We start from the raw sequence: 54,401 nt of genomic DNA on the forward strand, positions 1-54,401 counted from the left end.
ACGAGTTCGTGCGGAACCCCGGCGACCGGCGCCGCCATAAGCCGCGCGTCGGACAGGCGGTAGGGCAACAGGAACGAGCGCCGCTCCGCCGGTGGCTTACGGGAATTGTCGACGACCGTCGCACGCCATTCGTCGACGGTGTCGAGACCGCCCATCACCGGAAGGTGGGGCATCCAGTGGGTGAACAGCCTTTCGCGCAGCTGACGCACCTTCATCGGGTCGGCCAGGTGAACGCCAGCCTCGGTGTCCCACCTGAGGCTCCGGCCGTTCAGGTTGGCCGATGACACGATTGCCTCGCTGTCCCCGAAGATCGACACCTTCGCATGGACGTAGATGATCGGCGCGCCGTAGAGCTTCGCGCGATCGCCTTCGTCTTCGTTCGCTTCGCGCAGCTGGGCCGGGGCGCAGAAAAGAGCGCGGTCGCCGAACCCCTCGCGCACCACGTCGACGCACTGGGTCTGAAGATGCTCGCCGAGCTGCGCGTCCTGTTCCCTGTTGTTCTCGAACGCCACGTCCTCAGGAGCTGCGGGAAGGACCATGATTAGGCCCAGATCCGGACGCGCCAGTCCGATGTCGGCGAGCGCCGACGCCAGCGGCAGGTGGCGGAAGTATTGCGTCTCGATATAGATCAGCCCCTCGGCGCGTCGCAGCGCGGCGTAATGCGCATCCTCGATCTCGGAGGCGACGGTGCGGGGTGAGATGTGGAATGGGTTGACGTGGCGCTTGGCCGAAAGCGTCCGGACGAAGGCCTTGGACTGCGCCGTCGGCTGCTGGCGGCCGCGGACCACGTCCTTGAATTCCTCGAGGTGTTTCTGTGCCGCCGCCACCACGGACCCGGTGACGATGACCTGCACGTCGTGCCAGGTCTCGTTCGCCGGACGGTCGTGGTAAAGGGTGTCGAACCGTCGCTCGTCGAGGTCGATGCCGCCGATGAACAGCTTCTCGCGGTCGACGACCGCAAGTTTCTGGTGATGCGTGGCGGGCACCATCGGGTAGGGGCCGTCGAGGCTCTGGTTCCAGAGGCCGGGCGTCAGGTGGTCGGCCTCGTTCCTGGCCAGCCGTTCGCGCACCTTCTTGCGGAAGGCGATGCGGGGCACCCAGCCCACGCGCGCGGGATGGGCCGCCACGTCGAAGCTCAGGTCGCCCGCCTCGCAGAGTTCGGAAAGGATCGCGGCCTGACGGGCGCTGTGCCAGCTTGTGCGATGATACTTGGTCGCCAGGATCGGGTCGAAGTCGGTCAGGACCAGCCTGATCGATACGCCCCGTTCCAGCGTGTGCTGGAGCAGGTCGAACCACGTCTCGCCGATGGCACAGGCTTCAGGACTGCGGAGACGCGTCGACAGGTCGAAGATGCGGAACCCCGCCCAGATTTCGCGGCTTGCCCCCATGAACAGTCGCTCAAGCGCCGGAAAGGCCTCCGATCCTGTGACCAGTACGTCGAGCGACTCGATTTCGCTCGAGAGGTCGGCAAGAGCGTGCGCCATGTCCTATTCCGCCGCCTGGTGCAGCGGAGTGGCGGGCTCGAGCTTCGGGAACTCGACCTGGATGACGTATTCGTTCTCGCCTTCCGAGATGTGGATCTCGCCGCCGAGTTGCGACACGAAGGCATAGATCAGGCGCGACCCGAGGCCGGTCTCGGCATCGCCGGCGGTCGGCTGTCTGACGCCGCGCGAATTCGAGATGGTCAACGAGACGTGGCGCGGATCGGGTTCGTGCATCTCGATCCGGATGAAGCAATTGCCCTCGCGCCCGTCGCCGGCGTATTTCGCGGCGTTCGTGACAGCCTCGGTCACCAGAAGCGACAGCGGGACGGCCTGGTCGGGGTCGAGCTCGACCGGCCCGAGCGACACGTCCACCTCGCACAAGGGTGTGCTGGGGATGCCGCTGACGATGCTGCGGATGATCTCGTCGATCAGCGGGTCGGCGCGGACGACATCCACCTGCGTGTCGGCGTAGAGCGACTTGTGGATCAGGGCGAGGCTCATCACGCGATCCTGCACCCGGCGCAGGACGCTGCGGGCCTGAGGCGACTCGATCGAGCGGATCTGCATGTTCAGGATCGAGGCGATGAGCTGGAGGTTGTTCTTCACCCGATGGTGGATTTCCTTCAGCAGGACCTCTTTCTCGCGCACGTTCGCCGCGAGGGCGGCGTGGTTCGCGGCGATGCGGTCGATCATCCCGTTGTAGCTGTCGGCGATTTCGGCGACCTCGGGCGGGGCGTTGTCGAGGATGGCGTGCCCGTTCTGAGGTCGTTCCGGAGAGTACCGCGCCATCCGGCCCCGCAAGACCTTGAGATGCCGAAGAACCAGTCGATCCATCGCGAAGAACGCCACGAAAAGCCCTGCAAGCCACATCAAGACCGGGAAGGCAGGCGTCGCCGCGCCGATCATAGAGGCGGGCGCACGGCCTTCGATCCATCGGCCGACGGCATAGAGGTCGCCGTGAAGCAGGGGGACGATCGCGATCAGCATCTCGCGACCCGGCGCGACGGTGACCCGATGCGCGGTGCCGAGACGGCCAATGGTGATGTTCTCGGGCACGACACCCAGGGCCTCGAAGTCGGCTACGTTCTCGATCCCGGTGCTGGCCGAGAGGATCAGGCCGGTCCGGTCGACGATCGCCAGCTCCATGTCGTTGATCTGGTTGGCGAGCAGCGTGTCAGCCAGGCTGTGAGGGATCGAGATCGAAAGGGCGCCGAGGAGGCCGCCCTGGGGATCGCGGATCGGCTCCAGCGTGACCATCACCGACTGTCCGGTCACACGCCCTTTGCGGGTTACGGTAACGGTCGGCACGGGGCGCTCGAAGAATTTGTCGATGATGGCGGAGTCCGCGAGGTTGTGCTCCTGGCGGTCGGAGGCGCAGATCACGCTGCCATCGGGCCGAATGTAGAGCGAAAGGATCGACGGCGACCTTTCGTCGAAACGCGCGAGGATGTCGGAGCAGATCGGGGCCGAGGGATCTATCGTCGCCAGTGCCGCGGCGAGTCCCTGCGCGGCGCCGAGGGCGCGTTGCATCAGCGCGACCTCCTCGTTCGCCGCGTCTGCGGTCTGCACGAGAATGTCGCGCTCTGACAGAACGCGGGCTTCGCGGACGACGCTGAAGGTCTGGAAGACCGCAATCAGGCCAAGCGGAAGAAGCGCGAGAGTCAGCAGTGCCAAGAGGCGAACCGCCAGGGTTCGCCTCGATAGAAATCTCAATATTCCCGCCTTCATGCTGCGGGCCTGCCTCCAATTATCGAAAGTGTCGCAGAGTCGGTCATTGCCGGGCTTTCACCATGAGCGAGGTGAAGGAGTTCGGCAAGCTTCTGGCGGCCGCGGTTGGCGCGGCTCTTGATCGTTCCCACGGCGCAGCCACACATCTCGGCCGCTTCCTCGTACGAGAAGCCTTCCGCCCCCACGAGGATCAGAGCCTCGCGCTGTTCGTCGGGCAGCTTGGCGAAGGCCACACGGAAGTCGTTCATCGCAAGTCGGCCGTCGTGCGCGGGCTTCTCGGACAGCCGCCCGGCCATCTCGCCGTCCACGTCGGCAACTTCCCGCCCCCGCTTGCGACGAAGCGAGTAGAACGTGTTCCGCAGGATGGTGAAAAGCCAGGCACGCATGTTGGTACCGGCCTCGAACTTGTCGATGTTGGCCCAGGCCTTTACGATGGTTTCCTGAACCAGATCGTCCGCCGTGGCAGAGTTTCGGGCCAGGGACATCGCGAACGCACGGAGGGAACCAAGATGTTCGACGATTTCCTTCCGCGGGTCATTCGTCATGCGTTTGACCCCGCTTCTCGGCGTTCAGTTTCGCTATGAGATCGAGGAACTTGTCTGGCAAATCCTGATTGACAACGTCTTGATAGACGCGTCGGAGATTTTCGTCGATCTGACGTTCGACGTTGGACTTCTTAGGGTCAGTGGCCATTTGTACCGTAACTGTGAAAATATATCTTCGCCGGGGGAACCCTTCTCGTCAGTAAAGGTTCCAAAGAAAAACAGGAGCGCAACATGAATTCTTCCGACACCGCTCGCAGCCTCGCTGCCGAGGTTGCCGCGCATGTCCCATATCTTCGTCGATATGCCCGGGCGCTGACCGGAACACAGGGAAGCGGAGACCGCTACGCACTCGCCGCGTTGGAGGCCGTGGTGGCCGATCCGGACGGCGTGGGCGATGCGTCATCGGTAAAGGTCGGGTTGTTCCGCGCCTTCCACCAGATCTGGTCCTCGTCGGGCACGCCCGTCGCCAGCGAGGACGATGGAGCGATACTGGAATCGCGGGCGCAGTGGCGCCTGAGCGGCCTCACGGCGAATACTCGGGAAGCTCTGCTCTTGAAGTCGGTCGAGGAATTTTCGTTCGACGAGGTCGCCGCCATCATGCAGGTCGAAACCTCCGAGGCCGAGGATCTGTACGAGATGGCGCAGGACGACCTGGCCAGGCTCGTCACCGGCAGCGTTCTTATCATCGAGGACGAGGCGATCATCGCCATGGACCTCCAGTCGATCGTCTCGGCCATGGGGCATCGCGTGACCGGCATCGCACGCACCTATGACGGCGCGGTGGCTCTCGGCGCAAAGGAGACGCCGGATCTGATCCTCGCCGACATCCAGCTGGCCGACAAATCGTCCGGGATCGACGCCGTGAACTCGCTTCTGGCGAAGCTGGGCGAGCGGCCGGTGATCTTCATCACGGCCTTCCCCGAGCGCCTTCTGTCCGGCGAGAAGCCCGAGCCGCCGTTCCTCATCACCAAGCCCTATTCCGAAGAGCAGGTGCGGGCGGCCGTCAGCCAGGCGATGTTCTTTGCGACGACTGAAGAGATGGAGACAATCGCCTGATCTGACTGGCGATTTCGGTTCAGAGGCCCCGGCGCGTCCGGGGCCTTTTCTTTTGCGCGTTCCCCAAAGAAGAAGGGCGCATCGTGAGACGCGCCCCTACCAGCTATTGTCTGCGCAGACCGTCAGTATTGAGCGTCGACTGCGCTCTCCTGGATGGCCTCGCCGCCGGCTTCGACGTCACGGCCTAGGCCTTGCATCGTTTCGCAGCCGGCAAGTCCGGCGAGAGCGAGGAGAATGAGGATCCTGAACCGCATGAGCGATCAGTCCAGGTGCGTGACGACGTTGTCCGCGAAGGCGTCGATCATCGCGGCGTAAGCCTCTTCGACCGGCACCGTCTGGACGAGGGCGCCATCGGGCATGAATTCGAAGTTGCCGGCTTCCTCGAGGCGAACGGTGAGGTTGTAGTATTCCTCTTTCGTCATGTCCTCGTTCTTCATCCGGACACCGGCGACGATGGTCGAGTCCTTGCCGAGTGCGGACTGGAAGCTGTTGGACATGTCCACTTCGTTGACGTCGATCAGGATCTCGTAACCGTCGTCTTCGGCGATGCGGTCGCTGACCCGCTCGAGGATCGCGGTTTCGAGGTCGCCCGAGAGGTTCGACCAGAAACTGGCGGCGTCGCGGCTCTGAACGGCTTCGATGTCGAAGGTCACGTCCACTTCCTGCACGCGATCCTGCGCGAAGGCGGGCATCGCGGCGGTCAGGGCGATAGCGCTGGCCATGATAAGGCGTTTCATTGCATTCACTCCTATGGTCGCGGCAAAGGCCGCAATTGGCCAGACAACCGCGCGCATCGGATCCGGTTCCGGTGACACACGAGATAGGCACCGTGGAACCAGACTGTTTCCGGGACGTTGCATGCCATTGCCGCCGTATTCCGCAGATTCCCGAGGACCCATGCTGAAAAACAAGGAAATCCGCGACGCCAGCGGATTGAACGCTCGGATGATCTATGAAGTCATCCGCCGTGAAGGGGACGAGGAGCTCGAGCGGCCGAAGTCGTCGCTGGCCTGGTCGGGCGTCGCTGCGGGCCTGCTTATCAGCTTCTCGGTACTGGGGGAGGCGATCCTGCGGACGAACCTCGCCGACCTTCCGGCGCGCTACCTGATCGAAAACCTGGGCTACAGCTTCGGCTTCCTTTTGGTGATCCTTGGACGGATGCAGCTTTTCACCGAAAACACCATCACGACGATCTTCCCGCTGGTCGCCCTCAAAAGCATGCGATGCCTCCTGAGGGTCCTGCGGTTATGGAGCATCGTGCTGGTCGCAAACGTCGTCGGCGCCGCGATCGCCGCAGCTTTCATCGCCTATTCACATGCCTTCTCGCCCGAGATCATCGCGGCCGTCTCGGACCTGTCGCATCATGCGACGGGCTTCTCGCCCCTGGCAGCGATGGCGCGCGCCATCCCCGCAGGCATCCTCGTTGCCGCAATCGTCTGGATGTTGCCCGGCCGGACGGGAAACGAGGTTGTTATCATCATCCTCTTCACCTGGCTCATAGCGGCCGGCGACTTCACCCACATCATCGCGGGATCTGTCGAGATGTGGTTCCTGATCCTGAATGGTGAGCTTGGACTCGCAGACGCCACGTTCCGGTTCTTCCTGCCGGTCCTCTTCGGGAACGTCCTCGGCGGCTCGGCGGTGTTCGCCATGCTGGCCTGGGGTCAGGTCCATCTGGAAGTGGAGGATAAGGTGGCCCAGAAGGCGGTCTGACACTCAGATCAGGGCGCGGACCGACGGCCGTTCCTTCTGCTCCAACGCGATCGACTCCAGTTCTTCCCGGTCGAGGATGTGCAGCACGCCCCCGCGCCAGCTTACGATCTGGCGCTCCTTCAGGCGCATCAGCGTCTTGTTCGTATGAACGAGAGACAGGCCGAGGGCGTCCGCCAGATCCTGCTGCTTGAAGGGCATCGGGCATTGGCCCTCGCGCGCGAGGCCGCTTTCCTGCGCTCGTTTGTAGAACCGCAGAAGCCCCCACGAGATGCGCTCCATCGCCGAGAGTTGGCCGACCGAGGCCAGGATCTCACTCAGGAAATGCTCCTCCATCGCGGCCAGCCACGTCAGATCGTAGGAGCGATGGGGCTGGTTCTTGAAGAGCGACCACAGATCGCTGCGGTCGAAGACACACAGAACCATCGGCGTCACCGCTTCGACCGAATGCTGCATCTCTCCCATGACACCGGCCTGCAAGCCGATGAAATCGCCGGGGAAAACGAAGTTCAGGACTTGGCGGTTGCCGTTCGGAAGGATCTTGTACCGAAGTCCCATACCCTTCAGCGCGGTATAGAGTTGCGGACTGTTGGAGCCCTCCATCAAGAGAGGCGTGCCGGCACCGATATTGAGTTCGCCGGACTTGAACCTGCGCATGAACGCAAGTTCTTCCCCCTTGAGTGTCTCGAACGTGTCCAGCTTCCGGAGAGGACATTCGGAACAATCAGTGACCATGACCCCTCCAGCTATGTCACAGTTAAATGTGAAACATCGGTTTTGGTTCCATATTCCGCGCTCCGGGAAGGGAGCAGGAAACCGATGAACGACTTCGTGAACGACTTCGAGACGGGTGTGCCGCTGCGCTTCCTGATCGTTTCAGGGAAGGTGGTTCTTGCCGAGGACCTGGCCGAGATGCTGGAGACCGAGTTCGGTGCGACCGTCGATGTCTTCCGGACGCTCGACGAAGGAGCCTGGGCGCCGCATTACGGCGCTGCCTTTCTTGGAGTGCCGCTGCCCGAGATGATCCAGCACGATCGTGTGCGAGATCTTCTGAAACGCGAAGTGCCAGTGGTCGTGGTCGATGGTGACCTTCCGTCGACCTACGAGATGGCCGGACTGCTCAACCTCGATCCTCCATTCCGCAAGGCTGACGTGACCTCTATTTTGCGCAAGTCACGGGTAATCGGACCCTTCTGAGGCAACGCGCGTCTCCTCCGGGCCGCGGAACCGTGCGGACGCTGGCCGGTTGTTTCTCCAAACAGTGGTTCGTGAAAGGAGATACAACCATGCTTGGTTGGGCCCTGACGTTTCTGGTGATAGCTGCGATCGCGGCGTTGTTCGGGTTTGGCGGCATTGCCGGCGCATCCGCTGGCATCGCTCAGATCCTGTTCTTCATCTTCATCGTTCTGTTTGTCGGCGCGCTCATCGCGCGCGCGGTTTCAGGACGCACCTGACAAGGCTTCGGGCGGCGAGGCTGCCCGAAGACGTCTCTGGAAGCTCCACCTCTCTCAGTCGCGCCCACATCAGAATTGCGCGAAAAATGGTCGACCGATGAGCCTCCAGGAGGTCGATCGATTCGCAATAGCCGTCGATCAGGCCTGGCCGAGGGCCGATGTCTGGAACGACCGAAAAGCCACGACGGTGGCCTGAAGGATGTCGCGCGCCCGCGCGCTGCCCGGGTCGATCCCGTCCAAAGCGGCGCAGGACGCCGACCAGGCACCACGGACGTCGATCCGGTCCATGTAGGCGGGCAGGGGAGATGGCATCGCCCAGTTCCGCCGCATCGCCTCGACGCCGAGGCGCGACCCGAGGACCACATAAGCCGCTGCGAGGGGTTCGTCGCATCGCGGCATCGCCAGCTTCAATGGCTCGAGGTTGCGCCGCGCGCAGTCCTTCTCGAGAGCCGCCTTCAGGCGCGACGAGGCTCCGCGCACGCGACGCGACCGATGAGCGGCAAGAGCGGGGAAAAGGTGGCGGACGGCGCTGGCGTGGGCCGACAGAAAGCGGCTCATCGTCCCCGCGGGGTCGGCCTCGAACCACGAGAACGCAGCTTCGGCGTCATCGTGAAGGCCGCGGGTTTCCTGGCGGAGAACATGACGAAAGCCTCTGGACTTTCCTTCTGGGGTCACGCGGGCCGCAAGGTCGGTATCGAAATGCAAAAGAGAGACGCTCCTGAGCGGAAGAACCCGCATCGGACCGAGAGGTTCCCCGCGCCGAAGGGAATTACATAGCGGTCGCGGACGGAAGGTTAAAGGAGGCTTTCCAGAAGCCGCATCGCGTCGCGGATCGTGGCATTGGGCGGTGGCGGCGCAGCCGATGTGGGCGCGGGAGCAGGGTAGGGGTTGGCCCGACCGAACCGCGCGAAAAGGCTGGTCAGATCCGGCTCCATTGCCGCAAGTATCCGAGCGCGATCATCCGCAGGGATGTCGAAGGGCGGGCTGGCGGCGAAGGCGTCTCGGGCGCGCGCGAACAATCTTTTCTGCCGTCTGTCGTCCATGCCGATGGCCTTGGCGTGACGCATCAGTTCGACCACCGGTCCAGGGACGCTGGCGTTCGGCCTGCCCGGCGGGTCGCAAGGCACCTCCCCCGTCCCCATGAACTGTCGCAGACGTGCCAGGGGTGGCGCGTCCTCGTACAGCTCGACCCTCATCGCCTCGTCGCCGAAGACGTCGGCCCAGGCTGTGACGCACGTCCGATAGTCCATCTCCGGCGCGATCCGGCGAGGGTCGTCGATGAAGCGCGACACCGGCACCGAGAAGCCGTTTCCAGGCTGCTTGGTCTTCTGATTGTAGCACGACAGAAGGAAGTCGTCCGGCTTCCGCAGGAAGGTCACGATCCTCGCCGGGCCGACGCGCGCACGAAGCCGGGCGATGGCGTCGGGCGGGCAGGCAAAGAACTCTTCGCTCGACAGAAGGACCGCACGTCCACCGAAGCGCTCCAGCACCCGCGACAGCACATCCAGCTCTTGCGTCGCATCCGGTCTTTCGCCGCCGGGCAGGGGTTTGCCTTTCAGGGCGAACGCCAGACGATGCTGGGCGGGAAACATCCAGTTGACCCGCGGATAGAGCACGCCGCGCCGTCGCAAAGTCGCCGCCGCACCCGCAAAGGCGGTCTGTATGGCGGTTGTCCCTGTCTTGTGAGGGCCTATGTGGATCGTCAGTTCCATCCCGCGCCCGAACGCTCTAGACCGGCAACGAGTGCCGGCAGAAAGGTAAATATTCGGTGGATGACCCGCATCTGGCCCTGGAAGAGCGAAGCGCCCTTCCCGACGCGCTGCGTGTCCTTCTGGAGTCCTATCCGCGCGATGCCTGGGAGGCCGACCCCAACTTCAGCGGCCTGATCCGCTTCTGGCTCGACCGTCACCTGATGTTCCGCAAGCTGACTGCGACAATGGCGACCGAAGCCGAGCAAGCTCTCGACGGCGAGCTGTCGCCCGACGTCTTCGCGTCCCATCTGTCGCGCTACGGCTCGATGTTCATGGGCGAGCTTCACGGCCACCACATGATCGAGGACGCACACTACTTCCCTCACCTCAAGTCGCTCGACACGAGGCTGACGCGCGGCTTCGAGATCCTCGACCGCGATCATCATGCCATCGACGGTCATCTCGAGGCTTTCGCCCAGGACGCAAACGGAGCGCTGCGGGCTGTCGCCGCCCGGACGGGGCACAAGGATGCGACCGCGACGTTCGGCAAGGGACTCGCCCGGCTGGAAGGATTTCTCGACCGCCATCTGACCGACGAAGAGGAGCTTGTCGTGCCTGTCCTGCTCAGGTTCGCGCCTGCCGGTCTGACCTGACTTCATCCTCCGTGCGCCGTCTTAGGCAACAATTGCCTCTGTCCGTGCGTTCCTTCTTAGAGAGGCGACCCAGCCACATCCGTTTCCATTGGAATTTGAAATGCCGGACGATCCACAGCGCAAGACCATGTCCGATACCGTCGACCGGAATCTGCGGTCGGCCTACGCGCGGGTTCTGGACGAGGAGATGCCGGAACAGTTCGAGGTGCTTCTGGAACGTCTGAGACAAAAGCGGCTATCGACACCGACGCCCGGGTCCGAGGATTGATGCGCCCCGATACCTCGCGCGAGGATGTGGTCGAACACCTCGTTGCGATGCGCGCCTTTGCGCATTCGCTGTGTCCGAACCGAGCGGTGGCCGACGACATCGTGCAGGACGCTGTCGTGAAGGCCTGGACCAATTTCGGGAAGTACAGGCCGGGCACCAACCTCCGTGCCTGGCTCTTCACCATCACCCGCAACACTTACTATTCCCACCTTCGAAAGGCGCGGCACCGGTTCGAGGACATCGACGGCCCGCTTGCCGCCGCGCTGGCGACGCGGCCCGACCACGATGGCCGCCTTGACCTCGACGATGTGATGGCCGCCGTCGCCAGCCTGTCGGTCGAGCAGCGCGAGGCGCTCCTTCTCGTCGGTTCGTCCGGCTTCTCGTACGAGGAAGCGGCCGAGATGTGCGGCATCTCCCTGGGGACGCTCAAGAGCCGCATCTCGCGCGGGCGCAAGGCACTGTCCGAAGTGATGGAAACGGGTGTCTCGGAAGTGGTGCAGATCGGGGGCGCCGTCACGTGCCGGATCGTAGACCGCCGGGGTCCTCTGGCGCGCTAGTCGGCGCCGAGGATCTTGCCCGGGTTCATGATCCCGTCGGGATCGATGGCGCGTTTGATCGCGCTCATCACGCTGGCGGCGCCTCCTGTCTCCTTTACGAGGGACAACATCTTGCCCTGACCGACGCCGTGCTCGCCGGTGATCGTCCCGTCGAGTTCCAGCGCCATCTCCGAAAGCCACGAGATGAAGCCGTCGCACTTGGCGCGTTCCTCGGCGTCGTCGGGATCGACGAGGATCGTGTTGTGGAAGTTACCGTCGCCGACATGGCCGAGCACGGGCGACAGAAGACCCAGTTCCGCCGCGCGCGCCTGGCTGCGTGTCACCGCCTCGGCCAGGTTCGAGATCGGCACGCACACGTCCGTCGCTATGGCCTGCGCGCCGGGCCGCAAGGTCAGCATGGCCCAGTAGGCGTCGTGCCGCGCCTGCCAGAGCTTGTTGCGCGCCTCGGCCGTCGTGGTCCAGGTGAAGCCGGTGCCGCCGACCTCGGAGGCGATGTCGCCAAAGGCCTCGGCCTGCTCGGCGACGCCGGCGGAGGAGCCGTGAAATTCCAGCAGAAGGAGCGGTGCCACGGGAAGGTCGAGACCGGCGTAGCCGTTGATCGCGCCGACGCTCTCGGCATCGAGAAGTTCCATCCGAGCGACGGGGATGCCCATCTGGATCGTCAGGATGACCGCGTTGCAGGCCGCCTCGACCGACGGAAAGGTGCAGCGGGCCGAGGACATCGCTTCGGGGATGCCATAGAGGCGCAGGGTCAGCTCGGTGATGACGCCAAGCGTGCCCTCCGAGCCGACCATGAGCCGCGTCAGGTCGTAGCCCGCGCTCGATTTCTTGGCGCGCCGGCCGGTGCGGATGACCTCGCCCGAGGGTAGCACGACCTCCAGCGACAGGACGTTGTCGCGCATCGTGCCGTAGCGAACCGCGTTCGTCCCCGAGGCTCGCGTCGCGGCCATGCCGCCGAGCGAGGCGTCGGCGCCGGGGTCGATCGGGAAGAAAAGGCCGGTGGCGCGCAGATGCTCGTTCAGCGCTTTCCGCGTCACGCCGGGCTGCACGACGGCGTCGAGATCCTCGGGGTGGACCGCCAGAACGCGGTTCATCCGCGTCGTGTCGACCGAGATGCCACCCGCCGGCGCATTCACATGTCCCTCGAGCGACGTACCCGTGCCGAACGGAATGACGGGCACGCGGTGCGCGGCACAGGCGCGCACCACATCGGCCACGTCTTCGGTCGTCTCGGCGAAGATCACGGCGTCGGGCGGCTGGTTCGGGATCCAGGTCGTCGTGTGACCGTGCTGCTCGCGGATCGCACGGCCGGTCTGGCAGCGGTCGGCGAAGCGTTGGCGCAGGATTCCGACGACCGTTTCTATGCCGGTGTCATTGCGGGGAAGCGACGAGACGTGAACCATGGCCCGGATATGGACCTTGATTCCACATCGCCGCAATGAGGAATATTCAGGCAACAGTATGGGAACTTTCGTACATCCGTTGCGTTAAGCCGCCTATCGTCATCTTTTCGCCACTTTTCACGACGAATTCATGGAGTCGCGGCCTATCTGCCCGGTCGCACTGCTAAAACTAAAAAACCGTGGGGATACCGAAATGAGCTTGCTGCCCATCGTTCCGGTGTTGTTGTTGGTACTCGTGGCCGCCTGGTTTTTCTGGCCCATCGTCATTGATCCGATCGCGCGCAACGCATCGCGCGGCGACAGGGACGACAGGGACCGCCTGGCCGAATCCCTCTTCGACGCCTGGAGCGAGCACGGCTCGAATCCCGGCCTTCTCGTTCGCACGAGTCGCGGCTGACCGGCCATCAGGCTGTTCAGCGATTGAACATTCGGAGGTCGGGTGCCTTGCAGGCCCCGTCCGCCGACACTAAGACTCTGGCAAGATCCAGGGCGTAAGAACGCGAGCGAAAGAGGCAGACGAGGCAGATGCAAGATCCTACCGAAACCTACATGAATCTCGTCCCGATGGTGGTCGAACAGACCAGCCGGGGCGAACGCGCCTACGATATCTTCTCGCGGCTGCTGAAGGAGCGCATCGTCTTCGTCAACGGTCCGGTCCACGACGGGATGAGCCAGCTTGTCGTCGCACAGCTGCTTCACCTCGAAGCCGAGAACCCGTCGAAGGAAATCTCGATGTACATCAACTCGCCCGGCGGCGTCGTGACCTCGGGCCTGTCGATCTACGACACGATGCAATACATTCGTCCGAAGATCTCGACGCTGGTCGTGGGGCAGGCGGCCTCGATGGGCTCGCTGCTTCTGGCCGCGGGCGAAAAGGGGATGCGCTATTCCCTGCCGAACTCCTCGATCATGGTTCACCAACCGTCCGGCGGCTATCAGGGCCAGGCGACCGACATCATGATCCACGCCCGATACACCGAAAAGCTGAAGCGGCGGCTGAACGACATCTATGTCCACCACACCGGCCAAAGCCTCGAGGCGGTCGACAAGGCGCTAGAGCGGGACAATTTCATGACACCCGACGATGCAAAGGATTGGGGTCTCATCGACGAGATCGTGACCACTCGGGCGAAGCCTGACGACAACGCTTCGTGATCGGGCTTAAGCCTGTCGGCAATTTGGCGTTGTACCCCCCGGGGTGCTCGCTTAGGGTTCTGGAAAGACTGGTAATGCCCTTCCGGCAGGGGCGCGAGGCCGAGAGGTTTGGGAATGGCGAACACGTCAGGCGATAGCAAGAACACCCTGTATTGCTCGTTCTGCGGAAAGAGCCAGCACGAAGTCCGCAAGCTGATCGCCGGTCCGACCGTGTTCATTTGCGACGAGTGCGTCGAACTCTGCATGGACATCATCCGAGAGGAAACCAAAGCCTCCGGCCTGAAGTCGTCCGACGGCGTTCCCGCCCCGCGCGAGATCTGCGACGTTCTCGACGACTATGTCATCGGGCAGATGCACGCGAAGCGCGTCCTGTCTGTGGCTGTCCACAATCACTACAAGCGCCTGAACCACGCGGGGAAGGGCGACATCGAACTCGCCAAGTCGAACATCCTGCTGATCGGCCCCACGGGCTGCGGCAAGACGCTTCTGGCGCAGACGCTGGCCCGTATCCTCGACGTGCCCTTCACGATGGCCGACGCGACGACGCTGACCGAGGCGGGCTATGTCGGCGAGGATGTCGAGAACATCATCCTGAAGCTGCTCCAGGCGTCCGAATACAACGTCGAGCGGGCGCAGCGCGGCATCGTCTACATCGACGAGGTCGACAAGATCACGCGTAAGTCCGACAACCCGTCCATCACCCGCGACGTGTCGGGCGAGGGTGTTCAGCAGGCGCTTCTGAAGATCATGGAAGGCACCGTCGCCTCGGTGCCGCCGCAGGGCGGGCGCAAGCATCCGCAGCAGGAATTCCTTCAGGTCGACACGACGAACATCCTTTTCATCTGCGGCGGCGCCTTCGCGGGTCTCGACAGGATCATCGCGCAACGCGGCAAGGGCAGCGCCATGGGCTTCGGCGCGGACGTCCGCGACCCGAACGAAAAATCGATCGGACAACATTTTAAAGAGCTTGAGCCGGAAGACCTTCTCAAGTTCGGCCTCATCCCCGAATTCGTCGGCCGCCTTCCGGTTATCGCCACGCTCGAGGATCTGGACGAACCTGCGCTCGTGACCATCCTGACCGAGCCGAAGAACGCGCTGGTCAAGCAGTACCAGCGCCTGTTCGAGCTCGAGGACACGCAGCTGACCTTCACCGACGACGCGCTCAAGGCCATCGCCAAGCGCGCCATCGAGCGGAAGACGGGTGCGCGGGGCCTCAGGTCGATCATGGAGGCGATCCTCCTCGACACGATGTTCGAGCTTCCGGGCATGGACAGCGTGACCGAGGTCGTGGTCAACGAGGAAGCCGTCATGTCGGACGCGAAGCCCTTGATGATCCACGCGGATACGAAGAAAGAGCCGGCGAGCGCAGGCTGACACGCCCGCCGCGCCGGTTCGGAAGGTCCCCTTGGCCGTCACGCACATCTCCACCGGGTCGCCCTTCGAGGCGCAGATCGGCTATTCCCGCGCGGTGGTGGCCGACAGCTTCGTCTTCGTGGCGGGGACCACCGGGTATGACTATGCCACCATGACGATGCCGGTCAGCATCGAGGATCAATGCAGGAACGCCCTGCAAACGATTGACCGCGCTTTGGAAAAGGCGGGGAGCGGTCTCGACCACGTCGTTCGCGTGACCTATATCGTTCCCGACCCGGCCGAGTGGCCCCTCTGCTGGCCCATCACGTCGCAGGCCTTCGCTACCGCGCGTCCTGCCGCCACCATGCTGTCGGCCGGCCTCCAGAACTCCGAGATGAAAATCGAGATCGAAGTCACGGCGCGCCTGCCGCGCTGATCCTCTCGAATAGGCAGCTTCGCAACCGGCAGCCCGCCGCGCGGGCAGGGGCATCTCCCCTTGTTTCTCTGGACCTTGCAGCGCCCTTGCGGCATACCCGGGCCAAGTCAGGCAGGAAAGGTCCAGATGGGCATTCTCAACACGCTTCTCCGCTCGGTGACATGGTGGAACAGCCAGACGCTCGGGACCCAGTTCCACACCTGGCGCAAGGGCCAGAAGGTGGGCGAGGACAACCAGGGCAACATTTTCTATAAGTCCGCGAACGGGCGCCGGTGGGTCATCTTCAATGGCGAGGCCGAGGCGAGCCGCGTCGATCCCGAATGGCACGGCTGGCTGCACCACACCTGGGACGAGCCACCGACGACCTCGCCCCTGCCGCGCAAGACGTGGGAGAAGCCGCACCAGGAGAACCTGACCGGAACACCTGCGGCCTATGCGCCGCCGGGCTCGATCCGCAATCCTCAGCCGGTCGAACGCACCGACTACGAGGCCTGGGTGCCGGAGTAGACCATGTCCGAGAACGTCACCGAAGTCCTGACCGGAGCCGGCGTCCTAGCCCTTGCCGCCGGGTTCCTGATCTACATGGGGCAGGTCGGCGGAATCGGCCTCGGCACCGGCGACCGCGCGACCTACACCGCCTCGTTCCGCACGGCCGAAGGCGTATCGGTCGGAACCGACGTGCGCCTTGCGGGCGTCAAGGTCGGCAGCGTGGCGAACATGCGCCTCGATCCCCAGACCTTCCGCGCCGAGACCGTCATCGCGGTCGAGGACGAGTTGCTGCTGCCAGAGGACACGGCGGTCATCATCGCCTCCGAAGGCCTCTTGGGTGGCTCCTACGTCGAGATCCTGCCGGGCGGCTCGCCCGTGAACCTCGATCCGGGGTCCGAGATCGAGGACACGCAGAGCTCGGTCTCGGTTGTCGAGTTGTTGCTCAAATTCGTGGGCGGCGGCGGCGACGAGGCGGCGGCGGAATGATGCGGGCGCTGGCGATCCTCGCGCTCCTGACCGGCGCGGCCACGGCGCAAGAGGCCATCGAGGCGGCCCCGCTCGACGACGGCGTCGACCAGCCGCAGATCATCCTTTTGCCGGAAGGCTCGTCACAGGGTCAGATCGTCGTCCGCGAGGACGGTTCCGAGGCGGTCATCACCTCCCCCATCGACGGCTCGTCGGTCGCGGTGCCCGACGTGCAGGCGAACACCATTCAGGCCAGGTCCGCGCCGGGCGCCCTGCTCAAGGGGCTCGACAAGGTGTCGGGAGAGGTCACCGACCTCGAGATGAAGATCGGCGAGACGGCGCAGGTCGGCCGCATCGCCGTGACCGTGGGCGACTGCCGCTATCCCGAGGACAATCCCGCGGGCGAAGGCTACGCCTGGGTCAAGATCGAGGATCCGTCGCACGGGACGGTCCTGTTCCAGGGTTGGATGATCGCGTCCAGCCCGGCGCTGAACGCGCTCGACCATCCTCGCTACGACGTGTGGGTCATTCGCTGCACGACGGCCTGAAGGTCGCCGTCCATCGCGATTGCATCGATGCTAGCGCGATCCGCCAGTGCGCGGGCGAGACGGGCCCGATAGGCGGCGCGCGTGATCTCGACACCGCCCAGTGACGCCAGGTGCGGCGTCAGGAACTGCGTGTCGAACAAGGTGAAGCCGCACCGTCTCAGGTGATCGAGCGCCGCCGCGAGCACCATCTTCGAGCCATCGGTGACGCGCGAGAACATGCTTTCCCCGAAGAACGCGCCGCCGAGCGCAATGCCGTACATGCCGCCTGCCAGCTTTTCGCCCTCCCACACCTCGAAGGAGTGCGCCGGTCCCAGGGCGTGCAGGTCCAGCATCAGGTCGCGGATCGTCCCGTTGATCCAGGTCTCGTCTCGGTCGGCACAGCCGTCCAGCACCTGCGGGAACGACCTGTCGAGCGTGGCGCGGAAGCGTCCCGACCGCATCCGCCGCGCCAGAGACCGCGACATGCGGAAGCCATCGAGAGGAAGGATGCCGCGCCGTTCGGGATCGACCCAAAAGATCTCCGACGCATCGCGCGTCTCGGCCATCGGAAAGACGCCGGCCGCATAGGCGCCGAGCAGAAGCTCGGGCGTCAGGCGGCGGTCGGACACTCCCGCCTCACTTGACGTTGGCGGCGAGCCATTTTTCCAACCAGTGGATGTTGTAGTTGCCCTGTTGGATGTCCGGCTCCTCGAGAAGCGCGGCGAACAGCGGAATGGTCGTGTCGATGCCGTCGATGATGAGTTCGGACAAGGCCCGCGAAAGGCGCGCCAGCGCCTCGGGCCGGTCGCGGCCGTGGACGATCAGCTTGCCGATCAGGGAATCGTAGTAGGGCGGGATCGAGTAGCCGTCGTAGAGCGCGGAATCGATCCGAACGCCCAGGCCGCCCGGCGCGTGGTACTGCGTGATCCGCCCCGGCGACGGCGAGAAATTGGGCAGCTTTTCGGCGTTGAGCCGGATCTCGATGGCGTGGCCGTTGATCGTAAGCTCGTCCTGCGTGAAGGACATGGGCAGCCCTTCGGCCACGCGGATCTGCTCACGCACGAGATCGATACCGAAGATCGCCTCGGTTACCGGATGCTCGACCTGGAGGCGCGTGTTCATCTCGATGAAGTAGAACTCGCCGTCCTCGTAGAGGAACTCGATGGTGCCCGCGCCCGAGTAGCCCAGGTCGCCGACGGCGTCGGCGCAGATCTTGCCGATCCGCGCGCGCTCTTCGGGCGAGATGGAGGGGCCGGGGGCCTCTTCGAAGACCTTCTGATGCCGGCGCTGAAGCGAGCAGTCCCGTTCGCCCAGGTGGACCGCGCGGCCCTTGCCGTCGCCGAAGACCTGGATTTCGATGTGACGCGGTTTCTGGAGGTACTTCTCGATATAGACCTCGTCGTTGCCGAAGGCGGCCTTCGCCTCGGACCGCGCCGTGCGAAAGGCGTTCTCCATCTCGGCCGCCGACTTCGCCAGCTTCATGCCGCGCCCGCCGCCGCCGGCCGTGGCCTTGACGATGACGGGATAGCCGAACTCCTCGCCGATGCGCTTCGCCGCTTCGAGGTCAGGCACACCGCCTTCCGAGCCGGGAACGACAGGGATGCCCAGCTTCTTGGCGGTTTCCTTCGCCGTGATCTTGTCGCCCATGATGCGGATGTGCTCGGCCGAGGGGCCGATGAAGGTCAGTTCGTGATCCTCGACGATCTGCACGAAGTTCGCGTTCTCGGACAGAAAGCCGTAGCCGGGGTGGATCGCCTGCGCGCCGGTGATCTCGCAGGCCGAGATGATGGCGGGGATCGACAGGTAGGACTGGTTGCCCGGCGGCGGGCCGATGCAGACGCTCTCATCCGCCATGCGGACATGCATGGCGTCGACATCGGCGGTCGAGTGAACCGCGACCGACTTGATGCCCATCTCGCGGCAGGCACGGATGACGCGGAGCGCGATTTCTCCGCGGTTGGCGATCAGGATCTTGTCGAACATGCGCCTACGCCACGACCATCAGGGGGGCGCCGAATTCGACGGGAGCGCCGTCCTCGATCAGGATGCGCTTCACGGTGCCCGAATGGGGTGCCGGGATCTGGTTCATGGTCTTCATCGCCTCGACGATGCAGAGGGTCTGTCCCTCGCTTACCTGGTCGCCCACCTTGATGAAGGCGGCGGCCCCCGGCTCGGGCGAGAGGTAAGCGGTGCCGACCATGGGCGACTTGACAACCCCCGGCAGGTTCGCCGGATCGTCGTCGGTCGAGGGGGCTTGCGGCGTGGCGGGTGTTGCGGGGGGCGTGGGCGGCTGAGGCATGGAATGCTGCGGCGCCTGGATGACCTGCTGCACGGGTGTCGGCGCCACGATGCGGCTGACGCGGATGTTGAGGCTCCCCTCGTCGGGATAGTCGCGCTTGACTTGCAGCTCCGAGAGATCGTTCTCGCTCAGAAGTTCCGCCAAAGCCTTGATGAACTCGACGTCGTCGTCGTGCGATCGCTTGGTCATTCTTGCCCCTCGGCTGCCCGGTTCTGCATCGTTCTTGTGCGGGCACTTATACGGAACGGGCGGGCCGAGGAAAAGCGCCTCGCTCGAAAGGCCTGGAAAATTTACCAGTTGATAAAATTTCGGCCTGTGGCAGTCTTTCGGTCAAGGACAGACAGGGAGACCTTCATGTCGAACACGCCACGCACACCCGGAGTGGTTCCGGGCCGCCTGGACCGGGACGCGCTATCGCTCAACTTCGGCGATCTTCATCCGCCTCTCGACGACCACGAGGCGATGGTGGCGGCCGACCGCTGCTATTTCTGCTTCGACGCGCCCTGCGTGACGGCGTGTCCGACGTCGATCGACATCCCCTTGTTCATCCGCCAGATCCAGGCCGACAACCCGGGCGGCGCCGCGAAGACGATCTTCGAGGCGAACATCCTCGGCGGCATGTGCGCCCGCGTCTGCCCGACCGAACAGCTTTGCGAGGAAGCCTGCGTCCGCGAGGCGGCCGAAGGACGGCCGGTCCAGATCGGGCGGCTTCAGCGCTATGCGACCGACACGCTCATGGCCGCGGGCGTTCATCCCTTCACCCGCGCCGCACCCACTGGCAAGCGGATTGCGGTCGTGGGAGCGGGACCGGCGGGGCTGGCCTGCGCGCATCGCCTCGCCCTTCACGGCCACGACGTCGTCATGTTCGACGCGAAGGAAAAGCCGGGCGGGCTGAACGAATACGGCATCGCCAGCTACAAGACGGTCGAGGGTTTCGCCCAGGCCGAGGTCGAGTGGCTGATGCAGATCGGCGGCATCGAGTTGCGGACCGGCCAGCGTCTGGGGCACGAACTGACGCTCGACGACCTGCGCGGTGAATATGACGCCGTTTTCCTGGGTGTGGGCCTTGCGGGCGTCAACGCGCTCAGGACCGAGGGCGAGGAACACGCGCATGTCCGTGACGCCGTCGACTTCATCGGCGAGTTGCGCCAGTCGCCCGACCTGACGCGCATGGCCGTGGGCCGCGACGTCGTGGTTATCGGCGGCGGCATGACGGCGGTCGACGCGGCGGTCCAGTCGAAGCTTCTGGGGGCGGAAAGCGTGACGCTGGTCTACCGCCGCGGACGCGAGGCCATGTCGGCCTCGAGTTTCGAGCAGGACCTCGCGGCCTCGAAGGGTGTCCGCATCATCTCAGGTGCGGCGCCCGTGCGTCTGATCGGCGACGCGCACGTCGCGGGGGTCGAATTCGCCTATACGCAAGACGGCCCCGACGGCCTGCGTCTCAGCGACGAGACCTTCACGCTGAAGGCCGACCAAGTGCTGAAGGCCATCGGCCAGCATCTCGACGGGGTCCCGGGCGGGCTCGACCTCGAGGGGTTGAAGATCGCGGTCCAGGGTCCGGGGCGCACTTCGGTTCCCGGTGTGTGGGCCGGCGGCGACTGTGCGCGCGGCGGCGACGACCTGACCGTGACTGCGGTGAAGGAGGGCCGGGACGCGGCCGAGGACATTCATGCGCTCCTGAGCCGAGCGGGGAGGTAGAACTATGGCCGATCTTTCCACGAACTTCGTAGGCATCAAGAGCCCGAACCCGTTCTGGCTGGCCTCGGCGCCGCCGACGGACAAGGAGTACAATGTCCGCCGCGCCTTCGAGGCGGGGTGGGGCGGGGTGGTCTGGAAGACGCTCGGCGAGGAAGGCCCGCCGATCGTCAACGTCAACGGCCCGCGTTACGGCGTGATCCACGGGGCGGACCGCCGCGTACTGGGGATCAACAACATCGAGCTGATCACCGACCGGCCGCTGCAGACGAACCTCGACGAGATGGCGCGCGTGAAGCGCGACTTCCCGGACCGGGCGCTGATCGCCTCGATCATGGTGCCCTGCGAGGAACATGCATGGAAGGCGATCCTGCCACGTGTCGAGGACACCGGCTGCGACGGGATCGAGCTGAACTTCGGCTGTCCGCACGGGATGAGCGAGCGCGGCATGGGCTCGGCCGTGGGGCAGGTGCCCGAATACATCCAGATGGTCGCCGAGTGGTGCAAGGCCTACACCTATCTGCCGGTCATCGTGAAGCTGACGCCCAACATCACCGACATCCGCTATCCGGCAAGAGCCGCGAAGCGCGGCGGGGCCGACGCGGTCAGCCTCATCAACACGATCTCGTCGATCACGAGCGTAAACCTCGACACCATGAGCCCCGAGCCCTCGATCGACGGGAAGGGCTCGCACGGAGGCTATTGCGGCCCGGCGGTGAAGCCGATCGCCCTAAACATGGTGGCCGAGATCGCGCGCGACGACGAGACGCGCGGACTGCCGATCAGCGGCATCGGCGGCGTCACCACCTGGCGCGACGCGGCCGAATTCCTCAGCCTCGGCGCGGGCTCGGTGCAGGTCTGCACGGCCGCGATGGTCTATGGCTTCGGCATCATCAAGGAGATGACGGCGGGCCTGTCGGACTGGATGGACGAGAAGGGCTATACCAGCGTGTCGAAGGTGACGGGCCGGGCGGTGCCGAACGTGACGGACTGGCAGTACCTGAACCTGAACTTCGTCACCAAGGCGCGGATCGACCAGGATCTCTGCATCAAGTGCGGCCGCTGCTATGCCGCCTGCGAGGATACCTCGCACCAGGCCATCGCGATCAACCCAGGGAGGGTCTTCGAGGTGAAGGACGACGAATGCGTTGCCTGCAACCTCTGCATCGACGTCTGCCCGGTCGAGGACTGCATCACGATGGAACGGCTGGCGCCCGGCACGGTCGATCCCCGCACGGGTCGCAGGGTGGAGGCGAATTACGCCAACTGGACGACGCATCCCAACAACCCGATGTCGAAGGCAGCGGAATAGCGGAGGCTCTGGCGCCCTGCGTCAGTTGCGGACGTCGACGGTCGCCCTGTCGCGCGGCGACGCCAGCGCGCGCGTCTCGCTGAAGCTCGCCTCGGCCCGTTCGGTCGGCGTCGGCGGCGGATCGACGCGGTCCGGTGCGGGGCGCGGTGTCGCTTCGTCTGCCGACGGCTCCCGCGGCGCTTCGGCGACGCGATCGTTTGCGGGCGGTGCAGCCACCTCGTCCGGCGGATCGAGGGCCACGCGCGCCTGTCGTTCCAGCGGGCTTTCCTCGAATGCGGGCGGCGGGCCTGCTGGCGCGTCTTTCCACGCCACAGGGCGGTCGCTCGACTCGGCGCGTTCCTGATCGCGCAGGCGCGGCGCGACCGTGGACTGTTCGGCAGCCTTGGCGGCGTCGACCGTCTCGGAGCGCACGGCCGACGATCCGGCCTCGCCCGCGCTGGCGCGCGTGGTTTCAGGCGTCTGCGTCGTCTTCTGTGCCGTCTGAGCGGCGACCGGATGCGGCGGCCGGACGGCCGCGATCGGTGCGGGAGCAGCGGGAATCATGGCCCAACGTCCTCTCTCAATCCCCCAATGGGAGCCTAAGCGACGAAAGGTTGGAGAAGAGTTAAAGCTGACGCGGATCGAGGGCGCGGCGATAGAAGGCGGACAGGAAAGTCGCGGCATCGTCCATGTGTGCGTCGCCTTCGGGCTTCAGGATGGAGCAGACCTGCGTGTTGAAGTCGGCGTAGTGCTGCGTCGTGGCCCAGATCGAGAAGATCAGGTGATAGGGGTCGAGCGCCGCAATGCGCCCCGTGTCGATCCAGCGCGTCACAAGCGCTGCCTTGTCGTCGACGAGACGGCGCAGCGGGCCTTCGATCTGTTCGAGGATCCTTGGTGCGCCCTGCACGATCTCCTGCGCGAAGAGGCGGCTTTCGCGGGGCATGTCGCGGCTCATCTGAAGTTTGCGCATGACGTAGCCCACGATCTCGTCCACCGGGTCGCCCGCCTCGTCGAGCGCGCGAAGGGGATCGAGCCAGGTGTCGAGAAGCGTCGACAGAAGCTCGGAATAGATCGCCTCCTTCGACGCGAAGTAATAAAGAAGGTTCGGCTTCGACAGACCGGCCGTCTCCGCGATCTGGTCCAGCGTCGCGCCTCGGAAGCCCTCGGCCGAGAACACGGCGAGGGCGGCGTCGAGAATGGTCTCGCGGTTCTTCTTCTGGATGCGGGTGCGCGGTCGCTCGACGTTCACTCTCGATCCTCTCCGGTGCTGCTCTTGACTGCCCTCATGCCTCTGCTAGCGTCCTCCTGACCATTTGGTCAATATTCTCAGATTCTGAACGAGGTTGGCCATGGCGCTCGATCGTCCCAATGATCTCTCCGCATTCTGGATGCCGTTCACCGCGAACCGGCAGTTCAAGAAGGCGCCCCGGATGCTCGTGGCCGCGAAGGACATGCACTACACCTCGGCTGACGGGCGACAGGTCCTCGACGGAACGGCGGGCCTCTGGTGCTGCAACGCGGGCCACTGTCGCCCGAAGATCACCGAGGCGATCCAGCGCCAGGCGGGGCTGCTCGACTATGCGCCCGCCTTCCAGATGGGGCACCCGCTGGCCTTCGAACTGGCCTCGTCCCTGCGCGACATGGCGCCCGATGGCTTCGACCACGTCTTCTTCACCAACTCGGGCTCCGAGAGCGTCGACACCGCGCTCAAGATCGCGCTGGCGTATCATCAGGCGCGGGGGCAGGGGAACCGGACCCGCCTCGTCGGCCGCGAGAAGGGCTATCACGGCGTGAACTTCGGCGGCATCTCGGTCGGCGGCATTACCAACAACAAGCGCCTGTTCCCCTCGCTGCCGGGCGTGTCGCACCTTCCGGCGACGCACCTGAAGGAGAACGCCTTCTCGCGCGGGCAGCCGGAGCACGGGATGCACCTCGCCGACGAGCTTGAACGCCAGGCGGCGATCTATGGCGGCGAGACTATCGCGGCCTGCATCGTCGAGCCGGTCTCGGGCTCGGCGGGCGTGATCCTGCCGCCGAAGGGCTACCTGGAGCGGCTGCGCGCGATCTGCGACAAGCACGGCATCCTGTTGATCTTCGACGAGGTCATCACGGGCTTCGGCCGCATGGGGGCGGCCTTTGCCACCGACCGCTTCGGCGTGACGCCCGACCTCATCACCTGCGCCAAGGGCCTGACCTCGGGCGTCATTCCCATGGGCGCGGTCCTGGCGACGGGCAAGATCCACGACGCCTTCATGGAAGGCCCCGAACACATCATCGAGTTCTTCCACGGCTACACCTATTCCGCCACGCCGATTGCCTGCGCGGCGGGCCTCGCCACGTTGGAGGTCTATCGTGAAGAAGGCCTCTTCGAGCGCGCGCACGAGTTGGAAGGCTATTGGGAGGATGCGGTCCATTCGCTGAAGGACTGCCCGAACGTCATCGACGTCCGCAACATGGGCCTGATCGGCGCCATCGAGCTGGAGCCGATCCCGGGCGAGCCGGTCAAGCGCGGCTTCTCGGCGTTCCTCAAGGCCTTCGAGAAGAATATCATGATCCGCACGACGGGCGACACCATCGCCATGTCGCCGCCGCTCATCATCGAGAAGGCGCATATCGATCAGCTTGCGGAGACGCTCCGCGAGGTGCTGCACGAGATCGACTGAGGAGGCCCCGCGAAGATGACCCAGCCAGCCGCGAACATGAGGATCGACGGGGACCGCCTTTGGGACTCGCTGATGGAGATGGCGAAGATCGGGCCGGGCGTCGCGGGCGGCAACAACCGCCAGACGCTCACCGACGAGGACGGCGAGGGGCGGCACCTGTTCCGGCGCTGGTGCGAGGAGGCGGGGCTCAGCATGGGCGTCGACCGGATCGGCAACATGTTCGCCCGGCGCGAAGGCACGGACCCGGATGCGCTGCCTGTCTACGTGGGGTCGCACCTCGACACGCAACCGACGGGCGGCAAGTACGACGGAGTGCTGGGCGTTCTCGGCGGTTTGGAGATAGTGCGGACGCTGAACGACCTCGACATCAGGACGAAGCATCCCATCGTCGTCGTGAACTGGACCAACGAGGAAGGCACGCGTTTTGCCCCCGCCATGCTGGCCTCCGGCGTCTTCGCGGGGCGGCATGAACTCGATTGGGCCTACGATCGCAAGGACGCCAAGGGCAAGCGCTTCGGCGACGAGCTGGAGCGGATCGGCTGGAAGGGCGACGAGGAGGTCGGCGCGCGCAAGATGCACGCGCTCTTCGAGCTGCACATCGAGCAGGGCCCGATCCTCGAGGCCGAGGGCAAGGATATCGGCGTCGTCACCCACGGTCAGGGCCTGCGCTGGATCGAATGCACGATTACCGGCAAGGACAGCCACACCGGCTCGACGCCGATGAACATGCGGAAGAACGCCGGGCGCGGGTTGGCGCTGATTACCGAGCTCGTCCACGAGATCGCGATGAAGAACCAGCCGAACGCGGTGGGGGCCATCGGGCATATCGACGTCTACCCGAACTCGCGGAACGTGATCCCCGGCAAGGTCGTCTGCACGGTCGACTTCCGCTCGCACCTGCCCGAGAAGCTGCACGGCATGGAGGCCGAGTTCTACGAGCGCGCGCCGAAGCTCTGCGAGGACATCGGCGTCGGGTTCGAGGCCGAGGTCGTCGGCCAGTTCGAGCCGCCCGCCTTCGATCCGGGCTGCGTGAAGGCCGTCCGCGATGCCGCCGAGCGGCTTGGCTATTCCCACATGGACATCGTGAGCGGAGCGGGCCACGACGCCTGCTGGATCAACGACGTGGCGCCGACCGCGATGGTGATGTGCCCCTGCGTCGACGGGCTGTCGCACAACGAGGCCGAGGAGATCTCGAAGGACTGGGCCACGGCGGGCGCGGACGTGCTGTTCCACGCGGTGGTGGAGACGGCGGGGGTGGAGGGGTGAGGACGGAGCACCATGCCCCGGACCTGATCCGGGGCCTCGAAGAGAATTCACTCTCTGTAAACGTCGATACGCGACACCCTCGCGATGCACGTCGTCTACATGCTCGCCTCTCGGCCATTCGGGGCGCTCTACGTGGGCGAGACGTCAAGCCTGTCTCATCGCCTGGACCAGCATCGCTCTGGTCGCGGCAGCGTCCATACCGCGAAGTATGGGATAACTACCTTGGTGTGGTATCGCGTCTTCGAGACGAGGTCCGACGCGAGAGACTTCGAGCGCAGGCTGAAGAGGTGGCGACGCGGGTGGAAGGAGGCTCTGATCGCCGAAATCAATCCGCGCTGGCGGGACCTCGGCACTTCGATACACGATCACTGACACGTCCCGCGCTCGACGCGGGACCTCGCAGAGAACTGCTCGCAATAACGCCTTTAGTGGGCGCAACTGGCTCGAGGCCCCGGATCAGGTCCGGGGCAGGCATGGAGCTTCGGACATGACCCAACACGACACCAAACGCGACGAAACCCAGACCCGCATCGACCTCGCCGCCGCGATCCGGCTGTCCTGCCGTTATGGCTGGCACGAGGGGGTGGCGAACCACTCGGCCGCGGTCAGCGCGGACGCGCGGAAGATCCCCGGCAGTCTGTTCCACGCGGTGGTCGAGACGGCGGGGGTGGAGAGGTGACAATCGTCCGTCTGACGGCCCAAGATCTCGTTGAGGATTTTCATGCGGCCTTTTCCGGGGCCTTTGGTTTTTTCGATGGGTACGGTCGGAACATGGACGCGTGGATCGACGTGATGGGTTCACTAACCGCTAGCCCACCAGGGCTTTCCGAGTTCAGGCTCGCTGATGGCGAAACACTGACACTGCTCATTATGGACGCCGAACGTTTAAGGCGGTCAGACCCGAGACAATACTCAGAACTTCTTGAGTGCTCTGCGATCGTGAACGGGCGATACGCCACCAAGGGCGAGTCTGGCCCAATTGCACTTGCGATGGAGGGATAATGACCCAACACGACACCACACTCGACGAAACCCAGACCCGCATCGACCTCGCGGCGGCGATCCGGCTGTCCTGCCGCTATGGCTGGCACGAGGGGGTGGCGAACCACTTCTCGGCCGCGGTCAGCACGGATGGGAAGCGCTTCGTCGTCAATCCGAAGTGGGTGCACTGGAGCCGCGTCCGCGCCTCCGACCTCGTCCTATGTGATGCCGACGACCCTTCGGCGATGGACCGGCCTGACGCGCCCGATCCGTCCGCCTGGGCGATCCACTCGGCGCTGCACCGGGAGTTGCCGCAGGCCCGCGTGGCTCTGCACATCCACCCGCCGCACGCAACGGCGCTTTGCGGCCTCGCGGATCCGACGATCAAGCCGATCGACCAGGTGACGGCGCGCTTTCACAACCGCATCGCTTACGACTTGAACTTCGGCGGCATCGCCACCGAGGGCGAGGAGGGCGAGCGGATCGCGAAGACGGTCGGCAACCATTCGACGGTGATGATGCAGAACCACGGGGTCACGACGCTTGGCGCGACGGTGGCCGAGGCCTGGGACGCGCTCTATCATCTCGAGCGCGCGGCGAAGACGCTGGTCCTGGCCTATTCGACCGGCCAGCCGCTGAAGGTCATGTCAGACGATATGGCCGAGGCGGTGGCCGAGGAATGGCAGGTCTACAAGGACGCCGAGTACGCCCATTTCGCCGAGATGAAGCGGATCCTCGACAAGGAAGAGCCGGACTACAAGGATTGAGAGCGCCGGGGGCTCTGCCCCCGGACCCCCCGGAGTGCTTCTCGACAGAAGAAGAGCCGGGAACAATGAAACCACGGGGAGCATGCCATGAGCACAGTCATCAGGAACGGGACCGTCGTCACGGCAGACCTGACCTATCCGGCCGACGTGAAGATCGAGGGCGGCAGGATCGTCGAGATCGGCAAAGGCCTGAAGGGGGACACCGAACTGGACGCCACCGGCTGCTATGTCATGCCGGGCGGGATCGATCCGCACACGCACCTCGAGATGCCGTTCATGGGCACCTATTCCTCGGACGATTTCGAGAGCGGGACGCGCGCCGCCTTGTCGGGCGGAACGACGATGGTCGTCGACTTCGCGCTGCCGGCGCCGGGGCAAGGCCTGCACGACGCGCTGCAGATGTGGCACAACAAGTCGGGCCGCGCGAGTTGCGACTATTCCTACCACATGGCGGTGACCTGGTGGGGCGAGCAGGTTTTCGACGAGATGAAGACCGTCGTCGAGAAGGAGGGGATCACCACCTTCAAGCACTTCATGGCCTACAAGGGCGCCCTGATGGTGAACGACGACGAGATGTATGCGTCGTTCCAGCGTCTGGCGGAGCTTGGCGGCATCGCCCTCGTCCATGCCGAGAACGGCGACGTGGTGGCCGAGTTGTCGGCGAAGCTTCTGCGCGAGGGCAACACGGGGCCGGAGGCGCACGCCTATTCGCGGCCCACGCAGGTCGAGGGCGAGGCGACGAACCGCGCCATCATGATCGCGGACATGACGGGGGTGCCGCTCTATGTCGTCCACGTCTCCTGCGAGGAGGCCCACGAGGCAATCCGCCGCGCGCGGATGCAGGGCAAGCGGGTCTGGGGCGAGCCCCTGATCCAGCACCTGACGCTGGATGAAAGCGAGTACTTCAACGCCGACTGGGATCACGCCGCGCGGCGGGTGATGTCGCCGCCGTTCCGGAACCAGAAGCATCAGGACAGCCTCTGGGCCGGGCTTCAGTCCGGGTCGCTGTCGGTGGTGGCGACGGATCACTGCGCCTTCACGACCGAGCAGAAGCGCTTCGGCGTGGGCGACTTCACCAAGATCCCGAACGGGACCGGCGGGCTCGAGGACCGGCTGCCCATGCTCTGGACGCATGGGGTCGCCACGGGCCGGCTGACACCGAACGAGTTCGTGGCGGTCACGTCGACGAATATCGCGAAGATCCTCAACTGCTATCCGCGGAAGGGCGCGATCCTCGTCGGTGCGGACGCCGACATCGTGGTCTGGGACCCGGCGAAGGAGAAGACGATCACGGCGAGCGCGCAGCAGTCGGCCATCGACTACAACGTCTTCGAGGGCCAGACCGTGAAGGGCCTGCCGCGCTTCACGCTCACACGCGGGCATGTCGCCGTGCATGACGGCGAGATGCGGACGCAGGAGGGTCACGGCCAGTTCGTGAAGCGCGAGGCCAACAACCCGGTCAACAAGGCCCTGTCCTCCTGGAAGGCCCTGACCTCGCCCCGGCCTGTGGAGCGGACCGGCATTCCGGCCACGGGAGTTTGAGCGATGGTCAAGGTCGCGCTGGTGTCGGGCGGCGGTTCCGGCATGGGGGCGGATGCCGCCCGCAGGCTCGCCGCTGACGGCTACAAGGTCGGCGTCCTGTCCTCGTCCGGCAAGGGCGAGGCGCTTTGCAACGAGCTTGGCGGTTTCGGCGTCACCGGGTCTTACGAGAACGAGGAGGATCTCAAGCGCCTCGTCGATGGCGCGATGGAGCGGTGGGGCCGGATCGACGCGCTGGTCAATTCTGCCGGCCACGGCCCCCGCGCGCCGGTTCTGGAACTAACGGACGAGGACTGGCATCGCGGGATGGAGGTCTATTTCCTCTCAGCCGTGCGGCCCACCCGCCTCGTCGCGCCGATCATGGCGGAGCAGGGCGGCGGCGCCATCGTCAACATCTCGACCTTCGCGGCGTTCGAGCCCGATCCGGTTTTCCCGACCTCGGGCGTCTTCCGCGCCGGGCTTGCGGCCTTCACGAAGCTTTTCGCCGACAAGTATGCGGCCCAGAACGTGCGGATGAACAACGTCCTTCCGGGCTTCATCGACAGCCTGCCCGAGAAAGAGGATCGCCGCGAACGCATTCCGCTGAAGCGCTACGGCAAGTCCTATGACGAGGTCGCCGCGACGATTGCGTTTCTCGTCTCGGACGCAGGCGCGTATATCACGGGTCAGAACATCCGGGTGGACGGGGGCTTGACCAGATCGGTATGACGGACGAACCGGCCATCGAGGCCCGCGACCTCTCGCTGACCTTCGAGACGGGAGACGGGCCGGTCCATGCGCTGAAGGACGTCACCCTGTCCATCGGCAAGGGCGACTTCGTCTCGTTCATCGGGCCGTCGGGCTGCGGCAAGACCACATTCCTGCGCTGCGTGGCGGCCCTCGAAGAGCCGACCGGCGGCACTTTGACGGTGAATGGCATGAGCCCCGACGAAGCGCGTCGCGCGCGGGCCTACGGGTATGTCTTTCAGGCAGCGGGGCTTTACCCCTGGCGCACCATCGCGGGCAACGTCCGCCTGCCGCTCGAGATCATGGGCTTTTCGCGGGCCGAGATGGAGGAGCGCATCGAGAGGGTGCTCGACCTCGTCGATCTTCAGGGGTTCGGGCGGAAGTATCCCTGGCAGTTGTCGGGCGGCATGCAGCAGCGGGCGTCCATCGCGCGCGCGCTCGCGTTCGACGCCGACATCCTTCTGATGGACGAGCCCTTCGGCGCGCTGGACGAGATCGTCCGCGACCGGCTGAACGAGGAGCTTCTGTCGCTCTGGTCGCGCACCGGCAAGACCATCGGCTTCGTCACGCATTCGATCCCCGAGGCGGTCTATCTCTCGACGCGCATCGTGGTGATGAGCCCGAGACCGGGACGCATCACCGACGTCATCGAAAGCCCGCTACCGCGCGAGCGCCCGCTCGACATCCGCGACAGCCGCGAGTTCATCGAGGTGGCGCACCGGGTCCGCGAGGGACTGCGGGCCGGTCACGGGGACGTACTGTGACGCGCCCGGTCGTCCGGCTTGCGACTGCGGACGATGTTCCGGCCTGCGCGGCTGTGGTGAACGACTGGATCGACGCGACGGACTGGTTGCCCCGCGACGTTCCGCCCGAGGAGATCGAACGCCAGATCAGCGAGGCGCTTCCGGACCGCGAGATCTGGGTCGCGGGCGACCCGGTGGCGGGCTACCTGTCGTTCGATCCCTCGACGTCCCGGATCGGTGGTCTCTATATCTCGCGTCCCGGCGAGGGTCTGGGTAAGGCGCTGATGGACCGGGTGAAGGAGGGCCGCGACTACCTCCAGCTCTGGACCCATCTCCCGAACCGTCGGGCGCAGCGGTTCTATGCGCGCGAGGGGTTCACGGCGACGGGGGACGAGCAGGACGGTTCGGACAACGTGCCGGAGATCCGGATGGAGTGGAAGCGATGACGCGGGTCGGAGTTCTGTGGCTCGGGGCGGCGGTGACGGTCTTTCTGCTGGCGTCGGTCGCGCTTCGGCGGCATGTCGACCAACCGTCCACGGCGGGGCTCCTTTTGGCGCTGGCGCTCTACACGCTCGGGAACCTGATGATGGTGCGGCTGATGCGCGAAAGCGGCATGGCCGTCGCGATCTCGGTCTCGGCGGTGGCGCAACTCGTGCTTGCCAACGTCGTGGCGCTGGCGCTGTTCGGCGAGCGTCCGGGACCGATGCAGAGCGCGGGCATCCTTCTGGGCGTCGTTGCGGTCGGACTGATCCTCTTCCCCGCGGGGCGCGCGCCATGAGGGGCTTTCTGCCTGTCCTGGCCGTCCTCGCGGCGATCCTGGCGCTTTGGGTCGCAGCCGTCGCGCCGATGAACGCCCGCCAGGCGCTGGACGTGGCCGAACGCGAGGGCGCGGCGGTCACGCCTGCCGAGAGCCGAACGCGGTTCGAGACGCCGGTCCTGACGCTGATGCTCCGCAATTCCGGCGAGATCTGGCGCGGCTACGGGCTCGAGAGACCGCGCCTCCCGACGCCCTGGCAGGTCGGCCAGGAGCTTTGGGCGACGACGGGGGAAATGGCTCTCGAGGGCCGGGCTTTCTCGAAGCGCAGCCTGATCTACCACGCCTGGATCACGCTCCAGTCGACGTTCTGGGGCTTCGCGCTCGGCACCGTCGTGGGGATCGCGGGGGCCATCGGCATCGTCTATTCGCGCACGATGGAACTGAGCGTCATGCCCTGGGCCATCATCAGCCAGACCATCCCCATCGTGGCGCTAGCGCCCATGATCATCGTGCTGTCGTCGCAGCTCGGGATCGAGGAGCGCGGCGTGCCCAAGGCGGTCATCTCGGCCTACCTCTGCTTCTTCCCCGTCCTCGTCGGCATGGTGAAGGGGCTGAGGTCGCCCACGGCCGAGCAGCTCGACCTTCTCCGAACCTACAGTGCGAGTGGGATGGCGAGCTTCCTGAAACTGAGGCTTCCGGCCTCGCTGCCCTATCTCTTCACCTCTCTCAAGATCGGCATCGCCGCGGCGCTGGTCGGCACCATCGTCGGTGAGCTTCCGACCGGCGCCATCTCGGGCCTCGGCGCGCGCATCCTGATCGGCGACCAGTTCGGGACGCCTCTCGCCATCTGGTCGGCGCTCGCGGCGGCGGCGATCCTTGCGGGCGTGCTGGTGACGCTTCTGGGTTGGGCGCAGGCGGTGACGCTTCGGCGCATGGGGGGCGGGCGATGATCCTGTGGGGGGCGATCCTGTTCTGGCTCGCGGCCTGGGCCGTCAACGCGGCGCTGGCCCGGTCGCGTTATCGCGACACCCGCGCCGTGCGGCTTCTTGCACCCGTGCTGTTCGGGCTCACGATACTCGTCCTGTGGCAGGGGCTGGTGCGAGGGCTGAACGTGTCGCCTGTGATCCTGCCCGCGCCGACCGATGTCGCGCAGCGCATAGCGTCCGACAGCGGAGTCCTGTGGGAGGATTTCTCGCAGACCGTGCTGAAGGGCGCGCTCTCGGGCTACCTGATCGGGGCGTCGGCGGCGGTCCTGACCGCCATCGCCATCGACCGCTCGACGTTCCTCACCCGGGGGCTTCTGCCGGTCGGCAACTTCGTCGCGGCGCTGCCGATCGTGGGCATCGCGCCGATCCTGGTGAACTGGTTCGGCTTCGACTGGCATTCGAAGGCGGCGGTCGTGGTGGTGATGGTGTTCTTCCCCATCCTGGTGAACACCGTGCAGGGGCTGTCCGAAGCAGGCGCCATGCAGAAGGACCTGATGCGCACCTACGCCGCCTCCTACTGGCAGACGCTGTGGAAGCTGAGGCTGCCCGCCGCGATGCCATTCCTTTTCAACGGCTTCAAGATCGCGACGACGCTTGCGCTGATCGGGGCCATCGTCGCCGAATATTTCGGCTCACCCACGAGAGGCATGGGATTCCGCATCTCGACCGGGGTCGGACGCTTGTCCATCGACCTCGTCTGGGCTGAAATCGCCGTGGCCGCCCTGACGGGGTCGGTGGCCTACGGCCTGGTGGCACTGGCCGAGCGCCGTGTCACCTTCTGGCACCCGTCGCAGCGAAAGACATGACCAACAACAACCAACCGGGAGCACTATCATGAAAAGACTGATCGCAGGCGGGTTCGCCGCCGCCCTGACGGCGGGCGCGGCACTGGCCGCCGACGACGTCACCCTCCAGCTCAAGTGGGTCACGCAGTCCCAGTTCGCGGGCTACTACGTCGCCCTCGAGAAGGGGTTCTACGAGGAAGAGGATCTGAACGTCACCATCAAGCCGGGCGGTCCGGACATCGCCCCGCCGCAGGTCGTGGCGGGCGGAGGTGCCGACGTCCTCGTCGAGTGGATGCCGGCGGCGCTCGCCGCGCGCGAGAAAGGCCTGCCGCTCGTCAACATCGCGCAGCCCTTCAAGTCGTCGGGGATGCAGCTGACCTGCTGGAAGGACTCCGGCATCGAGACGCCGGCCGACTTCCCCGGCAAGACGCTCGGCGTCTGGTTCTTCGGCAACGAGTATCCCTTCCTGTCGTGGATGAGCCAGCTCGGCGTCGCGACCGACGGCGCCGACGATGACGGTGTCGCGGTTCTGAAGCAGGGCTTCAACGTCGATCCGCTGATCCAGCGGCAGGCGGACTGCATCTCGACCATGACCTACAACGAATACTGGCAGGTCATCGACGCAGGTGTGTCCGAGGACGACCTCATCACCTTCAAGTACGAGGATCAGGGCGTCGCGACCCTGGAGGACGGTCTCTACGTCCTCGAGGAACGGCTCGCCGATCCGGCGTTCAAGGACGCGATGGTCCGCTTCGTGCGCGCATCGATGAAGGGCTGGAAGTACGCCGAGGAGAACCCGGACGAGGCCGCGATGATCGTTCTCGACTACGACGAGACCGGCGCGCAGACCGAGGAGCATCAGAAGCGGATGATGGGCGAGGTCGCCAAGCTGACGGCTGGTTCGGACGGCACGCTGGATGAGGCGGACTATCAGCGCACGGTCGACTCGCTAATGTCGGGCGGATCCGACCCGGTCATCACGAAGGCTCCCGAAGGCGCCTTCACGCATGAGATCACGGACGGCGCTCTGAACTGATCTGCGAAAGAGACACGAAAGGGGCGCGGGGGGAAACCTCCGCGCCCTTTGTCGTTTTGGGGGGAAGTCGACAACTTCTGGACATTTTCAAGGCATGAATCGGGCAGACACGGTAAACTCAAGCCTGTGTTGGGTGTGTAATGGTGGGGGTGCGCCGTGCCCGTGGAAATTCGTTACGAGTCAGGGACTTCCGAATATGCGTTGCCGGACGAGAGTATCTCGTCGCTGAGCTTCGGAGCACGGTACGTCAGCTATGACGGCGTCGATCGTTTCGTCGACCAGTCCAATGACCTCAATCTCGGCATGATCGTCTGGCCGGGCGGAACGCTGGCCGAAGGCCGCGACGACCGCTTCGGCTTCGAGTTCGACAGGCTCTACGACCCCGCGACCGGCAAGCCCGATATCGCGGACATGATGGCCATCGCGGTCGAACAGGGCACCGGCCTGTCGGTCGTCCTGCCCACGGCGCGCTACGCGGACGACCTCGAGACCTTGCGTGAGGAGATGCAGGATTTTCTCGGCGACCTTCTCGGCGGCGCCTTCGGACCCTTGCCCGAACCAATGATCCTCGAGATCGGCAGCGAGTATTTCGCCAACTTCGACGGTGCCGACCGGGCGTCGGACTATGGCGCGGTCGCGGACCTCATGGTGACCGAGATCGCGTGGGCTCTGGCGGACCCGTCCGTCAACACCACCGGGGCGGATGTCACCATCGCGGTGCAGGCGGGGAAAACCCTGGCCGACGACATCGCCATCCGGGATGAATTGTCGAACGAGGCGCTCGCCCATGTGGACATGATCGTTCACCATCGTTTCGCCTATCAGCCCCAGGGTATCGACGCGCGCATCGACGAGTTGCACCAGATCGTCGAGGCCTGGGGCCAGGACGCGACAGGGGCGGGCGGCGTAGATCCCGAGCTTTTCGTCTCGGCCTGGAACACCGTGACGCTGACGCGAAACGAGGCGCTGACCGATTACATCGCCGAAGAGGCGTCGCAGGGCATCCATGTCGACCGCTCGGACGTCGACCTCGACGGGCGGACCACGACCGACTTCGAGCGGTTCTGGCAGGACCGGCTGGACGAGGCCGCCTATGGCCAGGAACATGCGGCCTACATCCTGGAAAGCTTCGCGAGCTATGCCGAGGCGGGCATGGATGCGGGCGCGGTCTACGGTATCGACACCGTACATCCGGGCCATCTGAGCTGGCGCGAGGACGGCGAGGATTACAGCTTCGCCGGCGCCGAGATGCTGAAGATGATCTACGAAAGCGTCGGCGGCACGCATGTCCTCCGCTCAGATGGCCCCTATGACCCTAATGACCCGGTCACGCTCTACGGCTTCGAGAACGACGACAAGCTGGTTCTTTTCGTGGCCGCCGGCGACCACGCGCCCGGCAACGTGACGATCGAGCTTGACGGCCTGGGGACCGAGTATCGCAGCGTCTGGGCCGAAAAGCTGACAAGCGAGACGCCGGAGGACTGGATGGCCGTCTTCGGCATCGCCGACAACCCGCAGGTCGACGAAAGCGCCGAGGCGCAAGCCTATGCCCTTGGCGTCCGCGACGTCGTGACGCCGGGCGTCCGCCCGGGCGCCATCGAGGTGTCGCTGACCGGAGAGCACGACATCATCCGCCTGTCGTTCGGCAAGACCGACGCCGGTGCGGCCGAAATCGCGGGCTGGTCCGGGGGCGAGGGCACCGAGCTTCACGCCTCCGCTCCGCTTCCCGTGACCGACCCGGGGTCATTGCCGGTCTACGACGATGACGATGACGACTTTCATGCCTTCCTCGCGGGTGCGGGCGGTGGCGGGGGCGGCATAGGCCTGATGCTCGCGATGCTGTTCTTCTTCCTCTGACGGCGCATTGAACCGAATCCGCCGAGACACGTTGCTTTCCTGAAACGGAAGGGAGCGGCGATGAACGGCGACAGAGGCAAGGGCAGACAGGCCGAGCGGCCGGGAGAGATACCGCAGCGCGGCTGGAAGGAAATTCTCCTCCGGGTGAAGGACGAGATCGTGACAGATCACGTCTCGGTCGTCTCGGCCGGCGTGGCGTTCTTCGGACTTCTCGCCATCTTCCCTGCCATCGGCGCCTTGATCTCGCTTGCGGGCTTCTTCCTCGACCCCTCCGACGTCGCCAACCAGATCGACACGCTGACGTCGCTGTTGCCGCCGAACGCGGCCTCGATCATCCAGGACCAGATCGTCTCGGTCACCTCGGGCGACAACACCGCCACGGGCTTTGCCGCGGTCTTCGGGCTGCTCCTGGCGCTCTACGGCGCGATGAAAGGCGTCCTGACGCTGATCGAGGGGCTCAACATCGCCTACAACGAACGCGAGAAGCGTGGCTTCGTGGCGCTTTACGCGCGCGCGCTTCTGCTGACGCTCGGGTTGATGGTCGGATTGATTTTCGTCTTCGCGCTCATCCTCGTCCTGCCCAGCATCATCGCGTTCCTGCCGGTGCCGGACTGGGTCGCGACAGCGCTCGGCTGGATCAAATGGCCGCTTCTGGCCGCGCTGACCGTGCTCGGCCTGTCCGTTCTCTTCCGCTACGGGCCGTCGCGCGAGAATGCCAAGTGGCGCTGGATCACGCCGGGGTCCATCGCTGCCACGGTACTGTGGCTGCTGGGGACGATCGCCTTCTCGATGTACGCGCAGAACTTTGGCAGCTACAACGAGACCTACGGCACCATCGGGGGCGTCATCATCCTGCTGACGTGGCTGTGGCTGTCGTCGTTCATCGTCCTTGCCGGAGCTGAACTGGATTCCGAGATCGAGCTGCAGACGTCGCGCGATACGACGACGGGCGTTGCGCAGCCCATGGGAGCCCGGGGCGCGGTCAAGGCGGACACCCTGCCGGACGGGGAACACGAGTCGGAGGAGGGGCGCCGGGAAGATAAGCCGCCGAACCTTCTCACGAACGTTGTCGTCGCTTTCGGACTAGGCGCCATGACCCTCCTGCGCCGTCGCATGGCGCGCCGTCAGGAGCGGTGACGCCACCGCAAGAGCGCGCTGGACACAACATGCGGGTAGAGCGGGCGACGACAGCGCGGGATAAAGCATGTACGCGCTGAAAGTCTCGGCACATCGCAAAGGACACAGGGGGAAAAGTCCCTGCGACATCACGCCCGGCGCAAATCTTCGCTCAATGCGAATCGGACACTTTGGCAAAAGCGCGGGGTGTCGTATCAAAGCGGCCGAGCGCGGGACGAACCCGGGCCGAGGCAGGACAGAGCAGATGACGGAAATCGTGAAACTGGCCCTCAAGGGGGGCATGCACCGGCGCCGTGCGCTGGACCTTTGGCGCAAATGGTGGCGTCGGGGCTTCTGAGCCCCTTGTGACAGCGACGCCCGCCCCCCCGGCGGGCGTCACCCTAAAGGCCCCACAGCGCCCGTGCGCCCATCCAAAGGCCCATTCCCAGCATCATCAGGTTTTCGGTCAGCGATACGAAGCCCAGGGGCACGTTGCTGCCGCCGCCGACGCAGGCGCACTTGAGTTCTCGCTTGTCGACATAGACGGCCTTGACGACCGACGCCGCGCCGACCGCGCCGATGAAGATCGCGACGGGGGCAGAGATCCAGGTCAGCGCGCCTGCCACCATCAGGACTCCCGCCAGCGCCTCTCCGAACGGGTAGAGGTAGCCGTAGCGGACCCATCTGCGTGCAAGAAGGTCGTAGTTCAGGAACATGGTCGAGAAGGTCTCGACGTCCTTCAGCTTCTGAACGGCCAGGAAGCACATCGAGATCGCGATGAACCATTCCACGGCGCGGAATGTCAGGATCGTGCCGTAGACCGACCACGACAGCCCCAGAGCCATCAGGAACGCGACCGAAAAGATGGCGATGACGGGTTGATAGGTCATCTCGTCCTCGCCGCGGACGTGCTGGCCGAAGCTGCGGCGCAGGTCGTCGTAGCCGCCGATCCTCTCGCCGCCGATGAAGGTCTGAGGCGTGGTGTCGACTCCGTGCTTTGCCTTGAAGGCCTCGGTCTCTTCCCGCGTCGTCAGGGGGCGGTCGTCGACCGTGTAACCCTCGCGTTCGAGAAGGTCCTTCGACTTGAGGCCGTAGGGGCAGAGATGGTCGGGCATGACCATGCGGTAGAGCGTGGCGGTATCGCGGCTGTCGAGGGGCATGACGGGACAACGGCGGTCCCGCGCGACGGGTTCCCCGGCACGGCGACGGCCCCTCGGGCGAGGGGTCGTCCGGACCGGCGGGTAGAGCGTCAGCCCTTGTTCATGCGGTTCTTGATGAGATCGTCCACGACCTCGGGATCGGCCAGCGTCGAGATATCGCCAAGCGCGCCGTAGTCGTTCTCGGCGATCTTGCGCAGGATGCGGCGCATGATCTTGCCGGAGCGCGTCTTGGGCAGGCCGGGCGCGAACTGGATGCAGTCCGGCTTTGCGATCGGTCCGATCTCGTTACGGACCCAGCCTTCGAGGTCCTTCCGCAGCTCGTCGGAGGGCTGCTCGCCTCCCATCAGTGTGACATAGGCATAGATGCCTTGGCCCTTGATGGCGTGGGGATAGCCGACCACGGCCGCCTCGGCGACCTTCGGGTGCGCGACGAGCGCGCTTTCGACCTCGGCGGTGCCCATGCGGTGGCCCGAGACGTTGATGACGTCATCCACGCGGCCGGTGATCCAGTAGTAACCGTCCGCGTCGCGGCGGCAGCCGTCGCCCGAGAAGTAGTAGGTCTTGTAGTCGGCGAAATAGGTCTTCTCGAACCGTTCGTGGTCGCCCCAAACGGTGCGCATCTGGCCGGGCCAGGAGTCCTTGATGCAGAGCACGCCCTCGGCCTCGGTCGTGTCGATCTCTTGGCCCGTCTGCGGGTCGAGGATGACAGGCTGCACCCCGAAGAAGGGCAGGGTGGCCGAGCCGGGTTTCGTCGGGATGGCGCCGGGCAGGGGAGTCAGGAGATGACCGCCCGTTTCGGTCTGCCACCAGGTGTCGACGATTGGCACCTTCCCCTTGCCCACGACCTCGTTGTACCAGTTCCAGGCTTCGGGATTGATCGGCTCGCCCACGGTGCCGAGGACCTTGAGCGACGACATGTCGTATTTCGCCACAGGCTCGGGCCCGTGCGCCATCAGCGCACGGATCGCGGTCGGGGCGGTATAGAACTGGTTGACCTTGTGCTTTTCGCAGGTCGCCCAGAACCGGCCGGCATCGGGCCAGGTCGGCACGCCTTCGAACATCAGCGTGGTCGCACCGTTCGCCAGCGGGCCGTAGACGATGTAGCTGTGTCCGGTCACCCAGCCCACGTCCGCGGTGCACCAGAAGACGTCGCCGTCGTGGTAGTCGAAGGTGTACTGGTGCGTCATCGCGGCATAGACGAGGTAGCCGCCGGTGGTATGCACCACGCCCTTGGGCTGGCCGGTCGAACCCGAGGTGTAGAGGATGAACAGCGGATCCTCCGCCGACATCTCGGCGGGCGTGCAGTAGGGCGAGGCCTCCGCGGCCAGCGCGTTGTAGTCGTGGTCGCGTCCCTCGACCCATGTCGTCTGGGCGCCGGTGCGCTTGACCACCAGCACCTTGACGTCGTCGCGGCAATGCAAGAGCGCCGCGTCGGTGTTGGATTTCAGATGCGTGGCCTTGCCGCCGCGAGGCGCGTGGTCGGCGGTGATGACGACGCGGGCATCAGAGCCGTTGATCCGCGCGCCCAGCGCGTCGGGAGAGAAGCCCGCGAAGACGATGGAATGGACCGCCCCGATCCGGGTGCAGGCCAGCATCGCATAGGCCGCCTCGGGGATCATCGGCATGTACAGCACGACGCGGTCACCCTTGCCCACGCCCATGTCCTTGAGAACATTGGCCATGCGGCACGTGTGTTCCAGAAGGTCGCGATAGCTGATGTGCTGCGCGGCGTCCTTGGGATCGTCCGGTTCCCAGATGATCGCGGTCTGGTCGGCGCGGTTCAGCAAATGCCGGTCGATGCAGTTGGCCGACACGTTAAGCGTGCCGTCCTCGAACCAGCGGATGTCGATGTTGCCGGGCGCGAAGGAGGTGTTCTTCACCTTCCTATAGGGCTTGATCCAGTCGATCCGCTTGCCTTCGCGGGCCCAGAAGCCTTCCGGGTCCTCGATGGATTCCTTGTACATCGCGTCGTATTTCGCCCGGTCCGCATGAGCTGAATTCGCCATGCCCTCGTCGGGCCAATACATTCCTTCACGCTGGTCCAGCATGTCGGCTCCTCCTCCGAATGTGCGGCGGTCCCTCGGGACCGTCAGATAGCGAGATACTTCGCGCGCAGCGCCTCGTCATCCAGGACCTTCTGCGCCGAGTCGTCATAGACGACCAGGCCCGTGTCGAGGATCACCGCGCGGTCCGCGAGCTTGAGCGCCGCGACCGCGTTCTGCTCGACGATGATCGTGGTGATGCCCTGGTCGCGGATGATCTTCAGGGTCTTGGCGATCTCCTGGACGATGACGGGGGCCAGACCCTCGTAGGGTTCGTCGAGGAGAAGAACCTTGATGTCGCGCGCCAGGGCGCGGGCGATGGCCAGCATCTGCTGCTCGCCGCCCGACAGCGTCGAGCCGTCCTGCGTGCGGCGCTCGCCGAGACGCGGGAAAAGTTCGTAGATACGCTCCAGCGACCAGCCCACGGGCGGGGCGATCTGCGCGAGCTTGAGGTTCTCTTCGACGGTCAGGCCCTGGATGATGCGCCGATCCTCGGGGACAAGCGCGATCCCGGCCTGCGCCGCCTCGTAGTTCTTCATCTTGTGCAGCGGCTTGTGGTCGAGCCAGATCTCGCCGTGGCGCAGCTCCGGGTTGCCCATCCGCGCGATGGTGCGCAGGGTCGAGGTCTTGCCGGCGCCGTTGCGGCCGAGAAGCGCGAGGATCTCTCCTTCGTGGACGTTGAAGGACACGTCCTGAACAATGTAGCTCTCGCCGTAGTAGGCCTCGATGTTCCAGACCGACAGGAAGGCGGGCGCGGTCGCGGCGTTGTTCGCGCGCTTGTCGAAGGTGTGTTCGTCCAGCATGACCCTTGCCTCCTAGTGCGCGGCTTCGCCGAGGTACGCTTCCTGCACCTTCGGGTTGCCCTTGATGTTCTCGGGTTCGTCCTCGACCAGAGGCGTCCCCTGCGCGAGGACGGTGATGCGGTCGGCCAGCGAGAAGACGACGTGCATGTCGTGCTCGATGATGCACATCGTGATGTCCCGCTTCGACTTGATGTCCCGCAGCAGGTCGATGGTGTTGTTGGTGTCGGCGCGCGCCATGCCGGCTGTCGGCTCGTCGAGCAGAAGAAGCTTCGGCTCCTGCACGAGGCACATCGCCATCTCGAGCCGCCGCTTGTCGCCCCGCGACATCGAGGCCGAGTGCATGTTGCGCTTGTCGATCATGTTGACGTCGACGAGGATCGCCTCGGCCTTCTCGACCAGGTCCTTTTCATGCGCGAAGTTCTCGAAGGCGTGCAGGCGAAAGGCGCCGTCGCGGCGGGCGAAGCACGGGATCAGGATGTTTTCCATCACCGTCAGGTCGCCGAAGATCTCGGGTGTCTGGAAGACGCGGGAAATCCCCATCTGGTTGATCTCGTGCGGCTTGCGCCCCAGCACCGACTGCCCGTCGAACATGACCGAGCCGGTGTCCGGGATCAGCTTGCCGACGAGGCAGTTCAGCAGCGTCGATTTGCCTGCGCCATTCGGTCCGATGATGGCGTGAACCGTGTTCTCGCGCACCGAGAGGTTCACGTCCGAAAGCGCCTTCAGGCCGCCGAAGCGCTTGTTGACGCCCTTGACTTCAAGAATGCCCATGTCGCTGTTTCCTCACTCGGCCGGGGTACGGCGTTGGCGTGCAGCTTCGGCCTCGGCGCCCGAGGCCTTGCGGTCGCGGCGGCGGAACACGCGCCCGACACGCTGCCCGCCTTCGACAAGACCGCCCGGCAGGAAGATGACGACGATCATGAAGAGAAGGCCAAGCGTCAGGTTCCAGCCCTTTCCGATGAAGGGGTGGACGATCGTGACCATCAAATCCTCCATCCCGTCGGGCAGGAAGGCGAACCACTGGTGCAGGACGTTGTCGTTGATCTTTGAGAAGATGTTCTCGAAGTACTTGATGAAGCCCGCGCCCAGGACCGGGCCGATCAGCGTTCCTGCACCCCCGAGGATGGTCATCAGCACGACTTCGCCCGATGCCGTCCACTGCATCCGCTCGGCGCCCGCAAGGGGGTCCATCGCGGCGAGAAGGCCTCCGGCGAGACCCGCGTACATGCCCGAGATGACGAAGGCGGCAAGTGTGTAGGGCCGCGAGTTCAGGCCGGTGTAGTTCAGGCGCTGCTGGTTCGACTTGATCGCGCGCAGCATCATCCCGAAAGGCGAGCGGAAGATCCGGATCGAGAGGTAGAACATGAGGATCATGATCGCGGCGCAGATGTAGTAGCCGGAGTTGAAGTCGAAGGTCCAGCCGTTCATGCGCAGGGTATAGGTCGAGCGCACGGAGAGACCGAAGAGGTGCGGCATGTCCGGCAGCGACGCGCGGTGCAGCCACTGCGGATCGTTGGAATAGACCTGAAGGCCGGTCTCACCGTTCGTCAGGTTGAACTTCGGGTTCGACAGCACCGAGTAGGCCAGCGCGAAGCTCATCTGCGCGAAGGCGAGGGTGAGGATCGAGAAGTAGATCCCCGAGCGCCGCAGCGAGATGTAGCCGATCACGAGGGCGAAGAGGCCTGCGACGATCACCGACAGAAGGATCGCGGGGACCACGTTGTAGGTCAGGAGCTTGAAGATCCAGACCGCGGCATAGGAGCCCATGCCGAGGAAGGCGGCGTGTCCGAAGGACAGATAGCCCGTCAGGCCGAAGAGGATGTTGAAGCCGATGGCGAAGATGCCGTAGATCACGAACCGCTGCATGAGGTCCGGATATCCTGCGTTGAACTGCGCCAGCGACGAGCCCTGCGGGAAGGGGTTGAGCAGGAACGGCGCCAGGAGCGTCAGGATCAGGACGATGACGAAGAGCATCGCGTCGTGTTTGTTGAGACCGAGCATGGGTTAATCCTCCATCACGCCCTTGCGGCCCATGAGGCCACGCGGGCGGGTCAGCAGCACGATGATCGCGACCAGGTAGATGATGATCTGGTTGATCCCGGGGATCGTTGTCGTGGCCCATGTGGTCGAGGCCGCGCTCTCGAGGATGCCGAGAAGGAAGCCGGCGAGCACTGCGCCCGGCAGCGAGCCCATGCCGCCGACGACGACGACGACGAAGGACAGGACGAGGAAGTCCATCCCCATGTGATAGTTGGGCGCGTTGATCGGCGCGTACATGACGCCGGCGAGCCCCGCAACGGCGGCCGCGATGCCGAACATGATGGTGAAGCGCTTGTCGATGTTGATGCCAAGCATCCCGACGGTTTCACGGTCCACCATGCCCGCTCGGACCACCATGCCGAAGGTAGTGAACTGAAGGAAGGCGAAGACACCGGCGATGATGACAACCGAGAAGGCGAAATAGACCAGACGCCAGATCGGGTAGACGATCGCGTTGGCCTGGAAGCCCAGCATCATCCCGAGGTCGACAGAGCCCTTGAAGGCCGATGGCTCCGGAGCCTGGATCGGATTGGCGCCGTAGAAGTACTTGATGATCTCCTGCAGCACGATCGCGAGGCCGAAGGTCACCAGGATCTGGTCGGCGTGGGGGCGCTTGTAGAAGTGGCGGATCAGGCCCCGTTCCATCACGTAGCCGATGACGAGCATGACCGGGATGGTCAGCAGGATGGCCAGCGGCACCGACCAGTCGATGATCGAGGCGCCGATGTCTTTTCCGAACCAGTACTCAATGTAGGGGGCCTGGACCTTCAGCGGGTTGCCCAGAAAGTCCTTCTGGGTCTCGTCGATGATCTCGAAGCTGGTGCCAAGAAGCCGCTGCAGGAAAATTGCGCAGAACGCGCCGACCATGAACAGAGCGCCGTGCGCAAAATTCACCACCCCGAGCGTCCCGAAGATCAGGGTCAGACCGAGCGCGATCAACGCATAGGCCGAACCCTTGTCGAGGCCGTTCAGGATCTGAAGCAGGATCGCGTCCATATCCCCACCTTCTGGAAAATCTCAGACGGGCGCCCCGTGGAGGGACGCCGTTCCGGAAGGGATCGCGCCGTGGCGCGATCCCTCTGTGCGGTGCCGGTCAGGCGCCCGGGTTGCACTCGCCGAGGGTCGCCTCGGCGCCGCCGAACATCGGGTGATCGGCGGGATACTCGACCTGGGCCACCGGCGTGACGTCGACGATCTCGAGAAGGTCGAACTCGTTGGCTGGCGCCTCTTTGCCCTTCATGACGAGGACGTCCTTGAAGCACTGGTGGTCTTCGGCGCGATAGAGCGTCGGGCCGTTGCCCAGTCCGTCGAACTGGAAGCCTTCCAGGGCCTCGGCGACCGCACAGGGGTCGAAGGAGCCCGCACGCGCCACGGCGTCGGCGTAGAGCAGGACCTGAGCATAGCAGGTCTGTGCCGAGTTTGACGGCGGACGGCCATACTTCTCGCCGAACGACTTGACGAACGCCTTCGAGCCTTCGTTGTCGAGCTGCCAGTTGTAGTTCATCGAGCCATAGACGCCCGCCACGTTCGCGCCGGCACCTGCCGCCATCAGTTCGGAATAGAGCGGAACGACGATCTCGAAGTTCTTGCCGTTCACCTGCTTGTCGCGGAGGCCGAACTGGACCGCCTGCGTCAGCGAGTTCACCATGTTTCCGCCGTAGTGGTTCAGGACCAGCACATCGGCGCCCGAGTTCAGGACCGGGGCGATGTAGGACGAGAAGTCCGTGGCGGCGAGCGGGGTCAGCACGTTCTCGACGGTTTCCCAGCCCATGGCTTCGGTCGAGGCCGCGATCGACTCCTGCTGGGTCCAGCCCCAGGTATAGTCGGCCGTCAGGTGGTAGGCGCGGCGGTCGGTGCCGTAGGCCTTCTCGAGAACGGGCGCGAGAGCGGCGGCGGACATGTAGGCGTTGAAGAAGTGGCGGAAACCATTCTTCTTGCGGTCCTTGCCGGTCGTGTCGTTCGAGTGGGTCAGGCCCGCCATGAAGATGATGCCGGCCTCCTGGCAGAGACCCTGAACGGCCACGGCGACGCCCGAGGACGAGCCGCCGTTGATCATGATGGCGCCGTCTTTCTCGATCATCGACTTGGCTGCCGCGCGGGCGGCGTCCGACTTGGTCTGGGTGTCGCCGGTGACGAAGGTCACCTTCTTGCCCAGGATGCCGGTGCCGTCGAGAGCCTTCGACGAGAAGGTGGCAAGGCAGCCGCCGTCGCCTTCGCCGTTCAGGTGCTGGACTGCCAGCTCCTGAGCGCGAAGCTCGTCCATGCCTTCGTCAGCGTAGGGTCCGGTCTGCGGCACGTTGAAACCCAGCACCACGTTCGAGCCGGTGGGCTCGTTGGTGAAGGCGCGCGCGGAACCGGCGGTGAAGATGGTCGGGACGGCCAGACCGGCACCGGCCACGGCACCCGTCTTCAGCACGCCACGGCGCGTGAGATCGTTCTTCGACATTGAAATCCTCCCAAGATTGCATCCACTCTTGCCCGATCCTCCTCGGGCAGTGCGGTCTGGCCTTTACAAGGCACCCCGTTTATCGCCGATACGCGGAAAACATTTCAATAAGTCTCTGTGGCTCGGCAATTTTTTTGTAAACAAATAGACAGGCGCAGGAAGTTTAATGTAAAGTAATTTACGCGCACTGGCAGAAGCCGCTTGAAATCGCAGGAGAAACCCTTGGCTCGCTCGGTCCTTGCCGGAAGCCGGATCCGGGACTACCGCATCGGTCGCGGGCTGCGCCAGGCCGACCTCGCCAAGGCCTGCGGGATTTCGCCGTCCTACCTCAACCTGATCGAACACAATCGCAGGAAAATCGGCGGGGCGCTTCTGGTGCGTATCGCGCGTGCTCTCGGCGCCGAACCCGCGATCCTGTCCGAAGGCGCCGAAAGCGCGCTGACCATGGCCCTCGATGCGGCTGCGGGTGCGTATCCCGACACGAACGCGGAACGCGAGCGGGCCGAGGAGATGGCGGGCCGCTTTCCCGGCTGGGCCAGGCTGATCGAGCGTCAGTACCGTGAGGCGCGGCGGCTGGAACAGGTGATCGAGCGTCTCGACGACCGCCTGACGCACGATCCCTTCCTGTCGGCGTCGATGCACAGCGTTCTGTCCAGCGTGACCGCGATCCGCTCGGCCAGCGCCATCCTTGCCAATGGCGAGAACATCGAGCCCGAGTGGCAGGCGCGCTTTCATCGCAACATCTACGAGGACAGCCAGCGACTGGCCGACGCGACCGAGGGGCTGGTGTCCTATCTCGATGCCGGCGACAGCGAGGGGCGCGCCGCGACCCTGCCGCAGGAAGAGGTCGAGATCTGGCTTGCGGCGCGGGACTGGCGCGTCGACGTGCTGGAGGAGAACCCCGACGCGGATGTGGCGCCCCTGATCGGCGCGCCCGACGGCCCGGCGACGCCCGCGGGACGGGCGCTCGCCGTCAGGGCCCTCACGCGCTATGCCGATGACGCCCGCGCGCTGCCGGCCGCTCGCCTGTCCGAAGCGATGGAAAGGATCACCGAGCCGTCGCGCCTCGCCTCGGCCTTGGGTGTTCCGCTGGCCACGGTCTACCGCCGCCTCGCAGCGCTGCCCGCCGTACTTTGTCCGGACGGTACGCCTTGGGGCCTCGTCGCCTGCGACGGGTCCGGCACGCTGATCTTCCGCAAGCCGCTGCCCGGTTTCGATGTGCCGCGTTATGGCGCAGCCTGTCCGCTCTGGCCTCTCTTCCGTGCGCTTCAGCGCCCTATGGCCCTGATCCGCGAGCGCGTGGCCGTCAGCGGCCGAAACGAGGGTGTGTTCGACGCCGAGGCGATCTCGGACATCGCCTATCCCGTCGGTTTCGACGGCCCCGCCGTGGTCGAGGCCTGGATGCTCTTGCGCGCCCGGCTGCCGGGTGACGACGCGGGGCCCGCGCTGAAGGTCGGCGCCTCCTGCCGCATCTGCGCCGTCCCGGACTGCCCGGCGCGGCGCGAGCCGTCCGTTTTCGCCCTTCCGGACGAGGCAGGCTGACCCGCTTCCGCTTTTGACAGGAGTGTCGCCGCAGGCGATAGTCGCGAAAGGCCCGCAAAGGGCATGAGGGGAGGATCGGTGGTGACCGCAAGACGGGTGCTGTTGATCGAGGACGAGCCGAACATCATCGAGGCGATCCGTTTCATCCTGTCGCGGGACGGCTGGAGGGTCGACACGCATTCGGACGGCGAGACGGCGCTCGCCGCGATCCGCACGCGCGCGCCCGACCTCGTGATCCTCGACGTGATGCTGCCGAACCGCTCGGGCTACGACATCCTCCACGATCTGCGACGGGACGCGGCGACCAAGGCGCTTCCGGTTCTCATGCTGACCGCGCGGGGCCAGAAGAAGGACCGCGACTTGGCCGAGAAGCTGGGCGTCAGCCGGTTCATGACGAAGCCCTTCTCGAACAGCGAGATCCTCTCGACCGTGCGTGAGCTGGTGGGCTGATGGCGCGGCCCGGCGATCCGAAGTTCCTCGCACGCGCCGGATACAGGCGGCGCCGGATGGCGGACGCCGCGCGCCTCGTGCCCCTGATAGGCGCAGTCCTGATGCTTGTGCCCGTGCTGTGGCCCGGGACCGAGACCCGTACCTCAGGCGCGATGATCTATGTCTTCGTCACCTGGGCCGGACTGATCGCGGTCATCGGCGCGATGTCGCGGCCCCTTGGCCGCATGATGCGCGACCCGGATCCCGGCGCCGAGCCCGCGCCCGCCGGCGACGAGGACTGAGGCCGGTGTCCTTCGACGTCCTCGTTACGCTCTGCCTCGCCTACGTCCTTCTTCTGTTCGCCGTCGCCTTCTGGGCCGACAAGCGCGCCGCGCGGGGCAGGATGGGGTGGATCCGCTCGCCCGCGGTCTACACGCTGTCGCTGTCGATCTACTGCACCGCGTGGACCTTCTACGGCGCGGTGGGATATGCCGCGCGGTCGGGGATGGAATTCGTCACCATCTATCTCGGCCCCACGCTGGTCATGGTCGGCTGGTGGACCGTGCTGCGCCGCCTCGTCCGGATCGGGCGCATACAGCGCATCACCTCGGTCGCCGACCTGATCTCGTCGCGCTATGGCAAGTCGAACCTTCTGGGCGTGCTGGTGACGGTTCTCGCGGTCGTCGGCACGACGCCCTACATCGCGCTTCAGCTCCAGTCGGTCACGCTGTCTTTCGACGTCTTCGCGGGCGGCGGCGTGCGGGCCGACGGCGACTCGCTGACCCAGACGGCGCTGTTCATCGCGGGCGGGCTGGCGATCTTCACCATCGTCTTCGGCACCCGGAACCTGGACGCGAACGAACGCCACCACGGCGTCGTCACCGCCATCGCAGTCGAGGCCGTCGTGAAGCTCGTGGCGCTTCTGGCGGTCGGCATCTTCGTGGTCTTTGTGGCAGGCGGCGGTGCGGGCGCCACCCTCGAGGCCATCGACGCCTCGGAGATCTCGGAGTGGCACGCTGGGCCGGCGCGCTGGATGACGATGATCTTCCTGTCGGGCGCGGCCTTCCTGTGCCTGCCGCGCATGTTCCAGGTCATGGTCGTCGAGAACTCGGACGAGCGGCACCTCGCCATCGCGAGCTGGGCCTTCCCCCTCTACCTCTTCCTGATGAGCCTCTTCGTCGTGCCGATCGCCGTCGTGGGGCTCGACGTGCTGCCCGAGGGCGCCAACCCCGACCTCTTCGTGCTGACGATCCCACTTGCCTACGACCGAGACGCGCTGGCCATGCTGGCATTCCTGGGCGGCTTCTCCTCGGCGACGTCGATGGTCATCGTCGCGGCCATCGCCCTGTCGACCATGGTGTCGAACCACATCGTCATGCCGATCTGGCTGAACGCCCGGAAGGGCGGGGCGACGGTGTCGGGCGACGTGCGGACCGTCGTCATCCAGGCGCGGCGGCTGTCCATCGCGGGGGTCTTGGCCCTTGGCTATCTCTACTACGTCTTCTCGGGCGGCGGCACGGCGCTCGCGGCCATCGGCCTCATCTCGTTCACCGGACTCGCGCAGGTGCTGCCCGCGATGCTGGGCGGCATCTTCTGGCGGGGAGCGACGCGCGCGGGCGCGGCGGCGGGCCTGTCGGCGGGCTTCGCGATCTGGCTCTGGACCTCGTTCCTGCCGAGCTTCGGCGAAGCCGGGCTTCTGTCGGCGTCGGTCTTCACGGACGGGCCCTTCGGCCTGTCGCTGCTGCGTCCCCAGGCCCTGTTCGGGATCGAAGGCCTGGATCCCGTGGTCCACTCGGTGCTTTGGTCGCTTCTCGTCAATGCCGTCATCTTCTGCCTCGTCTCGGTCCTGACCTTCCCCACGCCCGTCGAGCGGCTTCAGGGCGCGGCCTTCGTCAATGTCTTCCGCTACTCCGAGGGAGCGCCGGGCTGGACGGGAAGCGCTGTCGAGGCCGAGGATCTTCTGATGATGTCGCAGCGCCTCCTGGGCACGGCAGAGGCGCAGCTTCTGTTCGAGGGCGAGGCCGCAGGCCAGGGCAAGAGCGGCTATATCCCCGACGTGACCCCGGCGTTCCTGGAAAAGCTCGAACGCAAGCTCGCGGGGTCGGTCGGGGCCGCGACGGCGCATGCGATGCTGCTTCAGATCACGGGCGGGGTGTCCGTCACGGTCGAGGACCTGATGAAGGTCGCCGACGAAGCCCAGCAAATCCTTGAGTATTCCAGCCAGCTAGAAGCCAAGAGCCAGGAGCTGGGGCGGACCGCGCGACAACTGAAGGAGGCGAACGACAAGCTGGTGGCGCTGTCGGTGCAGAAGGACGGCTTCCTCAGCCAGATCAGTCACGAATTGCGCACGCCGATGACGTCGATCCGGTCGTTCAGCGAGATCCTCATGCACGGCGAGACGATGACCCCCGAAGAGCGGCAGCGCTATTCCTCGATCATCCACGACGAGACGATCCGGCTGACGAGGCTTTTGGACGACCTTCTCGACCTTTCGGTGCTCGAGAACGGGCAGGTGACGCTGAACGAGGCCGACTGGACGCTGGAAGCGATCCTCGACCGCGCGGTGGCTGCGACCGAGCGGGCAGGGCCGGGACCCGCGATGACCATCGACCGCGACCGGGCCGGCGAGCGCACGCGGATCCGGACCGACGGCGACAGGCTGGCGCAGGTCTTCATCAACCTCATCGCCAACGCGCAGAAGTACTGCGACGCCGACGCGCCCCGCCTGCGGATCGTGGTGCGCGAACGCCAGGGCCGCCCGGTCGTCGATTTCATGGACAACGGATCGGGCATTCCGCAGAAGGCGCAGGCAGTGATCTTCGAGAAGTTCGCGCGCGTCTCGGACCATCGCGCGGCTGGCGGAGCCGGTCTGGGCCTCGCGATCTGCCGCGAGGTGATGCATCGTCTCGGCGGCGGGATCGCCTATCTGCCGGGGCAGGGCGGGGCCGCCTTCCGCGTGACGCTGCCGCGCCGACAGGCCGAGGCGGCCTGAGACGGAAACCAAATAGTAACCCTGATGCCGGACGCTTCGAGCGGACAGACAGGGGGCGCTCTCGGCGATGAACGACATGACTTCGGTGCTTCGGCGCAAGCTTGCGCCTTCAAGACCCGCCGCGGTGCCGGGCGGGGCGTCGGTCGAGGCGCTCTTGCGCAAGCTGATGCCGCGCGATGCAGACCGGGAACTGCGGCTCGACCTCATGGTCGGCGCCGTGACCCTGGGCACCGTGCCGAAGACCGCTGTCACCGATCGGCTCACGGCTCTCGACCTGGCGTTCCTGATGAAAGGTCCGGGCGACACGCGCGGGCTTTGCCTGATGACGCCCGGCCTTCTGGCCGCCCTGACCGAGGTGCAGATGTCGGGCCGCGTCACGCGCTCGGCGCCGCCCGACCGCATTCCCACCCGCACCGATGGCATCGTCGTGGCCGAGATGCTGGACCGCTGGATGCGCTCGGCGCTGGAAGCCGCCGAGGAGGCGGGGCTGACCGACATTCTGCCCTTCGCCGGTTACGCGAGGATGGATGGCGTTCAGCCGCGTCGGAACGTGGTGCTTGCCCTCGACCCCGTGGAGTACCGCACCTTGTCGGTCGATCTCGTCCTTGGCGACGACGCGAAGACCGGGACGCTGTTCTTCGCAATGCCCGTCCCGCGGCCTTTGACCGTCGTGTCGCCGCAGCCGGGTCGGATGCTGCGGCATCTCGCGACGGTGCCCGCGCCGATGACTGCGGTGTTGGCGCGGCTGCCGCATCCCTATGGGCAGGCGCGTCGGCTGGGGGTGGGCGACCTCATCCCCATCCCGGTTTCGGCGCTGGTCAATGTCCGGCTTGAGACGCTGGCGGGCAAGCTGATCGCCACGGCGCGGCTAGGGCAGTTGAATGGCCAGAAGGCGGTGCGCCTGTCGTCGGGTGGGGGCGCCGCTGCCGCGCTATCCGGCCCGCCGATCTCGGGCGCACGAGCAGGCCTTGCCGGCATCGCCGGAGCCACGCCATTCCCCGGGCTCGCCGAGCTTCCGGGGCTTCCCGACTTGCCGGACCTGCCCGACTTTCCCGATCTGCCCGACCTCCCGGACCTGCCGCCGCTCGACTGAGCGCGACAGCGACGGCGAAATAGGCAGCCGTCCGCCGGTAAGGCCAAATGTCGCGCACCAACTGTCATTATCCTGTCTTGAATGATCTGGATTAACGACCTTAGTCGTAGCCCGTGCTACGGTCATCACGTCGCCGAACAAGCGACACACCCTGGGAGGACAATATGCAGACAGCAGCGAAGAAGGCCCGCCTCCGCGACGAGGAAACGAACGCCTCGGACGATGCCGCACGCCCGGACCAGACAAGCAGCAGGGAAGATGGGGCGTTCGTCGTACCCTTCCCGACCAGCTATCGTCCGGCGACCACCGAGGAACTCGAAGAGATGTGGGACAACGTTCCCGTCTGACCCTTGGGCGCCGTGCGTCGGCTTGAGTTTCCCGTCCGTTGGCGTATGAACACCCAATGGGCAGGGAAGAACAGGTCGCTCCGATTCAGAAGGTCAAGAGCGAGCGCCGCGATGGCGTTCTGATCGTCGTGATCGAGAACCCGCCGACGGCGGCGCTCTCGGCCGACGTGCGCACCGGATTGATGCGCGCGCTGGACGAGGCAGAAGCGGACACCTCGATCCGCGGGATCGTCCTGACCGGCTCGGAAGGCGCCTTCGCCACGGGCGCCAGCCTGAACGAGACGCCCGCCAACGACGTCCCCGACCTCGCCGCCGTCTGCGACCGGATCGAGGCCGCCACGAAGCCCGTGGTGGCCGCGATCCAGGGCGCCTCCCTGGGCGGCGGGCTGGAGCTGGCGCTGGCCGCCCACCTGCGCGTCGCTACCCCCTCCGCCCGGCTCGGCGCGCCAGACATCACGCTTGGTCTTGTTCCGAACGCGGGCTGCACGCAGCGGCTGCCCAAGGTCGTGGGCGGGATCGCGGCGCTGAAGCTCCTTCTAAGCGGGCGGGCCGTGAACGGCGAAGTGGCGCAGAAACTGGGCCTTGTCGACGTGATCGAAGCGCGCGAACCGGTGGCCGTCGCCGTGCGACACGCCCTTCGGCTGGCCGGCAGTCCCTCGACAATCCTGCGCAGTTCGGAACGCCGCGACCGGCTGGGCGAGGGCACGGCTTTCCTTGAAGCAGTGGCCACGCACCGCCGCGCCGCCGATGCCTCGCCGCTCGACGCGCCGCTCCGGATGATCGACTGCGTCGAATCCGCCCTTCTTCTGCCCTACGACATCGGGCGCGGAATGGAGCAGGCGGCCTTCGAGGATCTGGTCGTCTCGGAGCATTCCAAGTCGCTGCGCCACATCTTCTCGGCCGAGCGCAAGCTTCACGCGGCGACGAAATGGGAAGGCCGCGTGCCGTCGCGCCCGATCAACGGCGTCGCCATCGTCGGCGCTCGCGCCGTCGGGGCGGAACTCGTCGTGCAATGTCTCGACGCCGGGTTTTCGGTCACGGTGGCCGAGGCCAGCGACGAGGCCTTGGAAGAGGGCTCGGGCCGCATCATCGGACACTACGACGCGCGCGTCGCGGCAGGGCAGATGTCGGAAGACGCCGTCGAGGCCGTGCTGGAGCGGATGCAGCCGGTGTCGGGCTTCGATACCCTCGGCGAGGCCGACATCGTCATCGACGCCCTTCCGGCGCTGTCACGGAAGCGCGTCTCGGCGCTCGACGCGTCGATGAAGGCCGGCGCCGTGCTGATCGTGGGCGCCGAGAACGTGGACATCGAGAGTGTCGCCAAGATGACCAACCGCGCGGCGGACGTCGTGGGGATGCGCGTCTATCCGGGCCTGAAGAAGAACCGGCTGGCCGAAATGGCGGCGGGCGAGTCGACAGGGCCGCGTGCTCTTGCCACGGCGCGGGTGCTGGCGCGGAAGCTCGACCGGCTGATCCTCGATGTCGGCCCCTCCCGCGAGGGGATCGGCACGCGCATCGCCGAGGCTCTGCACGCGGCCGCCGACCTCTGCCTCGAAGACGGCGCGCGCGTGGGTCAGATCGACGCCGCGCTGAAGGACTGGGGTCTGCCCTTCGGCTCCTTCGCGTGGCGGGACGTCACGGGCATCCGGCGCGTCGGCGCGCCGCAGGGTCTGGAAGGTCAGCGGGGCGGGGGCATTGACGCCGTGCTCGTCTCGACGGGGCGCATCGGAATGCCCGCTGGGCGGGGATATTTCACCTACCGCGAACGTGGGAAGCCCGGGGTCGAGGATCCCGAGGTGCAGAACATGATCGACGCCGACCGCAGCGCGAAAGGCATCGAGGCGCGAAAGGTGAGCGACGGCGAGATCCGGGCGCGCTGCGTGGCGGCCATGGCCGGGGCGGGGGCTGCGATCCTGGCCGAGGGCGGCGCGAGGCGTCCGTCCGACATCGACATGGTGGCGGTGCATGGCCTGGGCTTCGCGCGGCGCACCGGGGGCGTGATGTTCGCGGCCGATCTCATGGGGCT

61 protein-coding genes (2 of these 61 running past the window's edge) are annotated in these 54,401 nt (G+C 65.6%); 39 read left to right on the top strand and 22 right to left on the bottom strand.

Translation table 11 applies throughout. The annotated features are described in order from the left end of the window. The 4 genes in view from C8D95_RS08840 to C8D95_RS08855 are tightly spaced (at most 50 nt apart) and all read right to left on the bottom strand, a layout consistent with a single transcriptional unit that may run on beyond the window. Nucleotides 1-1,484 carry the 5' portion of a phospholipase D family protein gene (locus C8D95_RS08840; protein ID WP_109758808.1) on the bottom strand. It extends 4 nt beyond the left edge of the window, so 1,484 of the gene's 1,488 nt are visible here — the first part of the coding sequence; the start codon lies at nucleotides 1,482-1,484; the stop codon falls past the left edge of the window. 3 nt (nucleotides 1,485-1,487) lie between these two features. After that, nucleotides 1,488-3,158: a sensor histidine kinase gene (locus tag C8D95_RS08845; RefSeq protein ID WP_164721639.1), complete on the bottom strand. Its 1,671-nt coding sequence runs from the start codon at nucleotides 3,156-3,158 to the stop codon at nucleotides 1,488-1,490. A 50-nt stretch (nucleotides 3,159-3,208) separates the two neighbouring features. Next, nucleotides 3,209-3,757, bottom strand: a complete 549-nt coding sequence (locus tag C8D95_RS08850; protein ID WP_109758810.1) for an RNA polymerase sigma factor — start codon at nucleotides 3,755-3,757, stop codon at nucleotides 3,209-3,211. Next, on the bottom strand, nucleotides 3,747-3,905 hold the full coding sequence (locus tag C8D95_RS08855) for a NepR family anti-sigma factor (protein ID WP_109758811.1): 159 nt from the start codon (nucleotides 3,903-3,905) through the stop codon (nucleotides 3,747-3,749). The genes C8D95_RS08850 and C8D95_RS08855 overlap by 11 nt, the downstream gene beginning before the upstream one ends. 83 nt (nucleotides 3,906-3,988) lie before the next feature. Here C8D95_RS08855 and C8D95_RS08860 point away from each other — a divergent pair, with 83 nt between their 5' ends. After that, on the top strand, nucleotides 3,989-4,813 hold the full coding sequence (locus C8D95_RS08860) for a response regulator (RefSeq protein ID WP_109758812.1): 825 nt from the start codon (nucleotides 3,989-3,991) through the stop codon (nucleotides 4,811-4,813). A gap of 122 nt (nucleotides 4,814-4,935) precedes the next feature. On the opposite strand, the gene C8D95_RS08865 is transcribed toward C8D95_RS08860, so the two are convergent. Further along, entirely contained in the window at nucleotides 4,936-5,067 is a 132-nt protein-coding gene (locus C8D95_RS08865; protein ID WP_109758813.1) for an entericidin A/B family lipoprotein, read from the bottom strand. A 6-nt stretch (nucleotides 5,068-5,073) separates the two neighbouring features. Next, on the bottom strand, nucleotides 5,074-5,550 hold the full coding sequence (locus C8D95_RS08870; RefSeq protein WP_109758814.1) for a hypothetical protein: 477 nt from the start codon (nucleotides 5,548-5,550) through the stop codon (nucleotides 5,074-5,076). 160 nt (nucleotides 5,551-5,710) lie between these two features. Here C8D95_RS08870 and C8D95_RS08875 point away from each other — a divergent pair, with 160 nt between their 5' ends. After that, nucleotides 5,711-6,526: a formate/nitrite transporter family protein gene (locus C8D95_RS08875; RefSeq protein ID WP_241239862.1), complete on the top strand. Its 816-nt coding sequence runs from the start codon at nucleotides 5,711-5,713 to the stop codon at nucleotides 6,524-6,526. A gap of 3 nt (nucleotides 6,527-6,529) precedes the next feature. Here C8D95_RS08875 and C8D95_RS08880 read toward each other — a convergent pair whose 3' ends face one another. Next, nucleotides 6,530-7,258, bottom strand: a complete 729-nt coding sequence (locus C8D95_RS08880; RefSeq protein ID WP_109758816.1) for a Crp/Fnr family transcriptional regulator — start codon at nucleotides 7,256-7,258, stop codon at nucleotides 6,530-6,532. Between the two features lie 84 nt (nucleotides 7,259-7,342). Here C8D95_RS08880 and C8D95_RS08885 point away from each other — a divergent pair, with 84 nt between their 5' ends. Beyond that, complete coding sequence (locus C8D95_RS08885; protein ID WP_109758817.1) at nucleotides 7,343-7,720, top strand: hypothetical protein; 378 nt, start codon at nucleotides 7,343-7,345, stop codon at nucleotides 7,718-7,720. A gap of 89 nt (nucleotides 7,721-7,809) precedes the next feature. Then, nucleotides 7,810-7,977, top strand: coding sequence for a DUF1328 domain-containing protein (locus C8D95_RS08890; RefSeq protein ID WP_109758818.1), 168 nt, complete (start codon nucleotides 7,810-7,812; stop codon nucleotides 7,975-7,977). A 138-nt stretch (nucleotides 7,978-8,115) separates the two neighbouring features. Here C8D95_RS08890 and C8D95_RS08895 read toward each other — a convergent pair whose 3' ends face one another. Together C8D95_RS08895 and C8D95_RS08900 are read right to left on the bottom strand one after the other, a co-directional pair. Beyond that, the gene (locus C8D95_RS08895; RefSeq protein WP_126918549.1) at nucleotides 8,116-8,535 is read right to left on the bottom strand and encodes a heme oxygenase-like domain-containing protein; all 420 of its coding nucleotides are present in this window, start codon (nucleotides 8,533-8,535) and stop codon (nucleotides 8,116-8,118) included. A gap of 236 nt (nucleotides 8,536-8,771) precedes the next feature. Further along, a complete protein-coding gene (locus tag C8D95_RS08900) occupies nucleotides 8,772-9,689 on the bottom strand; it encodes a hypothetical protein (protein ID WP_109758820.1) in 918 nt (305 codons plus the stop codon). A gap of 56 nt (nucleotides 9,690-9,745) precedes the next feature. On the opposite strand from C8D95_RS08900, the gene C8D95_RS08905 reads away from it, so the two are divergent. The 3 genes from C8D95_RS08905 to C8D95_RS08915 all read left to right on the top strand — a co-directional run bounded on the left by C8D95_RS08905 (nucleotide 9,746) and on the right by C8D95_RS08915 (nucleotide 11,146). Further along, the gene (locus tag C8D95_RS08905) at nucleotides 9,746-10,321 is read left to right on the top strand and encodes a hemerythrin domain-containing protein (RefSeq protein ID WP_109758821.1); all 576 of its coding nucleotides are present in this window, start codon (nucleotides 9,746-9,748) and stop codon (nucleotides 10,319-10,321) included. Nucleotides 10,322-10,421: 100 nt separating this feature from the next. Next, nucleotides 10,422-10,589, top strand: a complete 168-nt coding sequence (locus C8D95_RS08910; protein WP_109758822.1) for a NepR family anti-sigma factor — start codon at nucleotides 10,422-10,424, stop codon at nucleotides 10,587-10,589. Next, entirely contained in the window at nucleotides 10,589-11,146 is a 558-nt protein-coding gene (locus C8D95_RS08915) for a sigma-70 family RNA polymerase sigma factor (RefSeq protein WP_109758823.1), read from the top strand. The genes C8D95_RS08910 and C8D95_RS08915 overlap by 1 nt, the downstream gene beginning before the upstream one ends. Here C8D95_RS08915 and C8D95_RS08920 read toward each other — a convergent pair. Further along, nucleotides 11,143-12,549, bottom strand: a complete 1,407-nt coding sequence (locus C8D95_RS08920; RefSeq protein ID WP_109758824.1) for an FAD-binding oxidoreductase — start codon at nucleotides 12,547-12,549, stop codon at nucleotides 11,143-11,145. The genes C8D95_RS08915 and C8D95_RS08920 overlap by 4 nt on opposite strands. Before the next feature lie 193 nt (nucleotides 12,550-12,742). Here C8D95_RS08920 and C8D95_RS08925 point away from each other — a divergent pair, with 193 nt between their 5' ends. From C8D95_RS08925 to C8D95_RS08955, 7 genes are all read left to right on the top strand, one after another. Next, complete coding sequence (locus tag C8D95_RS08925) at nucleotides 12,743-12,946, top strand: hypothetical protein (protein ID WP_109758825.1); 204 nt, start codon at nucleotides 12,743-12,745, stop codon at nucleotides 12,944-12,946. 128 nt (nucleotides 12,947-13,074) lie between these two features. Continuing rightward, a complete protein-coding gene (locus C8D95_RS08930; protein WP_109758826.1) occupies nucleotides 13,075-13,704 on the top strand; it encodes an ATP-dependent Clp protease proteolytic subunit in 630 nt (209 codons plus the stop codon). 114 nt (nucleotides 13,705-13,818) lie between these two features. Continuing rightward, nucleotides 13,819-15,078: an ATP-dependent Clp protease ATP-binding subunit ClpX gene (clpX, locus tag C8D95_RS08935; RefSeq protein ID WP_109758827.1), complete on the top strand. Its 1,260-nt coding sequence runs from the start codon at nucleotides 13,819-13,821 to the stop codon at nucleotides 15,076-15,078. 31 nt (nucleotides 15,079-15,109) lie between these two features. After that, nucleotides 15,110-15,493, top strand: coding sequence for a RidA family protein (locus C8D95_RS08940; RefSeq protein ID WP_109758828.1), 384 nt, complete (start codon nucleotides 15,110-15,112; stop codon nucleotides 15,491-15,493). A gap of 126 nt (nucleotides 15,494-15,619) precedes the next feature. Next, entirely contained in the window at nucleotides 15,620-16,000 is a 381-nt protein-coding gene (locus C8D95_RS08945) for an NADH:ubiquinone oxidoreductase subunit NDUFA12 (RefSeq protein WP_109758829.1), read from the top strand. Nucleotides 16,001-16,003: 3 nt separating this feature from the next. Further along, nucleotides 16,004-16,468 (top strand): outer membrane lipid asymmetry maintenance protein MlaD, encoded by a 465-nt coding sequence (gene mlaD / locus C8D95_RS08950; RefSeq protein ID WP_109758830.1) that lies wholly within the window; start codon nucleotides 16,004-16,006, stop codon nucleotides 16,466-16,468. Then, nucleotides 16,465-16,995 carry a DUF2155 domain-containing protein gene (locus C8D95_RS08955; RefSeq protein ID WP_241239863.1) on the top strand — a complete coding sequence of 177 codons (531 nt, stop codon included), beginning with the start codon at nucleotides 16,465-16,467 and terminating at the stop codon, nucleotides 16,993-16,995. The genes mlaD and C8D95_RS08955 overlap by 4 nt, the downstream gene beginning before the upstream one ends. Here C8D95_RS08955 and aat read toward each other — a convergent pair. Genes aat through accB form a run of 3 tightly spaced genes read right to left on the bottom strand, consistent with a single transcriptional unit; the run spans nucleotide 16,959 to nucleotide 19,462 of the window. Continuing rightward, entirely contained in the window at nucleotides 16,959-17,603 is a 645-nt protein-coding gene (aat, locus tag C8D95_RS08960; RefSeq protein WP_206508483.1) for a leucyl/phenylalanyl-tRNA--protein transferase, read from the bottom strand. The genes C8D95_RS08955 and aat overlap by 37 nt on opposite strands. A gap of 7 nt (nucleotides 17,604-17,610) precedes the next feature. Then, nucleotides 17,611-18,957 carry an acetyl-CoA carboxylase biotin carboxylase subunit gene (gene accC, locus C8D95_RS08965; protein WP_109758832.1) on the bottom strand — a complete coding sequence of 449 codons (1,347 nt, stop codon included), beginning with the start codon at nucleotides 18,955-18,957 and terminating at the stop codon, nucleotides 17,611-17,613. A gap of 4 nt (nucleotides 18,958-18,961) precedes the next feature. Further along, nucleotides 18,962-19,462: an acetyl-CoA carboxylase biotin carboxyl carrier protein gene (accB, locus tag C8D95_RS08970; protein ID WP_109758833.1), complete on the bottom strand. Its 501-nt coding sequence runs from the start codon at nucleotides 19,460-19,462 to the stop codon at nucleotides 18,962-18,964. 165 nt (nucleotides 19,463-19,627) lie between these two features. Between accB and C8D95_RS08975 the strand changes: the two genes are divergently transcribed. Continuing rightward, nucleotides 19,628-20,971: an NAD(P)-dependent oxidoreductase gene (locus C8D95_RS08975; protein ID WP_109758834.1), complete on the top strand. Its 1,344-nt coding sequence runs from the start codon at nucleotides 19,628-19,630 to the stop codon at nucleotides 20,969-20,971. Nucleotides 20,972-20,975: 4 nt separating this feature from the next. Further along, the gene (gene preA, locus C8D95_RS08980; protein WP_109758835.1) at nucleotides 20,976-22,280 is read left to right on the top strand and encodes an NAD-dependent dihydropyrimidine dehydrogenase subunit PreA; all 1,305 of its coding nucleotides are present in this window, start codon (nucleotides 20,976-20,978) and stop codon (nucleotides 22,278-22,280) included. 21 nt (nucleotides 22,281-22,301) lie between these two features. Here the strand turns inward: preA and C8D95_RS08985 are convergent, their stop codons facing one another. Together C8D95_RS08985 and C8D95_RS08990 are read right to left on the bottom strand one after the other, a co-directional pair. Next, the gene (locus C8D95_RS08985; RefSeq protein WP_109758836.1) at nucleotides 22,302-22,823 is read right to left on the bottom strand and encodes a hypothetical protein; all 522 of its coding nucleotides are present in this window, start codon (nucleotides 22,821-22,823) and stop codon (nucleotides 22,302-22,304) included. Nucleotides 22,824-22,884: 61 nt separating this feature from the next. Then, on the bottom strand, nucleotides 22,885-23,508 hold the full coding sequence (locus C8D95_RS08990) for a TetR family transcriptional regulator C-terminal domain-containing protein (protein ID WP_109758837.1): 624 nt from the start codon (nucleotides 23,506-23,508) through the stop codon (nucleotides 22,885-22,887). 100 nt (nucleotides 23,509-23,608) lie between these two features. Here C8D95_RS08990 and aptA point away from each other — a divergent pair, with 100 nt between their 5' ends. The 16 genes from aptA (at nucleotide 23,609) to C8D95_RS09065 (ending at nucleotide 37,502) form a co-directional block, all read left to right on the top strand. Beyond that, nucleotides 23,609-24,922: an omega-aminotransferase AptA gene (gene aptA, locus C8D95_RS08995; protein ID WP_109758838.1), complete on the top strand. Its 1,314-nt coding sequence runs from the start codon at nucleotides 23,609-23,611 to the stop codon at nucleotides 24,920-24,922. Nucleotides 24,923-24,937: 15 nt separating this feature from the next. Next, nucleotides 24,938-26,188 carry a Zn-dependent hydrolase gene (locus C8D95_RS09000; protein WP_109758839.1) on the top strand — a complete coding sequence of 417 codons (1,251 nt, stop codon included), beginning with the start codon at nucleotides 24,938-24,940 and terminating at the stop codon, nucleotides 26,186-26,188. 84 nt (nucleotides 26,189-26,272) lie between these two features. After that, the gene (locus C8D95_RS09005; RefSeq protein WP_109758840.1) at nucleotides 26,273-26,560 is read left to right on the top strand and encodes a GIY-YIG nuclease family protein; all 288 of its coding nucleotides are present in this window, start codon (nucleotides 26,273-26,275) and stop codon (nucleotides 26,558-26,560) included. A gap of 115 nt (nucleotides 26,561-26,675) precedes the next feature. Next, nucleotides 26,676-26,867: a hypothetical protein gene (locus C8D95_RS22000; RefSeq protein WP_164721518.1), complete on the top strand. Its 192-nt coding sequence runs from the start codon at nucleotides 26,676-26,678 to the stop codon at nucleotides 26,865-26,867. Continuing rightward, on the top strand, nucleotides 26,864-27,190 hold the full coding sequence (locus tag C8D95_RS22940; protein WP_164721640.1) for a barstar family protein: 327 nt from the start codon (nucleotides 26,864-26,866) through the stop codon (nucleotides 27,188-27,190). The genes C8D95_RS22000 and C8D95_RS22940 overlap by 4 nt, the downstream gene beginning before the upstream one ends. Next, a complete protein-coding gene (locus C8D95_RS09015) occupies nucleotides 27,190-27,936 on the top strand; it encodes a class II aldolase/adducin family protein (RefSeq protein ID WP_109758842.1) in 747 nt (248 codons plus the stop codon). The genes C8D95_RS22940 and C8D95_RS09015 overlap by 1 nt, the downstream gene beginning before the upstream one ends. An 87-nt stretch (nucleotides 27,937-28,023) precedes the next feature. After that, nucleotides 28,024-29,478, top strand: coding sequence for a dihydropyrimidinase (gene hydA / locus C8D95_RS09020; protein ID WP_109758843.1), 1,455 nt, complete (start codon nucleotides 28,024-28,026; stop codon nucleotides 29,476-29,478). 3 nt (nucleotides 29,479-29,481) lie between these two features. Next, complete coding sequence (locus C8D95_RS09025) at nucleotides 29,482-30,183, top strand: SDR family oxidoreductase (RefSeq protein WP_109758844.1); 702 nt, start codon at nucleotides 29,482-29,484, stop codon at nucleotides 30,181-30,183. Then, nucleotides 30,180-30,965, top strand: a complete 786-nt coding sequence (locus tag C8D95_RS09030; RefSeq protein WP_109758845.1) for an ABC transporter ATP-binding protein — start codon at nucleotides 30,180-30,182, stop codon at nucleotides 30,963-30,965. The genes C8D95_RS09025 and C8D95_RS09030 overlap by 4 nt, the downstream gene beginning before the upstream one ends. Further along, on the top strand, nucleotides 30,962-31,390 hold the full coding sequence (locus C8D95_RS09035) for a GNAT family N-acetyltransferase (protein ID WP_109758846.1): 429 nt from the start codon (nucleotides 30,962-30,964) through the stop codon (nucleotides 31,388-31,390). The genes C8D95_RS09030 and C8D95_RS09035 overlap by 4 nt, the downstream gene beginning before the upstream one ends. Further along, the gene (locus tag C8D95_RS09040; RefSeq protein WP_109759019.1) at nucleotides 31,387-31,722 is read left to right on the top strand and encodes a hypothetical protein; all 336 of its coding nucleotides are present in this window, start codon (nucleotides 31,387-31,389) and stop codon (nucleotides 31,720-31,722) included. The genes C8D95_RS09035 and C8D95_RS09040 overlap by 4 nt, the downstream gene beginning before the upstream one ends. Beyond that, nucleotides 31,719-32,651, top strand: a complete 933-nt coding sequence (locus tag C8D95_RS09045; RefSeq protein ID WP_109758847.1) for an ABC transporter permease — start codon at nucleotides 31,719-31,721, stop codon at nucleotides 32,649-32,651. The genes C8D95_RS09040 and C8D95_RS09045 overlap by 4 nt, the downstream gene beginning before the upstream one ends. Beyond that, on the top strand, nucleotides 32,648-33,493 hold the full coding sequence (locus C8D95_RS09050; RefSeq protein WP_109758848.1) for an ABC transporter permease: 846 nt from the start codon (nucleotides 32,648-32,650) through the stop codon (nucleotides 33,491-33,493). Before C8D95_RS09045 ends, C8D95_RS09050 begins: the two co-directional genes overlap by 4 nt. A 28-nt stretch (nucleotides 33,494-33,521) precedes the next feature. Beyond that, nucleotides 33,522-34,508 carry an ABC transporter substrate-binding protein gene (locus C8D95_RS09055; protein ID WP_109758849.1) on the top strand — a complete coding sequence of 329 codons (987 nt, stop codon included), beginning with the start codon at nucleotides 33,522-33,524 and terminating at the stop codon, nucleotides 34,506-34,508. Nucleotides 34,509-34,709: 201 nt separating this feature from the next. Continuing rightward, complete coding sequence (locus C8D95_RS09060; protein WP_109758850.1) at nucleotides 34,710-36,365, top strand: hypothetical protein; 1,656 nt, start codon at nucleotides 34,710-34,712, stop codon at nucleotides 36,363-36,365. A gap of 60 nt (nucleotides 36,366-36,425) precedes the next feature. After that, complete coding sequence (locus tag C8D95_RS09065; protein ID WP_109758851.1) at nucleotides 36,426-37,502, top strand: YihY/virulence factor BrkB family protein; 1,077 nt, start codon at nucleotides 36,426-36,428, stop codon at nucleotides 37,500-37,502. Nucleotides 37,503-37,882: 380 nt separating this feature from the next. Here C8D95_RS09065 and C8D95_RS09070 read toward each other — a convergent pair whose 3' ends face one another. From C8D95_RS09070 to C8D95_RS09100, 7 genes are all read right to left on the bottom strand, one after another. Next, the gene (locus tag C8D95_RS09070) at nucleotides 37,883-38,641 is read right to left on the bottom strand and encodes a MauE/DoxX family redox-associated membrane protein (protein WP_109758852.1); all 759 of its coding nucleotides are present in this window, start codon (nucleotides 38,639-38,641) and stop codon (nucleotides 37,883-37,885) included. 89 nt (nucleotides 38,642-38,730) lie between these two features. After that, the gene (gene acs / locus C8D95_RS09075) at nucleotides 38,731-40,668 is read right to left on the bottom strand and encodes an acetate--CoA ligase (RefSeq protein WP_109759020.1); all 1,938 of its coding nucleotides are present in this window, start codon (nucleotides 40,666-40,668) and stop codon (nucleotides 38,731-38,733) included. 62 nt (nucleotides 40,669-40,730) lie between these two features. Beyond that, nucleotides 40,731-41,486 (bottom strand): ABC transporter ATP-binding protein, encoded by a 756-nt coding sequence (locus tag C8D95_RS09080; RefSeq protein WP_109758853.1) that lies wholly within the window; start codon nucleotides 41,484-41,486, stop codon nucleotides 40,731-40,733. A 12-nt stretch (nucleotides 41,487-41,498) separates the two neighbouring features. After that, entirely contained in the window at nucleotides 41,499-42,257 is a 759-nt protein-coding gene (locus C8D95_RS09085; RefSeq protein WP_109758854.1) for an ABC transporter ATP-binding protein, read from the bottom strand. A gap of 12 nt (nucleotides 42,258-42,269) precedes the next feature. Next, complete coding sequence (locus C8D95_RS09090; RefSeq protein ID WP_109758855.1) at nucleotides 42,270-43,487, bottom strand: branched-chain amino acid ABC transporter permease; 1,218 nt, start codon at nucleotides 43,485-43,487, stop codon at nucleotides 42,270-42,272. 3 nt (nucleotides 43,488-43,490) lie between these two features. Continuing rightward, nucleotides 43,491-44,522: a branched-chain amino acid ABC transporter permease gene (locus tag C8D95_RS09095; protein WP_109758856.1), complete on the bottom strand. Its 1,032-nt coding sequence runs from the start codon at nucleotides 44,520-44,522 to the stop codon at nucleotides 43,491-43,493. Between the two features lie 97 nt (nucleotides 44,523-44,619). Continuing rightward, the gene (locus C8D95_RS09100) at nucleotides 44,620-45,972 is read right to left on the bottom strand and encodes a substrate-binding protein (RefSeq protein WP_109758857.1); all 1,353 of its coding nucleotides are present in this window, start codon (nucleotides 45,970-45,972) and stop codon (nucleotides 44,620-44,622) included. A gap of 222 nt (nucleotides 45,973-46,194) precedes the next feature. Here C8D95_RS09100 and C8D95_RS09105 point away from each other — a divergent pair, with 222 nt between their 5' ends. From C8D95_RS09105 to C8D95_RS09135, 7 genes are all read left to right on the top strand, one after another. Continuing rightward, nucleotides 46,195-47,514 carry a helix-turn-helix domain-containing protein gene (locus C8D95_RS09105; RefSeq protein ID WP_109758858.1) on the top strand — a complete coding sequence of 440 codons (1,320 nt, stop codon included), beginning with the start codon at nucleotides 46,195-46,197 and terminating at the stop codon, nucleotides 47,512-47,514. 63 nt (nucleotides 47,515-47,577) lie between these two features. Then, entirely contained in the window at nucleotides 47,578-47,964 is a 387-nt protein-coding gene (locus C8D95_RS09110) for a response regulator transcription factor (protein ID WP_109758859.1), read from the top strand. Continuing rightward, nucleotides 47,964-48,245, top strand: coding sequence for a hypothetical protein (locus tag C8D95_RS09115; RefSeq protein WP_109758860.1), 282 nt, complete (start codon nucleotides 47,964-47,966; stop codon nucleotides 48,243-48,245). The genes C8D95_RS09110 and C8D95_RS09115 overlap by 1 nt, the downstream gene beginning before the upstream one ends. A 5-nt stretch (nucleotides 48,246-48,250) precedes the next feature. Then, nucleotides 48,251-50,935 (top strand): ATP-binding protein, encoded by a 2,685-nt coding sequence (locus C8D95_RS09120; RefSeq protein WP_109758861.1) that lies wholly within the window; start codon nucleotides 48,251-48,253, stop codon nucleotides 50,933-50,935. 67 nt (nucleotides 50,936-51,002) lie between these two features. Beyond that, nucleotides 51,003-52,028 carry a FliM/FliN family flagellar motor C-terminal domain-containing protein gene (locus C8D95_RS09125; RefSeq protein ID WP_109758862.1) on the top strand — a complete coding sequence of 342 codons (1,026 nt, stop codon included), beginning with the start codon at nucleotides 51,003-51,005 and terminating at the stop codon, nucleotides 52,026-52,028. Nucleotides 52,029-52,192: 164 nt separating this feature from the next. Next, nucleotides 52,193-52,375, top strand: coding sequence for a hypothetical protein (locus C8D95_RS09130; RefSeq protein ID WP_109758863.1), 183 nt, complete (start codon nucleotides 52,193-52,195; stop codon nucleotides 52,373-52,375). Nucleotides 52,376-52,431: 56 nt separating this feature from the next. Then, on the top strand, nucleotides 52,432-54,401 hold the 5' portion of the coding sequence (locus C8D95_RS09135; protein ID WP_109758864.1) for an enoyl-CoA hydratase-related protein. It continues 121 nt past the right edge of the window; the window shows 1,970 of its 2,091 coding nt (coding positions 1-1,970); its start codon is at nucleotides 52,432-52,434; its stop codon lies off the right edge, out of view.

The sequence above is a fragment of the Silicimonas algicola genome (assembly GCF_003148765.1).
GTDB lineage: Bacteria > Pseudomonadota > Alphaproteobacteria > Rhodobacterales > Rhodobacteraceae > Silicimonas > Silicimonas algicola.

Bases quoted from the DNA above. Each gene is read 5' to 3' on its own strand.
- C8D95_RS08850 (WP_109758810.1), bottom strand. From the start codon at position 3,757: ATGACGAATGACCCGCGGAAGGAAATCGTCGAACATCTTGGTTCCCTC.
- C8D95_RS08855 (WP_109758811.1), bottom strand. From the start codon at position 3,905: ATGGCCACTGACCCTAAGAAGTCCAACGTCGAACGTCAGATCGACGAA.
- C8D95_RS08860 (WP_109758812.1), top strand. From the start codon at position 3,989: ATGAATTCTTCCGACACCGCTCGCAGCCTCGCTGCCGAGGTTGCCGCG.
- C8D95_RS08865 (WP_109758813.1), bottom strand. From the start codon at position 5,067: ATGCGGTTCAGGATCCTCATTCTCCTCGCTCTCGCCGGACTTGCCGGC.
- C8D95_RS08870 (WP_109758814.1), bottom strand. From the start codon at position 5,550: ATGAAACGCCTTATCATGGCCAGCGCTATCGCCCTGACCGCCGCGATG.
- C8D95_RS08875 (WP_241239862.1), top strand. From the start codon at position 5,711: ATGCTGAAAAACAAGGAAATCCGCGACGCCAGCGGATTGAACGCTCGG.
- C8D95_RS08880 (WP_109758816.1), bottom strand. From the start codon at position 7,258: ATGGTCACTGATTGTTCCGAATGTCCTCTCCGGAAGCTGGACACGTTC.
- C8D95_RS08885 (WP_109758817.1), top strand. From the start codon at position 7,343: ATGAACGACTTCGTGAACGACTTCGAGACGGGTGTGCCGCTGCGCTTC.
- C8D95_RS08890 (WP_109758818.1), top strand. From the start codon at position 7,810: ATGCTTGGTTGGGCCCTGACGTTTCTGGTGATAGCTGCGATCGCGGCG.
- C8D95_RS08895 (WP_126918549.1), bottom strand. From the start codon at position 8,535: ATGAGCCGCTTTCTGTCGGCCCACGCCAGCGCCGTCCGCCACCTTTTC.
- C8D95_RS08900 (WP_109758820.1), bottom strand. From the start codon at position 9,689: ATGGAACTGACGATCCACATAGGCCCTCACAAGACAGGGACAACCGCC.
- C8D95_RS08910 (WP_109758822.1), top strand. From the start codon at position 10,422: ATGCCGGACGATCCACAGCGCAAGACCATGTCCGATACCGTCGACCGG.
- C8D95_RS08915 (WP_109758823.1), top strand. From the start codon at position 10,589: ATGCGCCCCGATACCTCGCGCGAGGATGTGGTCGAACACCTCGTTGCG.
- C8D95_RS08920 (WP_109758824.1), bottom strand. From the start codon at position 12,549: ATGGTTCACGTCTCGTCGCTTCCCCGCAATGACACCGGCATAGAAACG.
- C8D95_RS08925 (WP_109758825.1), top strand. From the start codon at position 12,743: ATGAGCTTGCTGCCCATCGTTCCGGTGTTGTTGTTGGTACTCGTGGCC.
- C8D95_RS08930 (WP_109758826.1), top strand. From the start codon at position 13,075: ATGCAAGATCCTACCGAAACCTACATGAATCTCGTCCCGATGGTGGTC.
- clpX (WP_109758827.1), top strand. From the start codon at position 13,819: ATGGCGAACACGTCAGGCGATAGCAAGAACACCCTGTATTGCTCGTTC.
- C8D95_RS08945 (WP_109758829.1), top strand. From the start codon at position 15,620: ATGGGCATTCTCAACACGCTTCTCCGCTCGGTGACATGGTGGAACAGC.
- mlaD (WP_109758830.1), top strand. From the start codon at position 16,004: ATGTCCGAGAACGTCACCGAAGTCCTGACCGGAGCCGGCGTCCTAGCC.
- C8D95_RS08955 (WP_241239863.1), top strand. From the start codon at position 16,465: ATGATGCGGGCGCTGGCGATCCTCGCGCTCCTGACCGGCGCGGCCACG.
- accC (WP_109758832.1), bottom strand. From the start codon at position 18,957: ATGTTCGACAAGATCCTGATCGCCAACCGCGGAGAAATCGCGCTCCGC.
- accB (WP_109758833.1), bottom strand. From the start codon at position 19,462: ATGACCAAGCGATCGCACGACGACGACGTCGAGTTCATCAAGGCTTTG.
- C8D95_RS08975 (WP_109758834.1), top strand. From the start codon at position 19,628: ATGTCGAACACGCCACGCACACCCGGAGTGGTTCCGGGCCGCCTGGAC.
- preA (WP_109758835.1), top strand. From the start codon at position 20,976: ATGGCCGATCTTTCCACGAACTTCGTAGGCATCAAGAGCCCGAACCCG.
- C8D95_RS08985 (WP_109758836.1), bottom strand. From the start codon at position 22,823: ATGATTCCCGCTGCTCCCGCACCGATCGCGGCCGTCCGGCCGCCGCAT.
- aptA (WP_109758838.1), top strand. From the start codon at position 23,609: ATGGCGCTCGATCGTCCCAATGATCTCTCCGCATTCTGGATGCCGTTC.
- C8D95_RS09000 (WP_109758839.1), top strand. From the start codon at position 24,938: ATGACCCAGCCAGCCGCGAACATGAGGATCGACGGGGACCGCCTTTGG.
- C8D95_RS09005 (WP_109758840.1), top strand. From the start codon at position 26,273: ATGCACGTCGTCTACATGCTCGCCTCTCGGCCATTCGGGGCGCTCTAC.
- C8D95_RS22000 (WP_164721518.1), top strand. From the start codon at position 26,676: ATGACCCAACACGACACCAAACGCGACGAAACCCAGACCCGCATCGAC.
- C8D95_RS09015 (WP_109758842.1), top strand. From the start codon at position 27,190: ATGACCCAACACGACACCACACTCGACGAAACCCAGACCCGCATCGAC.
- hydA (WP_109758843.1), top strand. From the start codon at position 28,024: ATGAGCACAGTCATCAGGAACGGGACCGTCGTCACGGCAGACCTGACC.
- C8D95_RS09025 (WP_109758844.1), top strand. From the start codon at position 29,482: ATGGTCAAGGTCGCGCTGGTGTCGGGCGGCGGTTCCGGCATGGGGGCG.
- C8D95_RS09030 (WP_109758845.1), top strand. From the start codon at position 30,180: ATGACGGACGAACCGGCCATCGAGGCCCGCGACCTCTCGCTGACCTTC.
- C8D95_RS09040 (WP_109759019.1), top strand. From the start codon at position 31,387: ATGACGCGGGTCGGAGTTCTGTGGCTCGGGGCGGCGGTGACGGTCTTT.
- C8D95_RS09045 (WP_109758847.1), top strand. From the start codon at position 31,719: ATGAGGGGCTTTCTGCCTGTCCTGGCCGTCCTCGCGGCGATCCTGGCG.
- C8D95_RS09050 (WP_109758848.1), top strand. From the start codon at position 32,648: ATGATCCTGTGGGGGGCGATCCTGTTCTGGCTCGCGGCCTGGGCCGTC.
- C8D95_RS09055 (WP_109758849.1), top strand. From the start codon at position 33,522: ATGAAAAGACTGATCGCAGGCGGGTTCGCCGCCGCCCTGACGGCGGGC.
- C8D95_RS09065 (WP_109758851.1), top strand. From the start codon at position 36,426: ATGAACGGCGACAGAGGCAAGGGCAGACAGGCCGAGCGGCCGGGAGAG.
- C8D95_RS09070 (WP_109758852.1), bottom strand. From the start codon at position 38,641: ATGCCCCTCGACAGCCGCGATACCGCCACGCTCTACCGCATGGTCATG.
- acs (WP_109759020.1), bottom strand. From the start codon at position 40,668: ATGTATTGGCCCGACGAGGGCATGGCGAATTCAGCTCATGCGGACCGG.
- C8D95_RS09080 (WP_109758853.1), bottom strand. From the start codon at position 41,486: ATGCTGGACGAACACACCTTCGACAAGCGCGCGAACAACGCCGCGACC.
- C8D95_RS09085 (WP_109758854.1), bottom strand. From the start codon at position 42,257: ATGGGCATTCTTGAAGTCAAGGGCGTCAACAAGCGCTTCGGCGGCCTG.
- C8D95_RS09090 (WP_109758855.1), bottom strand. From the start codon at position 43,487: ATGCTCGGTCTCAACAAACACGACGCGATGCTCTTCGTCATCGTCCTG.
- C8D95_RS09095 (WP_109758856.1), bottom strand. From the start codon at position 44,522: ATGGACGCGATCCTGCTTCAGATCCTGAACGGCCTCGACAAGGGTTCG.
- C8D95_RS09100 (WP_109758857.1), bottom strand. From the start codon at position 45,972: ATGTCGAAGAACGATCTCACGCGCCGTGGCGTGCTGAAGACGGGTGCC.
- C8D95_RS09110 (WP_109758859.1), top strand. From the start codon at position 47,578: ATGAGGGGAGGATCGGTGGTGACCGCAAGACGGGTGCTGTTGATCGAG.
- C8D95_RS09115 (WP_109758860.1), top strand. From the start codon at position 47,964: ATGGCGCGGCCCGGCGATCCGAAGTTCCTCGCACGCGCCGGATACAGG.
- C8D95_RS09125 (WP_109758862.1), top strand. From the start codon at position 51,003: ATGAACGACATGACTTCGGTGCTTCGGCGCAAGCTTGCGCCTTCAAGA.
- C8D95_RS09130 (WP_109758863.1), top strand. From the start codon at position 52,193: ATGCAGACAGCAGCGAAGAAGGCCCGCCTCCGCGACGAGGAAACGAAC.